General features: G+C 68.0%; 41 protein-coding genes and 1 riboswitch (2 of these 42 cut by a window edge). Of the genes, 22 read left to right on the forward strand and 19 right to left on the reverse strand.

Going from position 1 to position 57671, the window contains the following annotated elements; translation table 11 throughout:
* Window positions 1–800: the start of a glycoside hydrolase family 3 N-terminal domain-containing protein gene (locus ACKN61_RS22770; protein ID WP_408951356.1), read on the reverse strand. 1789 nt of this gene lie to the left of the window's left edge; the window shows 800 of its 2589 coding nt (coding positions 1–800); its start codon is at window positions 798–800; its stop codon lies beyond the left edge, outside the window.
* 134 nt (window positions 801–934) lie between these two features.
* On the opposite strand from ACKN61_RS22770, the gene ACKN61_RS22775 reads away from it, so the two are divergent.
* Entirely contained in the window at window positions 935–1960 is a 1026-nt protein-coding gene (locus tag ACKN61_RS22775) for a LacI family DNA-binding transcriptional regulator (RefSeq protein WP_031373134.1), read from the forward strand.
* Window positions 1961–2049: 89 nt separating this feature from the next.
* Here the strand turns inward: ACKN61_RS22775 and ACKN61_RS22780 are convergent, their stop codons facing one another.
* The 9 genes from ACKN61_RS22780 to glnA form a co-directional block, all read right to left on the reverse strand.
* The gene (locus ACKN61_RS22780; protein ID WP_408951357.1) at window positions 2050–3612 is read right to left on the reverse strand and encodes a sodium/sugar symporter; all 1563 of its coding nucleotides are present in this window, start codon (window positions 3610–3612) and stop codon (window positions 2050–2052) included.
* Between the two features lie 275 nt (window positions 3613–3887).
* Entirely contained in the window at window positions 3888–6554 is a 2667-nt protein-coding gene (locus ACKN61_RS22785; RefSeq protein ID WP_408951358.1) for a TonB-dependent receptor, read from the reverse strand.
* A 504-nt stretch (window positions 6555–7058) separates the two neighbouring features.
* Window positions 7059–8441 (reverse strand): S8 family peptidase, encoded by a 1383-nt coding sequence (locus tag ACKN61_RS22790; protein ID WP_408951359.1) that lies wholly within the window; start codon window positions 8439–8441, stop codon window positions 7059–7061.
* Window positions 8442–8928: 487 nt separating this feature from the next.
* Window positions 8929–9288, reverse strand: a complete 360-nt coding sequence (locus ACKN61_RS22795) for a VOC family protein (RefSeq protein WP_408951360.1) — start codon at window positions 9286–9288, stop codon at window positions 8929–8931.
* Between the two features lie 23 nt (window positions 9289–9311).
* Window positions 9312–10163, reverse strand: a complete 852-nt coding sequence (locus ACKN61_RS22800) for a helix-turn-helix domain-containing protein (protein WP_408951361.1) — start codon at window positions 10161–10163, stop codon at window positions 9312–9314.
* A gap of 143 nt (window positions 10164–10306) precedes the next feature.
* Complete coding sequence (locus ACKN61_RS22805; protein WP_408951362.1) at window positions 10307–11674, reverse strand: ammonium transporter; 1368 nt, start codon at window positions 11672–11674, stop codon at window positions 10307–10309.
* A gap of 20 nt (window positions 11675–11694) precedes the next feature.
* Entirely contained in the window at window positions 11695–12033 is a 339-nt protein-coding gene (locus ACKN61_RS22810; RefSeq protein WP_031373127.1) for a P-II family nitrogen regulator, read from the reverse strand.
* 46 nt (window positions 12034–12079) lie between these two features.
* On the reverse strand, window positions 12080–12883 hold the full coding sequence (locus ACKN61_RS22815) for a TorF family putative porin (protein ID WP_408951363.1): 804 nt from the start codon (window positions 12881–12883) through the stop codon (window positions 12080–12082).
* 654 nt (window positions 12884–13537) lie between these two features.
* On the reverse strand, window positions 13538–14947 hold the full coding sequence (gene glnA, locus ACKN61_RS22820; protein ID WP_408951364.1) for a type I glutamate--ammonia ligase: 1410 nt from the start codon (window positions 14945–14947) through the stop codon (window positions 13538–13540).
* Window positions 14948–15238: 291 nt separating this feature from the next.
* Between glnA and ACKN61_RS22825 the strand changes: the two genes are divergently transcribed.
* The 5 genes from ACKN61_RS22825 (at window position 15239) to ACKN61_RS22845 (ending at window position 19185) form a co-directional block, all read left to right on the forward strand.
* The gene (locus ACKN61_RS22825; protein WP_031373124.1) at window positions 15239–16045 is read left to right on the forward strand and encodes an undecaprenyl-diphosphate phosphatase; all 807 of its coding nucleotides are present in this window, start codon (window positions 15239–15241) and stop codon (window positions 16043–16045) included.
* A gap of 50 nt (window positions 16046–16095) precedes the next feature.
* On the forward strand, window positions 16096–16587 hold the full coding sequence (locus ACKN61_RS22830) for a DUF2750 domain-containing protein (RefSeq protein WP_408951365.1): 492 nt from the start codon (window positions 16096–16098) through the stop codon (window positions 16585–16587).
* Window positions 16588–16672: 85 nt separating this feature from the next.
* Window positions 16673–17176, forward strand: a complete 504-nt coding sequence (locus ACKN61_RS22835; RefSeq protein ID WP_408951366.1) for a hypothetical protein — start codon at window positions 16673–16675, stop codon at window positions 17174–17176.
* A gap of 127 nt (window positions 17177–17303) precedes the next feature.
* Entirely contained in the window at window positions 17304–18242 is a 939-nt protein-coding gene (locus tag ACKN61_RS22840) for a DUF4377 domain-containing protein (RefSeq protein ID WP_408951367.1), read from the forward strand.
* A gap of 88 nt (window positions 18243–18330) precedes the next feature.
* Complete coding sequence (locus ACKN61_RS22845; RefSeq protein WP_408951368.1) at window positions 18331–19185, forward strand: DUF4377 domain-containing protein; 855 nt, start codon at window positions 18331–18333, stop codon at window positions 19183–19185.
* Window positions 19186–19209: 24 nt separating this feature from the next.
* Here the strand turns inward: ACKN61_RS22845 and ACKN61_RS22850 are convergent, their stop codons facing one another.
* The 6 genes from ACKN61_RS22850 to ACKN61_RS22875 form a co-directional block, all read right to left on the reverse strand.
* Complete coding sequence (locus tag ACKN61_RS22850) at window positions 19210–19683, reverse strand: RDD family protein (RefSeq protein ID WP_408951369.1); 474 nt, start codon at window positions 19681–19683, stop codon at window positions 19210–19212.
* Window positions 19684–19826: 143 nt separating this feature from the next.
* On the reverse strand, window positions 19827–20453 hold the full coding sequence (locus ACKN61_RS22855; protein ID WP_408951370.1) for a YbhB/YbcL family Raf kinase inhibitor-like protein: 627 nt from the start codon (window positions 20451–20453) through the stop codon (window positions 19827–19829).
* 99 nt (window positions 20454–20552) lie between these two features.
* Entirely contained in the window at window positions 20553–22628 is a 2076-nt protein-coding gene (locus ACKN61_RS22860; RefSeq protein WP_408951371.1) for a tetratricopeptide repeat protein, read from the reverse strand.
* A 93-nt stretch (window positions 22629–22721) separates the two neighbouring features.
* Window positions 22722–23711 (reverse strand): YheT family hydrolase, encoded by a 990-nt coding sequence (locus tag ACKN61_RS22865; protein WP_031373116.1) that lies wholly within the window; start codon window positions 23709–23711, stop codon window positions 22722–22724.
* A gap of 7 nt (window positions 23712–23718) precedes the next feature.
* On the reverse strand, window positions 23719–24528 hold the full coding sequence (locus ACKN61_RS22870; protein ID WP_031373115.1) for a 1-acyl-sn-glycerol-3-phosphate acyltransferase: 810 nt from the start codon (window positions 24526–24528) through the stop codon (window positions 23719–23721).
* 309 nt (window positions 24529–24837) lie between these two features.
* Window positions 24838–26160 carry a sugar MFS transporter gene (locus ACKN61_RS22875; protein WP_408951372.1) on the reverse strand — a complete coding sequence of 441 codons (1323 nt, stop codon included), beginning with the start codon at window positions 26158–26160 and terminating at the stop codon, window positions 24838–24840.
* 407 nt (window positions 26161–26567) lie between these two features.
* On the opposite strand from ACKN61_RS22875, the gene ACKN61_RS22880 reads away from it, so the two are divergent.
* The 6 genes from ACKN61_RS22880 (at window position 26568) to ACKN61_RS22905 (ending at window position 38294) form a co-directional block, all read left to right on the forward strand.
* The gene (locus ACKN61_RS22880; RefSeq protein WP_408951373.1) at window positions 26568–27641 is read left to right on the forward strand and encodes a glucokinase; all 1074 of its coding nucleotides are present in this window, start codon (window positions 26568–26570) and stop codon (window positions 27639–27641) included.
* A gap of 201 nt (window positions 27642–27842) precedes the next feature.
* The gene (locus tag ACKN61_RS22885) at window positions 27843–30530 is read left to right on the forward strand and encodes a TonB-dependent receptor (RefSeq protein WP_408951374.1); all 2688 of its coding nucleotides are present in this window, start codon (window positions 27843–27845) and stop codon (window positions 30528–30530) included.
* A gap of 194 nt (window positions 30531–30724) precedes the next feature.
* Window positions 30725–33145, forward strand: a complete 2421-nt coding sequence (locus tag ACKN61_RS22890; protein WP_408951375.1) for a family 20 glycosylhydrolase — start codon at window positions 30725–30727, stop codon at window positions 33143–33145.
* A gap of 241 nt (window positions 33146–33386) precedes the next feature.
* Window positions 33387–34025 (forward strand): hypothetical protein, encoded by a 639-nt coding sequence (locus tag ACKN61_RS22895; protein ID WP_051885214.1) that lies wholly within the window; start codon window positions 33387–33389, stop codon window positions 34023–34025.
* Between the two features lie 217 nt (window positions 34026–34242).
* Window positions 34243–35439, forward strand: a complete 1197-nt coding sequence (locus tag ACKN61_RS22900; protein WP_408951376.1) for an EAL domain-containing protein — start codon at window positions 34243–34245, stop codon at window positions 35437–35439.
* Between the two features lie 8 nt (window positions 35440–35447).
* A complete protein-coding gene (locus ACKN61_RS22905; RefSeq protein WP_408951377.1) occupies window positions 35448–38294 on the forward strand; it encodes an ATP-binding protein in 2847 nt (948 codons plus the stop codon).
* 288 nt (window positions 38295–38582) lie between these two features.
* Here the strand turns inward: ACKN61_RS22905 and ACKN61_RS22910 are convergent, their stop codons facing one another.
* Window positions 38583–39245 (reverse strand): ankyrin repeat domain-containing protein, encoded by a 663-nt coding sequence (locus ACKN61_RS22910; RefSeq protein WP_408951378.1) that lies wholly within the window; start codon window positions 39243–39245, stop codon window positions 38583–38585.
* Between the two features lie 271 nt (window positions 39246–39516).
* Window positions 39517–41022, reverse strand: coding sequence for a hypothetical protein (locus ACKN61_RS22915; protein WP_408951379.1), 1506 nt, complete (start codon window positions 41020–41022; stop codon window positions 39517–39519).
* Window positions 41023–41304: 282 nt separating this feature from the next.
* Between ACKN61_RS22915 and ggt the strand changes: the two genes are divergently transcribed.
* From ggt to ACKN61_RS22930, 3 genes are all read left to right on the forward strand, one after another.
* Complete coding sequence (gene ggt, locus ACKN61_RS22920; RefSeq protein ID WP_408951380.1) at window positions 41305–43035, forward strand: gamma-glutamyltransferase; 1731 nt, start codon at window positions 41305–41307, stop codon at window positions 43033–43035.
* Between the two features lie 299 nt (window positions 43036–43334).
* Window positions 43335–43415: riboswitch (S-adenosyl-L-homocysteine riboswitch) on the forward strand.
* Window positions 43416–43427: 12 nt separating this feature from the next.
* Window positions 43428–44408 carry a RimK family alpha-L-glutamate ligase gene (locus tag ACKN61_RS22925; RefSeq protein WP_408951381.1) on the forward strand — a complete coding sequence of 327 codons (981 nt, stop codon included), beginning with the start codon at window positions 43428–43430 and terminating at the stop codon, window positions 44406–44408.
* Between the two features lie 43 nt (window positions 44409–44451).
* On the forward strand, window positions 44452–44808 hold the full coding sequence (locus tag ACKN61_RS22930; RefSeq protein ID WP_408951382.1) for a gamma-glutamylcyclotransferase family protein: 357 nt from the start codon (window positions 44452–44454) through the stop codon (window positions 44806–44808).
* 25 nt (window positions 44809–44833) lie between these two features.
* Here the strand turns inward: ACKN61_RS22930 and ACKN61_RS22935 are convergent, their stop codons facing one another.
* Window positions 44834–46324: an AAA family ATPase gene (locus tag ACKN61_RS22935; RefSeq protein WP_408951383.1), complete on the reverse strand. Its 1491-nt coding sequence runs from the start codon at window positions 46322–46324 to the stop codon at window positions 44834–44836.
* A gap of 358 nt (window positions 46325–46682) precedes the next feature.
* Between ACKN61_RS22935 and ACKN61_RS22940 the strand changes: the two genes are divergently transcribed.
* From ACKN61_RS22940 to ACKN61_RS22970, 7 genes are all read left to right on the forward strand, one after another.
* Window positions 46683–47594: an AEC family transporter gene (locus ACKN61_RS22940; RefSeq protein ID WP_408951384.1), complete on the forward strand. Its 912-nt coding sequence runs from the start codon at window positions 46683–46685 to the stop codon at window positions 47592–47594.
* A complete protein-coding gene (locus ACKN61_RS22945) occupies window positions 47591–48808 on the forward strand; it encodes a hypothetical protein (protein ID WP_408951385.1) in 1218 nt (405 codons plus the stop codon). The genes ACKN61_RS22940 and ACKN61_RS22945 overlap by 4 nt, the downstream gene beginning before the upstream one ends.
* Window positions 48809–48891: 83 nt before the next feature.
* A complete protein-coding gene (locus ACKN61_RS22950; RefSeq protein ID WP_408951386.1) occupies window positions 48892–49521 on the forward strand; it encodes an AAA family ATPase in 630 nt (209 codons plus the stop codon).
* A 163-nt stretch (window positions 49522–49684) separates the two neighbouring features.
* Complete coding sequence (locus ACKN61_RS22955; protein WP_031373099.1) at window positions 49685–50161, forward strand: histidine phosphatase family protein; 477 nt, start codon at window positions 49685–49687, stop codon at window positions 50159–50161.
* On the forward strand, window positions 50152–50859 hold the full coding sequence (locus ACKN61_RS22960; RefSeq protein ID WP_408951387.1) for a YceI family protein: 708 nt from the start codon (window positions 50152–50154) through the stop codon (window positions 50857–50859). The genes ACKN61_RS22955 and ACKN61_RS22960 overlap by 10 nt, the downstream gene beginning before the upstream one ends.
* The gene (locus ACKN61_RS22965) at window positions 50856–52790 is read left to right on the forward strand and encodes a phospholipase D family protein (protein ID WP_408951388.1); all 1935 of its coding nucleotides are present in this window, start codon (window positions 50856–50858) and stop codon (window positions 52788–52790) included. Before ACKN61_RS22960 ends, ACKN61_RS22965 begins: the two co-directional genes overlap by 4 nt.
* A 593-nt stretch (window positions 52791–53383) precedes the next feature.
* Window positions 53384–57671: the 5' portion of an RHS repeat-associated core domain-containing protein gene (locus ACKN61_RS22970; RefSeq protein ID WP_408951389.1), read on the forward strand. Its footprint extends 104 nt past the window's final position; 4288 of the gene's 4392 nt are visible here — the first part of the coding sequence; it begins with the start codon at window positions 53384–53386; the stop codon falls past the right edge of the window.

Here is a 57671-nt window from a genome sequence, read left to right on the forward strand (position 1 = left end):
TGCTTGGCGGTGGCGATCACGTGCGCGCCGTCGAGGAATTGTTTGCTGCCGAGCTTGCCTTGCAGGCCTTCGATTGCCGCCGCGGCATAGCTGGCGACGACCCGCGGGTCTTCGGAATAGCCTTCGTAGGTGCGGCCCCAGCGATCGTCGCGCGGCACCGTCAGGGTCGGCGCGAAGGTCCACTCCATGCCGGTCGCGCGCACTTCCGCCGCGGTGGCCTCGCCGATGCGCCGGATCAGTTCGGGGTTGCGGGTCGCGCCCAGACCGATGTTGTGCGGGAACAGGGTCGCGCCGATCAGATTATTGTGGCCGTGCACGGCGTCGATGCCGAACAGGATGGGGATCGCGACCTTGCCGTCGCTGGCGTCCATCGATGCCGCATAGAAGCGGTCGGCGATGTCCAGCCACTCCTGCGGCGGCGCGTCGTAGCGCCCGCCGGGCTCGGAAATTCCGCCGGGTTCGGAGTTGCCGCCGGCCAGTACCGAGCCCAGGTGGTACTTGCGCACATCTTCGGGCGTGGCGCTGTTGATGTCGGCCTGGACGATCTGGCCGACTTTTTCCTCCACGCTCATCTTCGCCATCAGCTCGGCGATGCGCCGCTCCAGCGCCTCGTCGCGCGGCAAGGGCGCCTTCAGCGCCGGCCAATGGGACGGATCGATCGTAGCGGCTCCCTCAGCCGCGACGGCCAGGGCCGGCAGCAGGGCCAGGGCGAGCGCGCACAGCCGCCAGCGCCGCCGCGAGCGGCGCACTCGGATCGATGGAACCGCGGCGCGAACGCGTTCGCTCGTCGATGTATTCATGGTTCACTCCTGTTGGGGCGATACGATGGGGCACGATCCGCGAATCCGTTCGTCGTCGTCGCGCGCAATAGATGAGTATTCGGCGCGCATTCTGGCAAAATGCGCAGAACACGCGGCAAGGGAAACGACCGGTCATGCGAGTACGCATCGAAGATGTAGCGGAAGCGGCGGGCGTGTCGATGAAGACCGTCTCGCGCGTGCTCAACCAGGAACCGAACGTCAGCGAGGACACGCGCAAGCGCGTCGAAGCCGCCGCGCGCAAGTTGCAGTACCGCCCGAATCCCTCGGCGCGCAGCCTCGCCGGCCAGCGTTCGTTCCTGGTCGCGCTGCTCTACGACAACCCGTCGAGCAACTATCTGATGGAAGTGCAGGCCGGCATGCTCGATGCCTGCATCGCCCATCACTACAACCTGATGCTGGCGCCGGTGACCTACGGCGAACGCAAATTCGTCGCCCACGTCGACGAGATCATCCAGCACTCGCGCGCCGACGGCCTGGTGCTGACGCCGCCGCTGACCGATCATCCCGGCCTGATGAAGCGCCTCGGCCAGCTCGGCATTCCCTACGCCAACATCTCGCCGAAACTGCGCGGCGGCCGCATCGGCGTGGTCCTCGACGAAGAACGCGCGGTGCGCGAGATGATGGCCCACCTGGTCTCGCTGGGTCATCGCCGCATCGCCCACATCAAGGGCCATCCCGAACACGGCGCCAGCCAGTGGCGCTTGAACGGTTATCGCGACGGGCTGGCCGCGGCCGGCATCGCCTACGATCCCGAACTGGTGATCGATGGCGATTTCCACTACGACACCGGCGCGATCTGCGCCCAGCGCCTGCTGTTGATGGCGGATCGGCCGACCGCGATCTTCGCCGCCAACGACGACATGGCCGCGGGCACGATCCGCACCGCCAGCGAGATGGGCTTGTCGATTCCGGGCGACGTGTCGGTGTGCGGCTTCGACGACACCCCGATCGCGCGCCAGATCTATCCGCCGCTGACCACGGTGCGCCAGCCGACCCGCGAGATGGGCCGCCTGGCGACCCACGAGCTGTTCAAGCGCATCAAGGCGCCCGACGGCGGCCAGATGATCACCGCCGGCTACGAGCTGCAGTTGCGCCAGTCGACCGGCCCGATCGGCAAAGGCCGCACGCGCCGGCGCTGAGCCGGCGCACGGGCGATGCGGCGAGGCGATATGCGCGGCGCGCGGCGCCCGCCGGGCTCGTGCGCTCGCACTTACCAGAACAGCCGCGCTCACCAGAACAGCGTGTACAGCGCGACCAGGATCGCCAGCACGGCGATCGCGGCGATGTTGAACGAAGGCGCGGTGGCATAGCTCACGCCGTCGGTATGGATGCGGTCGCGGCCGGCGCCGGACGGCGTCAGCAAGGACGTCGCCACCGCCAGGATCGCCGCCAGCACGAACACCAAGCCGACGCGGTTGACGAAGGGCAGCTCCGGCCAAGCCTGCTTGAGCACGATCGACAAGGCCAGCGAGCCCACCGCCGCGGCGAGTGCCCCGGCTTCGTTGGCGCGCTTCCAGAACAGGCCGAGCACGAAGATCACCACGATGCCCGGGGTGAAGAAACCGGTGTATTCCTGGATGTACTGGAAGCCCTGGTCGAAACTGCCGAGCAAGGGCCGCGCGGTCAGGATGCCGATCACGATCGACACCGCCGCGGTGATGCGGCCGATCCGCACCAGCTTGCGCTCCGATGCATCCGGGCGGTGCTTGGCGTAGAAGTCGAGGGTGAAGATGGTCGCGACCGAATTGATCTTCGATGCCAGCGAGGCCACGATCGCGGCGATCAACGCCGCGAACACCAGGCCCAGGGCACCGGTCGGCAGCAGCGCCATCATCGCCGGATAGGCGTCGTCGTTGCGCTCCAGGCCCGGCGCCAGCATCACCGCGGCGATGCCCGGCAGCACCACGATGATCGGCAGCACCAGCTTCAGGATTGCGGCGAACACGATGCCTTTCTGCGCCTCGCGCAGGTCCTTGGCGGCCAGGGCGCGCTGGATGATGTACTGATTGAAACCCCAGTAGCTGACGTGCGCCACCCACAGTCCGCCGACCAATACGCCGATGCCGGGCAGATCCTTATAGAAAGGGCTGTCCGGCGGCAGGATCATCTTGAAGTGCTCAGGATGCGTCGCCCACAAGGTCTTGAAGCCGGCGACGATGCCGGCGCCGTCGCCGATCTTGCTCAGGGTCAGCCCGGCGACCAGCAAGCCGCCGAGCACCAGCAACGACACCTGCACGATGTCGGTCAACGCGACCGCCTTGAGCCCGCCGTACAGCTGATAGGCCAGGGCGAAACCGCCGAGCAGGCTCAAGGCCAGCATCTGGTCCATGCCGGTCACCTGCACGATCGCCAGTGAGCCGAGCCACAGGATCGAGGTCAGGTTGACGAACACGTACAGCCCGAGCCAGAACACCGCCATCAGTGTGCGGATGCGGGTGCCGTAACGTTCCTCGAGGAACTGCGGCATGGTGTAGATGCCGTTGCGCAGGAAGATCGGCAGGAAAAACTTGCCGACCACCAGCAAGGTCGCGGCCGCCATCCACTCGTAGGAAGCGATCGCCAGGCCGAGCGCATAGCCGGAGCCTGACATGCCGATGATCTGCTCGGCGGAGATGTTGGCGGCGATCAGGGACGCGCCGATCGCCCACCACGGCAGCGCCTTGCTGGCGAGAAAGTAATCCTTTGCGGTTTTCTCGTGCCCGGGTTTCTCGCGCGAGACCCACTGCGCGAGAGCGAACACGCCGGCCAGATAGACCAGAACGATGAGGGTGTCGAGCAGCGAGAGTTTCATGCGGTCCTGTCTGTCCGGGGCGGTGTCTTCGCCGTTCTACGCGCTGCCGTGCGGCGCGGCCATGGTCGCGGCCGCTGTTCATCGATGAATTCGATTGCAGTGGCTAAATGTGCGGCGCGGGAGGCGGCGCGGCGGCGGGAAGATGGCGCACGGAAACTCGTCGAACGACCCCCGATCTCCGCCCACGTCCGCTTCGAATCCCCTTCGCCCCGCCCGCACGCCGTGGAGGTTCGCGCGGAGCGGAGCGAGGGGCTTGGGTCGCGGTACGACAGCCATCAGAAGTTCCAGCGCACCCGCACGCCGTAGCTGCGCGCATCGTTGAGGAAGCGCGTGTTGACGCCGGAACCGACCAAGGCCTTCTGCGACACGTCCTTGTTGGTCAGGTTGCTGCCCCAAACCTCGACCCGCCAGGCACCGTCGAGCGTGGTGAAACCGGCGCCGGCATTGATCTGGGTGAAGCCCTTCTGCTCGTCGGGGAAGCCCGCGGTCGCCGAGTCTTCGATGCGGTCGACGGTGCCGGCAGTGTCGCGCAGGAAGATCACGTCGCGGTCGTTGTACTGGGTCAGGAAGAACGACGAGCGATACGCAGCCAGCACCTGCCAGTCGAAGGTGCCGCGCGAGAACTCGATAGCCTGTTGCAAACGCGCATTGAAGGTGTACTTGGACGACAGCGGCAGGTCGTTGCCGGACAGGTCGATCTGCGAGGTGATGCCGCCGTTGCCGAAGTCCTGGCTGCGCACGTCGGCAACCACGCCCTCCTTGATCTCGGTCTGCAGGTACAGCGCATTAAGGTCGAGGGTGAAACCGCCGCCGAAGCGCAGGCGGCTTTCGGCCTCGATGCCGTACAGCTCGGACTTGCCGACGTTGCGATTGACCAGGGCGAAACCGGTGGCCTCGCCGTCGGGGTTGAAGGCGATCACGCTGAGGTCCTGGAAGACCTGGTCGTCGTAGTCGTAGTAGAAGCCGCTGACGTTGAAGGTCGAAGTGCGGCCGAGGAACTCGAAGGAATTCTTCGAACCGATCTCGAACGCGGTCAGTTTCTCCGGCTTGTAGGTTTCCGGAATCACGTTGACGTCGAAGCTGTCGTTGAAACCGCCGGCCTTGTGGCCGGTGGAGACGGTCGCGTACAGCAGGTTGCGCTCGCTGAGGTCGTACTCGAAGCCCAGGCGCCAGTCGATGAAGTCGAATGCGCTGGAGCCGTGCTGCGCCGACGGCACGCCCAGCACGAGAAAGCTGTGCTGGCCGTTGGCCGGGCAGTTGACGGTGTTGCCGCCGGTGTCGGGGCGGTCGACGCAGGTGCCGTTCGGGCGGCTGCCGTCGACGATGCCGGCGAGTTGTTGCTGCATGGTGTCGCGCGCGCCGGCCTGCAGGATGCCCTGCAACAGGAAGCGGGCGAGGTCGGCGTTGCTGGTCAGGCCGGTCACCTCGAACGAGGGCCGGTCGAGCAGGGTCGGCTTGAAGCCTTCGGTGCCGAGGCGGGTCTGGAACACGCCGCCGTCGCCGCCCAGGCCGATCGTCCAGTTGCCGCCGATGCCGTCGCGCGACTTGCGCTCGTCGGTGTAGCGCACGCCGCCTTTGACCCGCAGGCGCTCGTTGACGTCGAAGGTGCCGTCGCCGAACGCCGCCCAGGACTTGCCGTCGACATCGGGCATGGTGAATTCGGTGCCCGAGTAGAACGCGCCCTTGTCGGCGAGGGCCATGAAACCGACCTGCTGCTTCTCGTGGAAATAGAAGCCGCCGGTGGTCCAGCGGAAGCGCGCATCGTCGTCGGACGACAGGCGCAGCTCGTGGGTCTGCGACTGCGACCGCGCCTGCAGGTAGTTGGTGCCGAAATTGTCGTAGTCGATGCCGCCCCAGGTCGCCGGCTCGCCCGGCGGACGTGCGCGCAGGTCGCGCCCCGGCCAGGTATTGCCGTCGGCGGCGGCGTTGATCTGGAAATAATCGACGTCGCGGTAGCTGCCGTTGTACTCCAAGGCGACGCCGCCGAAATCGTAGCGGACCGTGCCCTGGAAGCCCCACAGCTTGTTGTCGACCTTGCCCTGCACGCCGCGGTAGATGACATCGCGCATGTCGATGTCTTCGGACGTATAGCCTTCCTGCGCGGCGCGGAACAGGCCGGCGCCGGGATAACCGGTGCCGAGTTCGCGGCCGACGTCGAGCATCGCGAACACCGACAGCTTGTCGTCGGGTTCGTACAGGAACGACAAGCGCCCGGCGCTATCGTCCTGGATGCCGGCCGGGTCGAGGTGCTGCCACAGGCCGACGTTCTTGAAGCCGGCGTTCTTTTCGACGTGATAACCGGCGAAGCGCAGCGCGGCGTATTCGCCGAGCGGGAAGTTCAGCGCGGTCTCGTAGCCTTTCTGGTCGCGGTTGCCGACCTCGCCCTGCACGTAGCCGCTGAACTGGCCGCCGAGCTCGGGCTTCTTGGTGACGATGTTGAGGGTGCCGGCGAGCGCGTTGCGGCCGCGCAGGGTGCCTTGCGGGCCCTTGTTGATCTCGACGCGTTCGAGGTCGTAGAACATGCCGCCGAGGCCGCGCGGACGCGGGATGTAGGCGCCGTTGACGTGCGGCGCGGCGCCCGGGTCGCCGAGTTCGGTGTTGTTGGACGAACCCACGCCGCGGATGAAGACTTCGGTCGCGCCTTCCTGGTTGGAGATGCTCAGACCCGGCACGGCGACCTGCATCTGGCGCAGTTCGTTGTTGATGCCCAGCCCGCGCAGATCGTCCTGCGACAACGCCTGCGCGGTGCCGGCGTACTTCTGCAGGCTTTGCTCGCGGCGTTCGACGGTGACGATCACCGAATCCAGATCGGTCGCCTCTTTGCCCGATGCGGGCTGCGCATCGGCGGGCGTCGACGCGTTGTCCTGGGCGGCGGCGTGGCCGGCCAGCAGCGCGGCGAAGATCGCAAAACTCAAGGTCGAACCGCGGACACGCTGGTGCATAGGCACGTTCATCAGGACATCCCCTCCCCGGGGCCGGCTGCGAGCCGATCGTGTTGTCTGTGGTGTTAGCGCGCGCCGGTCCGACAGGCCGGCGGCAGTGCGCAAAGCTTGTAGCGCGCCTATGACAGCGCTGTCAACTTGCGGACAGGATGCGGCAATGCAACATGGTTGCATCGCACAACCGATCGCCGCGGCGAGGCCAGGACGACTGGCCCAAGGGATCGTGATGCGGATCACGCGCAACGCGTATTCACCGAGGCGTAAGCGTTTTCAACGCCCGCGCGGCGGCGGCGCGTCTGCGACCAAAGTCGATGGCGCAAACGATCGCGTCGATAGAACTCGCAGCACATTGCTCGCCCTTATATGCGCACGGGTTTGCGCAATGCATCACGCGCGCGCGCACGCCGCAGCGGCCGCCCACGCACGGCACTTGCGGGCCGCGCCAACGAAGAACCCCGGCCGCAGCCGGGGTTCCTGGTATTGCCTTGAGAACGGGAGGTGCGGTTACGGCATCGCGTCGGTGGCCGCGTCGGCATCGACGATGCCGGTACCGATCAGCTGCGGCGGCACCGGCGGGATCGGGAACGGACGCGCGGTGGCCTTGATCAGGCGTTCGATCACCGCCGGCAGTTCATCCGGCGCCGGCTTGGATTGCATCAGCGCGACCACGCCGGCCACGAACGGCGCCGCCATCGAGGTGCCGTTGTAGTTCGCGTAGCTCGGTGCGCCCGGCGTGGTCGCGCCGGTGTTGAGCGTGGACAAAATCCCCACGCCCGGCGCCGCCACGTCGACCACGCTGGTGGTGCCCCAGTTCGAGAAGCTGGCCTTGCCGCCGGCCGAGGTGCTGGCGCCGACGGTGATCACGTTCTGGCAACTCGCCGGCTGGAAGTTGGCGGCGTTGGCATTGCTGTTGCCGGCCGCCACCACCACCGTCACGCCGCGCTGCACCGCGCCGTTGATCGCGTTCTGGAAGGTCGAACTGCAGGTGCCGCTGCCGCCGAGGCTGAGGTTGATCACCACCGCCTTGTTGGCGCCGACCGCGGGCACGCCGGCGACGGTGCCGCCCGACGCCCAGGTGATCGCATCGGCGATATCGACCAGAGTGCCGCCGCATTTGCCGAGCGCGCGCGCGGTCAGCACCTTGGAGCGGAACGCGGTGCCGGCCACCCCGGTCTGGTTGTTGGTGACTGCCGCGGCGATGCCGGTGACGTGGGTGCCGTGCCAGCTCGACGGATTGGTCCCGCACCAATCGCCCGGGTCGGCGGGATTGCTGTCGCGGGCGCTGCCGTCGTTGGCGGTAGTGACGTTGGTGATGAAGTCGTAGCCGGTCGGCGTGGTCAGGTTGGCGGCGAGGTCGGGATGCGTGGTGATGCCGGTGTCGATCACCGCGATGATCTTGCCCTGGCCCTGAAAACCGTTGTCCCAGGCGGTGTTGGCGCGTATGCCGCCGGCGGCGCCGTGCAGGCCGTACTGCGAGGGATAGCTGGGATCGTTCGGGGTCAGGATCGGCTGGAAGATCGAGTTCGGCTCGATGTATTCGACATCGGGGTTGGCGGCGATCTGCTGCATCAGCGTGGTCGCTTCGACCACGTCGAGCGGACGGCTGACTTCGATCAGTTCGGCGCCGGTCGAGACCGGGCCGGCGTGCTTGATGGTCAGGTCCTTCTGCCCCAGGGTGCCGACGGCGGTGCTGAGTTCGCGCTGGAAATCCAGTGCTTTCGGCGCACCCGACTTATAGGCGACGACGAAGCCGGCGACCGGGCGGTCGGGATCGAGGCTGCTGAGGTTGATGCGATCGGCGGCGAAGGCCGGCGCGGCGAGCAGAATGGATACGGTGGCGACCGCCAGCGCATGCCGGCGGAGCTTGGACTTTGATGGCTGAGACATTGCGAAACTCCCGTGAGGTTTCGTAAGCCGCACAATGCGGCGGAACCGTCCTGGTTCTCTCTCGCGATCGACTGTTGAGGGACTGCTGCCTAGCGCGAGCGCGTCCGGACGTGGAGCGGACACAGCGCTATGTCCGCGCTAGGCAGCCTAGGCGCTCATGCCGCACGCGCAAGGCGCAAATGCATCGTCATCACAGCGCATTCGTGAACCCGCGCGATGGATATGGGATTCGCTCGCAGACTGCGGGCGTTGCCTGAATATCGAAACGAATCGCGCGCGCGAACACGCCGTTCGCGCACGCCCGGCGGAACTGCGACGGCGCGCGCGAATCATGGCCCTGGCTAATTTTTCGCCATTGGAAAATCGCAACCGAGAGTGGCTCGGCAGGCGAATGCGCCCGCGCGACATCGCGGCGCGAGCGGGCCGTGTCGAAGGCGTCGTAACGGACGTGCGCGGGCCATCGCAACGCGACGGGCCACTGGGCGGCTTACTCCATGAACACCGCTTCGACGTTGTGGCCGTCGGGATCGAGCAGAAAGGCGGCGTAATAACCTGCGCCATAGTCCTCGCGCAAACCGGCGCCACCGTTATCGCGGCCGCCGGCCTTGACGCCGTCGCGATGGAAGCCGTCGACGGCGGCGCGGCTTGCGGCGCGGAAAGCGACATGCGCGCCGCCGCGCGCATCGGCGTCGGGATACAGCCACAACGCCGGCGCATCCTTCGGGCCGAGCCCGGCGCCGCTGTCGTCGCTGGAGCCGACGACATGGCCGAGCGGCTTCAGTGCGGCACGGTAGAACTTCAGACTGGCGGCGAGATCGCGCACCTTCAAACCGATGTGGTCGTACATGGCGGAACCTCCTGAAAGGGAGGTCAGCTTGCGACGACGCGGCCGATGCGTTCTTGGAAAATCTTGCGGTCGCCGCGCGCCGCCTGGCGGAAGCGGCGCGGCGAGACGCCCGCGGCGCGATGAAAGCTGCGGCTGAAATTGGACAGGTCGGCAAAACCGCTGTCGTAGGCCACCTCGGTGATCGCCCGCTGCGGATCGGCCAACATCGAGGCGGCGCGACGCAGGCGGGCGCGCAGCAGGTACTGGTGCGGGGTGACGCCGAGCGCGCCGGCGAACAGGCGCAGGAAATGGAAGGCGCTGAGCCCGGCGATGCGCGCGCCGTCGTCCAGGCCGACGGCGCGATGCGCATTCGCGTCCAGCCACATCGCCGCCTCGACCGCACGACGGCGGTCGGCGGCGCGCGGCCTGGGTCGCGTGCTGGTCGCACCTTCGACGGTGTCGACGCAACGCCGCGCCAGCAGCAGGCCGACCTCGTCGACGCCGAGGTCGCTGCGCCCCTCGGCCGCGGCCTGGGCGAGCTCGCCCCAGACCATCAACTCCGGCAAGGGCGGCACGCCGCCTGCACGCCACAGCGCGCTGTCCGCGCCGAGTTCGTCAACGAGTTCGGGCGACAGGTGGAACGACAGGCATTCGTCGCCGCAGCCGTGATGCTCGTGGGTGCACAGGAACTCGTCGCCGGCGTGGCCGATCAACAGACTGCCGGCGACCAGCTCGTAGGCCTCGCCGCGCACGCGATAACCGAAGCTGCCGCGGCGTACGTAAGAGATGCAATGGCTGCGATGGCGCTCGACGAAAGGCACATCCTGTGGGCCGGCCCCGCAGCGGTAATCGACCGCGCAGAGCGATGCGCCTTCACTGAGCGGGGTGATGTGCATATGGCCGATGCTAGGCCCGGGTACGGACCGTGGCAATGGCCGAATCCGGGATTTCCTTGCCGATGGCGGCCCTCACCCCAACCCCTCTCCCGTGAACGGGAGAGGGGCTTTACCGCGAGTGCAGCAGTCAGCGCTCTTCCCACTCAGCTCTCGTAAGCCGACTCGCCATGGGTGGTGATGTCGAGGCCTTCGCGCTCGGACTCCTCCGGCACGCGCAAGCCCACCAGCAGCTTGACGATCGCGAACGCGATCACCGAGACCACGCCCGACCAGACCACGGTGATGCCGACGCTCAGCGCCTGCACGCCGACCTGCTGGGCGATGGTCTCGTTGCCGGCGCCGAGGCCGAAGCCGCCGAGCGCGGGCGAACTGAACACGCCGGTCAACAACGCACCGATGATGCCGCCCAGGCCGTGCACGCCGAACACATCGAGCGCGTCGTCGGCGCGCAACAGGCGCTTGAGGCCGTGCACGCCCCACACGCAGACCGCACCGGCGATCGCACCGATCGCGATCGCGCCGAACGGGCCGACCGTACCGCAGGCCGGAGTGATCGCGACCAGGCCGGCGACCACGCCCGAGGCGCCGCCGAGCATCGACGGCTTGCCCTTGATCACCTTCTCGACCAGGCTCCAGGCCAACGCCGCCGCGGCCGTGGCCAGCAAGGTGTTGAGGAAGGCCAGCGCCGCACCGGCGGTGGCTTCGAGGTTGGAGCCGGCATTGAAGCCGAACCAACCCACCCACAGCAGCGACGCGCCGATCATGGTGAAGGTGACGTTGTGCGGCTTGATCGCTTCGCGTCCGTAGCCCACCCGCTTGCCGACGAAGTAGGCGCCGACCAGGCCGGCGATGCCGGCGTTGATGTGCACCACCGTGCCGCCGGCGAAGTCGATCGCGCCCTTGGCGAACAGATAGCCGTCGGGCCCGTACCAGACCATGTGCGCGATCGGCAGATAGGCGAAGGTGAACCAGATCGCCGAGAACAGCAGCACCGCCGAGAACTTGATGCGTTCGGCGAAGGCGCCGACGATCAGCGCGCCGGTGATGCCGGCGAAGGTCGACTGGAAGGCGATGAAGACGTACTCCGGCAACGACACGCCGGCGGTGAAGGTGGCCGCCAGCGAGGCCTTGTCGACGCCCTTGAGGAACAACTTGTCGAAGGTGCCGATGAAAGCGTTGCCGCCGCCGAAGGCCAGCGAGTAACCGTAGGTCACCCACAGCAGCACGATCAGCGAGAACACCGCCAACACCTGCATCAGCACCGACAGCACGTTCTTGGAACGCACCAGGCCGCCGTAGAACAAGGCCAGGCCCGGTACGGTCATCAACAGCACCAACAGGGTCGAGGTCAGCATCCAGGCGACATCGCCCTTGTCGACCACGGGCGCAGCCGCGGCGTCCTGCGCGTGCGCGACGCCGGCCGACAGCAGCGCCAGGACCGGCGCGGCGGTCAGGGCCAGGGTGCGGGTGATCCGCTCGCGCGAGCGGGAATCGATCGTCGTGTCTTTCATTTCGTTTCTCGCGTGGAGGGTCACAGGGCGTCGTCGTCGAGCTCGCCGGTGCGGATGCGCACCGTGTTCTCGACCGGCAGGACGATGATTTTTCCGTCGCCGACCTTGCCGGTGCGCGCGGCGTTCTGGATCGACTCCAAGGCCGCATCGAGCAGGCTGTCGGGGACGGCGCACTCGATCTTGAGCTTGGGCAGGAAATCGACGACGTACTCGGCGCCGCGGTACAGCTCGGTGTGGCCCTTCTGGCGCCCGAAGCCCTTGACTTCGGTGACGGTGATGCCCGATACGCCGACTTCGGTCAGCGCCTCGCGCACCTCGTCGAGCTTGAACGGGCGGATGATGGCAATGATCAGTTTCATCTCGCAGCTCCGTGGTGGTTCGTGTGCGGTCGTGCGCCGGGCGTGCTCAGAACGCCTTGCTCACGGTCAGGGTGAAGGCGTCGTCGGCCAGGAAGTTGCCGTGGGCATTGGTGTAGAAGGCTTCTTCGGCATCGGTGTCGCTGTAGGCGGCGGCGACCGAGAAGCCGTTATCGAAGCTCTTGGTCACGCCTACTTTCCAGTCGGCGTATTCGAAGTCCTTGTTGTGCTCGATCCACTGCTTGCCGCCGTGGACGTTGAGCGTCCAGCCCGGCTGGAAGGTCCAGTTGAGGTTCGCGTCGAGGTAACCGCTGCCGTCGGAATCGGCGTAACCGAACAGATCGGTCACGGCATAGGAATATTTGAGCCCGACCGACACCGTCTCCGACGGCGCCAGCGTGCCGCCGAGATAGATCTCGGTGGTGTCGGGGCTGTTGAAGCCGCTCGGGTAGTCGCCGGGGTAGTAGTAGGTCAGCACGCCGACGTCGTAGGAGAACAGCTCGCCGGCCTTGCCGCGGTAGCCGACGTAACCGTCGAGTTCCAGGCTGTTGGAGATGTCGTCGCCGATTACCACGGTGTCCGACAGCCAGCTGACGTTGCTGCCCCAGGCGCCGACGTAGAAACCGCTGTCGTGCGCGTACTCGATACCGCCCTGCAAGGCGGGGTTCTGGTTGTTCTGCGACACCCCTCGGAACAGGTAGTCGCTGGTCAGGCTCACCGAGCCCGAGGTTCCGGCGTGCGCGGTCGTGGCCGCGAGCGCAGCGAACGCGAGCGCGGTGGCGAGCGCCGCCTTGGCCAGCGCGGTCTTGCCGGCGGCGCCGGCGGCGTTTTCGGTTTTGCTATGTAACGACATGACGCAGGCTCCTCATAAGCGGTGGCCCCTCCCCGGTCATTGCTTCGTTGCGCTCCGGCCGCGTCGACGCCTTCGTCGTGCTCGTGCCGGAGGTGGACGCGCGGGCGGACTCTGCGGTCCGCGCCTGCGTCGAATGGCTGTCCTCCTGTCGGTGCGGTCGTCCTGGCACCGCGCGGGTCGATCGGTCGCGGCTCGATGGCTGCGTACTCGTCGCGTCGGCTGCGTTGCGTCGGTCGATCGTTTCTGGGTTTCGGGGGTTTTGCGTTTCTGCTGCGTTTTCGGTTTTCGGTTTTCGGTTTTCGGTTTTCGGTCCGGGACTTTGCGCTGCGTGTCCTGGGTTTGTTCGGGCAAGCCGCTCCCGCGACGTCGGCGGCGGGCCGATATCGGGTGGCGTGGGCGAGTGGCGTCGCCCGGGCGGGTTCGTCTTCCCTGAAAGCGACACGGCCCGGAGCGTTAGCCCCGGGCCGTGTGCTGGTTACCGCATGTCGCGCATCGCGTCCGCGCGCCGCCGCGTGGCATCCCGCCGCGCCGCATCGAAGCGGCGCGGGCGATCGGGACGGCAGGCGGATGGCGGCAAGGCGTAGGCGCTCATGTGATCAGACCGCGTAGTACATCTGGTATCCGAAGACCCGATATACATCTGCGGCAATCTCCTTAGACGGCGTAGTACATCTGGTATTCAAGCGGGTGGGTCGCGGCGCGGAACTTGGTCACTTCCTGCATCTTCAGCGAGATGTAGCTGTCGATGAAGTCGTCGGTGAACACACCGCCGGCCTTGAGGAAGTCGCGGTCCTTGTCGAGCGCTTCGAGCGCCTGGTCGAGCGAGTGGCATACGGTCGGGATGCCCTTCTCCTCTTCCGGCGGCAGGTCGTAGAGGTCCTTGTCGCTCGGCGCGCCCGGGTCGATCTGGTTCTTGATGCCGTCCAGGCCGGCCATCATCAGTGCGGCGAAGGTCAGGTAGCCGGACTGGATCGGGTCGGGGAAGCGCATCTCGATGCGGCGCGCCTTCGGGTTGGCCACGTAGGGAATGCGGCAGCTGGCCGAACGGTTGCGGGCCGAATAGGCCAGCATCACCGGCGCCTCAAAGCCCGGCACCAGGCGCTTGTAGCTGTTGGTGCCCGAGTTGGTGAAGGCGTTGATCGCGCGCGCGTGCTTGAACACGCCGCCGATGTACCACAGCGCCATCTGCGACAGGCCGCCGTAGCCGTCGCCGCTGAACAGGTTGACGCCGCCCTTGGCGAAGGACTGGTGCACGTGCATGCCGCTGCCGTTGTCGCCGACGATCGGCTTGGGCATGAAGGTCGCGGTCTTGCCGTTGCGGTGGGCGACGTTCTTGATGATGTACTTCATCGTCAACAGCTCGTCGGCCTTGGCGACCAGCGAGTTGAACTTGGTGCCGATCTCGCACTGGCCGGCGTTGGCGACTTCGTGGTGGTGCACTTCGACTTCGATGCCGACCTGCTCGAGGGTCTTGCACATCTCGGCGCGGATGTCGTGCAGCGAGTCGAGCGGCGCGACCGGGAAATAGCCGCCCTTCACGCCCGGACGGTAACCGCTGTTGCCGCCTTCGTATTCCTTGCCCGAGTTCCAGGCGGCTTCTTCCGAATCGATGTGGAAGAAGGTGTGGCCCATCTCATTGGCGTAACGGACCGAGTCGAAGATGAAGAACTCGGGTTCCGGACCGAAGAAGGCCTGGTCGGCGACGCCGCTGGACTTCAGGTAGGCCTCGGCGCGCTTGGCGACGCCGCGCGGGTCGCGCGAGTAGGCCTGCATGGTCGCCGGATCGAGGATGTCGCAGGTCAGCACGACGGTCGGATCGGCGGTGAACGGGTCCAGGAACGCGGTCGAGGGATCCGGCAGCAGGATCATGTCCGACTCGTTGATGCCCTTCCAGCCGCTGATCGACGAACCGTCGAACATCTTGCCGTCTTCGAACAGCGAGGGCTCGACGATGGACTTGGGGAAGGTCACGTGGTGCTGCACGCCACGCATGTCGGTGAAACGCAGGTCGACGAATTCGACCTTGTGATCCTTGATGAGCTTTTCGACCTGTTCGAGAGACATGTTCGTTCCGGAGAATGGGGAGTCGGGTGAAAGAGTCGTGCAACACGAGGGCATTGGAGCCGCCTGCCCATTAGGGAAGCAAGCGTCATGCCAACTTTTAGCCACCGGTAAGCGCATGAAATCAAAGCGAATCCCCGATCTATCGCCGACGGAGCGCACCACATGAGCGCAACGAAGCAGGCAGTTGCACCAAATTAGTGCAGCGCGCTTTCCGTTATTCTGGCGCGCCGCCGCGAACCCCCGATCGCGCCGCCGGCGTCCCGACTCCCCGACCCAAGACCCCCGCCCCTAATGACCGACCTGCTCGCCGCCCTGCTTCTCGGCATCATCGAAGGCATCACCGAATTCCTGCCGATCTCCAGCACCGGCCATCTGCTGATCGCGCAACACTGGCTCGGGCATCGCTCCGACCTGTTCAACATCTCGATCCAGGCCGGCGCGATCCTGGCCGTGGTGGTCATCTACTGGCGCCGGCTGTGGACGTTGGCAACCGGCTTCGGCCAGCGCGACAACCGCGACTATCTGTTCAAGCTCGCCCTCGCCTTCGGCGTGACCGCGGTGCTCGGCATCGCGGTCAAGAAGGCCGGCTTCTCCCTGCCCGACCAGGTGCTGCCGATCGCCTGGGCGCTGGTGCTGGGCGGTGTGTGGATGATCGCGGCCGAGCATTTCGCCGCCAAGCGCGCCGCCGCGCTCGGCGAACGCAGCGAAATCACCTGGACCGTCGCGACCCTGGTCGGCATCGCCCAGGTCGTCGCCGGCGTGTTCCCGGGCACCTCGCGCTCGGGCGCGACCATCTTCATCGCCCTGCTCGCCGGCACCACCAGCCGCGCCGCGGCGACCGAGTTCACTTTCCTGATCGGCATCCCGACCATGTTCGCGGCCAGCGGCTACGAGCTGCTCGGCGTGCTCGGCACGCCCGCCGCGGCCAACGAAGACTGGAACGCGCTCGCGGTGGCCTTCGTCGCCTCGGCGGTGACCGCCTTCATCGCGGTGAAGTGGCTGTTGCGCTATATCCAGACCCACCGTTTCACCGCGTTCGCGATCTACCGCTTCGTGTTCGGCGCAGCGCTGTTGCTGTTGATGCCCTCAGGCAGTTGAATGACATCGCCCCAGCTGATCGCAACGCCCCACCGGCAGGAGCCGCCGCCATGAACGAAGCAGATCGCGCCGCCGAACAAGAGTTGCTCGACTACGCGCAGTTGTCCGGACCCGAGCGCTACGCCGCCTTCGTCGCGGCCATCGCAGGCACCGGCCAGTTGTGGGTCGCCGAATCCGGCGAATTCGTCCTGACCCTGTTCGACGCCGACGGCCAGGAACTGCTGCCGGTATGGCCCTCGACCGGCACCGCGCGCGCCGCCCTGGCAGCCGCGCCGAACCTCAAGGGCTATGCGCCGGTGCTGCGCGAGTTGGAAGCCTGGCGCGCGAAGGCCGCACCGGCGCTGACCGAAGCCGGCCTCGGCGTCGGCGTGTTTCCGAACACGACGATGCAGTGCGCGGTGGTCACCCCGGCGGAACTGCTGGGGCATATCGACGCCGTGCTCGCCGACGAAAGCGAGCAGGAAGACGACGGCGACGGCGGCCTCGACCTGGAGCGCGCCCAGCGCGAACTGGCGCAAAAGTTCGCCAAGCCGAAGTCCTGAACCCCGCGCGGCGCGACGGCGCGTTCGCCCAGGAGCCGCGGGCGCTGTCGTGCCCGCAGCGCATCCTCTTCGACAAGGAGTCGGAATGCACCGGATCTGTTCTGCCACAGCGCTCGCCGCGGCGCTCGCCGCCTGTTCGCTGTCCTCACCTGCGGTGTCGCAACGCTCGGGCCCGACGCATCCGCTGCCGCAGACCCAGGCCGGCTTGTTGCGCGCCTTCGATTGGTATCCGCTGGAGGCCACCGATGCGCAGGGCCGTCGCGTCGGCGAGCTGCGCGGAGCGCGTCGACGCGGCCTGCATGTGCGCTTCGGCGACGAGAGCTATCGAGTAAAAGGGGCCTGCAACACCATCAGCGGCGCCTATCGGGTCGAAGGCGGACGGATCGTGCACGACGAACGGCTCGACGCGGTACAAACCGTGGCGGGCTGCCGCCGCGGCGCGGCGATGGAGCGCGCCTTTTTTGCCCAGCCCCTGATCGGCGCGCATTTCTCCATCGACGCGCGCGGGCGCGCGCCGATCCTGCGCGTCACGGCCGACGACGGCGCGCACATGCAGCTGATCGGCCTGCCGGCCGCGGCGGCACGCTGAAGCGCGTTCGCGCGCGACCTGTTTCCTTGTTCGACAACGTGACCGAACTCGCGTTTATCCACGCCGCGGCGATGGCGCGCGACGGCACGCACGACCCAGGCTATGCCATCTCGCCAAGGAGGCCCTCATGCCCTCGCCATCTTCCGTTGCCATCCATCGCCAGCGCGCGCATCTGCTGACGCTGGTCGCCGCCCTGCTCACGGCCGCCTGCAGCAGCGGGGCCGGCGATCTGCCCGGCCATACTTCGGCGGCGGCGGCGACCGAACCCGAATCCACCGCCAAACTGGGCGACGCGCGCCCGGCCACGGTGAAGCAGCGCCCGCCACCGCCGAAACCGGATCCGGGCCCGCAAGGCCTGGCCGGCTATCGCTGGCAGATCCTGCTCGCGACCGCGGCCGACGGCCGCGCGCTGCCGGAATTGCAGCCGAACGCGTTCTCGCAGATCCATGTCGAGTTCGGCGACGACGGACGCCTGACGATCGACGGGCACTGCGGCGAAATGTCCGGCGACTATCGCCTGCGCGGCGATGTCCTCGAGGTGTCCGATCAGGTCCAACAGGCCCTCGGTTGCACCAACCATCTCGCCCAGGCGACTTCGATCGCGGTCCACGAACACCTGCTCTCGCCTTACCGCTACCGCCTGGAGGGCCAGGGCGTGCGGCAGCGTCTGCACTTGACCAGCCGCAACGGCACCCAGTTGGTCTTGCAGACCGCGGATGCGCTGTGGGGCAGCAAGCCGGTCGAGATGACGCTCGAGGTCGCGGCGAAAGAAGTCGATTGCGAGGGCCTGCTGGTCGCCGCATCCCGTTGCCTGTGGGTGCGCGAGCTGCATTACGTCCTCGGCCGACGGGTGTCGGCTTCGGATTGGCATCGCTTCTACGGCCCGATCGAGGGCTATCGCCACTCACCCGGGGCGCACGAACTCGTCCGTGTACGCCATTACCCGCTGATGCTGCGCGGCCGGCTCGTAAGCTCGTATGCGCTGGACTACGCCACGCCGTCGGCCCCGGAACCGACCCACGTGAACGGCACCGTAGGCGGAGCGGTCGCTCACGACCGGCCCTAGCCGACCCGCGGCTGAACGCAGCCAACCCCATGGCCCGCGTGGGGCCGTTGATCCTGTCTTCGCAGCCAACATTGGATCATCGCGCCCCATGACTATCACCCGCCCCCTCGTTTTGTCCGCCGCCGCGCTGTCGCTCGCCCTGCTCGCCGCCTGCGCCGCGCCTTCCCACAGCACCGGCAACGGCGACACCGCCAAACCCGCCCACGACAGCGCCGCGCCGGCCGATGCCGCGCCGGCGACTTCCGCCATCGACCTGGGCGGCTACAAGTGGAATCTCGACTCGGCCACCGACAACGCCGGCAAGCCGATCGCCACGCTTCAGCGCGAAGGCAAGTACGGCCTGCAGCTGAGCTTCGTCAAGGACCGCCTCGGCGTGTCCGGCGGCTGCAACCATGTCGGCGCGATGTACGCGCTCAAGGGCGACCGCATCGAGGTCAAGCAGTTCCAGACCACGCTGATGGCCTGCCAGGACCAGCGACTGATGCAAATGGACAGCGAGATTTCCAAGCAGCTCGAAGGCAACGCGAAGTTCGCCATCGAAGGCGAGGCGCCGCAGCCGCGCCTGCTGCTGACCACCGCCTCGGGCAGCAAGCTGAGCCTCAGTGGCGAACCGACCGCGGAAACCCGTTACGGCAGCGCCGGCGCGACCGTGTTCTTCGAAGTCGACGCGCAGCGCCGCACTTGCCCGCATCCGCTGATGCCCAAGCACCAGTGCCTGTGGGTGCGCGAGCGCAGCTACGACGCCAACGGCGTGTCGCAGGCGCCGGGCGAGTGGCAGTTCCTGTACCAGGACATCGAGGGCTACAAGCACGAAGCCGGCGTGCGCAACGTCGTGCGGGTCAAGAAGTTCGACATCAAGAACCCGCCGGCCGACGCTTCGTCGGTGGCCTACGTGCTCGACATGGTGGTCGAGAGCGAACTGGTGCCGGCGCCGAAGTCGTAAATCGTTACTGCGGACGCGCTGCGCTCAGCGCGTCCGCACCACCAAGGTCTTCGGCAGGCGGTCGTGCCAGCCGGCAGGGCGGCGGCTGTCCGAGAACAGCACCGAGAACGGCTCGAGCGGGATCAGGCGCGCGAAGGTGCGCCCGATCACCTGACCCCAACCCGGCGGGCGCCCCTGTTCGTCGACCACGCGGGTGCCGGTGATGAGCTTGCCGACGGTGACGCCGAACATGCCTTCGAGCGGGATGTAGTAGGCCAACATCAGGCCGATGCCGGTGGCGTAGTCGCGCAGGATGTTCGGTTCGTCCATCGCGGCCAGCGCGCCTTCCCCGCCGAACAAGGCGAACGCGAAGGCAATCACGAAGCCGATCGCATAGCAGGCGACGAAATCGATGAGGTAGTTGAAGAAGCGGCGGAGGAAGCTCGCCGCCTCCAGCTTCGCCATGCGCTCGTCCAGATGCACCGCGGCCTGCGGCGCGTGATACGGATTGTCGTCCATGTCGATCCTGCTCCCTGTCGGTCCCGAAGCGGGCCCTCGGCGGACTCTAGGGCAACCGACAGCGCGCCCGCAATCGCGGTGCGCGCCGCTCCGATGCCGATGCCGATGCGTACTCGCCCAGCGGCGACGCCGTGCGCCGTCGATCAGCCGGCGACCGCCGGATTCAGCGCATACGTCGCATAGGTCGTGGCCTGGCCCAGCACGTGGCCCTGCATCGCGTACAGCACATCGCCGGCGGTGAAACGCGCATCCACGTCGAGGCGCTCGACGTCGAGGGCGAACACACGGAAGAAATAGCGGTGCAGGCGCAGATCGTTCGGCGGCGGGAAGGCGCCGTCGTAGCCGTACCAGTCGCCGGCCATGTCCGGGTTGCCGGCGAACCAGCCGGTGTAATCGTTGATGCCCTGGCGCGCGCCCGCCGGACCGGCCGGGTTTTGCTTGCCGTGCGCGGTCACGCCGTCGCTGCAGCTGCCGGCGGCGATCTCGGTGACGGCGGCAGGGATATCGATCATCGCCCAGTGGAAGAAATCGCCGCGCACCTGGTCGACCGGGATCTGCACGTCGTCGCGGTCGACCATCTCCGGCACGGTCGGCGCATCCGGGTCGATGCACAACAGCGCGAACGAGCGCGTGCCGGCCGGCACGCCGTCCCAGGCCAGGTGCGGATTGCGGTTGGCGGCGAAGCCGAAACCCTCGGCGGTGGCCTGGCCGGCGGCGAACTCGGCCGGCAGACGCTTACCGTGCTCGAAACTGTTGCTGTGGATACGCATGTCGGGCTCCTGCATCGACGGCGCCGTCAGCGCGGCGTCCGTGTCGTGGATAGGGAGGGCGTCGCGGCGCATCCGACGGATGCGCCGCGACGCTTCGGCTCAGTTTTCCGGATAGCCCAGGCGGCGGGCCACCGGCTTGAGCAGGGCGAAGGCTTCGCCGAGCGGACCGGTGTACTCGCGCCAACGGCCCGGCGCCAGACGCACGCCGCCGAGCGACAGATCGTTCGGCAGCGACACCTGGATGCGCAAGGTGTCGGCGACGGCCTGGGCGAGCGCGCCCGGGTCGTCGACGATCTCGTCGAGCTTGACCAGGTTGTGCGGGAACAGATTGCCTTCGTGCAGGTCGACGACCTGGTCCAGGGTCTGGGCCAGCCAGCGCGCGCCGGCTTCGGGCGTTTCCAGCGCGTACGGCGTGGTGCTGCCGAAGGCCAGCCAGTCGAGCAGCATGTCGCGCGGGTCGCGCACCGCGATCAGCATCATCGCTTCGGGCAGGTAGGGACGCAGCGCGCGCAGCAGGGCGTTGTCCCACCACAGCAGCCAGTCGAACACCGGGCCTTCGGCGGCGCCGCGCGCGGGCAAGGCGGCGCGGTACATCTTGACCAGGAACGCCGGGTCGAGGGTGCCGGCGAGCAATTCCTCGACCGTGCCGTAGCGCTGCAGCGGATCGGTCGGCGGTTGTTCGCCGTAGCGGTCGACCAGCAGCGGCGCACCGACCGCGCCCAGCATCTGGGCGAAGCGCTCGACCCGCGAACCCGGCGCGCCCCACAGCAACAGCACGCCCTGGGCGCCGTCGGCGACCGGCGCCATCGCCGGCCATTCGGCGGCGTTGCGACGGCTGATGGCGTTGCGCGGCAGGCGTTGGTCGATGACTTCGGCATGCAGCTCGGCCCAGGTCGCGGCCGCGGCTTCGGGCTGGCCGGCCAGGTCGAAGGCGCGCCCGAGCAACTGGCGCAACTCGCGCTTGACCAAGGGATCCGGCGACAGGCTGATCAGGCGTTCGATGCGTTCGGCGGCGGCATCGGGGTCGGTCTCGGCCAAGCCCTGGACGATGCGCATCTCGGCGCGCACGTCGCCGGGATGCAGCTCGACGATGCGATGGGCGATGGCTTCGGCCTGGGCGCGTTCGCCGAGGTAATCGTGCACCGCCGCGCGCGCTTCCAGCGCGCCCAGGTGATCGGGCATGGCCTGCTGCCAGCGTTCGATGACTTCGATCGCGCCGGCTTCGGCGAACGGCTCCAGGGCCAGGCGCGCGCGCCACAGGTTGGGCAGGTCGGCGTGGGTGGCGAGCGCGGATTCGAGAGTACGGCGCGCATCGTCGACGTCGTCGAGGCGGCGCCAGGCTTCCATGATCGCGTTGAGCGTGCGCGGGTCGTCGGGGATCACCGCCAGCGCCGAACGCAGCGCCGGCAGCGCACGTTCGGGGCGGCCGGCGTCGAGTTCGAGCTCGCCGAGCCAACGCTGCACGCCGAAGCCCGCATCCTCGCGCTGGGCCACCGCGGCGACGCGGTCGGCGGCTTCGCCGAAGCGCTGCTGGCGGCGCATCAGGTCGGCGATCATCAGCTGCAGCGTGGGCTGCTCGGGCTGACGCTCGGCCAGGGTCAGGAAGGCCTGCTCGGCGAAGGCCAGATGGCCCTTGGCGAGGTAGGCGAAGGCGAGCGCATGGATGATCTGGGCGTCTTCCGGCGCCAGCGAGGCGGCCTGGCTGAGCACCGCCAGGGCGCGGTCGTTGTCGCCGCGGCGCAGCGCCAGCGAACCTTCCACGGCGGCGACCTGCGGATGGCCCGGGGCGATGCGCGCCGCGGTGCGGCCGAGGCGCTCGGCTTCGTCGAGGTCGCCGCGCGCGATCGCGAGGTGGGCTTTGACGATATAGGCCGGGAACTGGTTGGGATCGAGCCCGATCGCGGTGGCGAGCGCGGCCTGGGCCTCGTCGAGCTGACGGCCGTCGAGCAGCGCGCCGGCGCGTTCCAGATGCAGCTGCGCATCCTCGGGGGCCAGGCCGATCGCGCGGTCGATCGCCGCGACCGCGCCTTCGCGGTCGCCGCCCAGGCGCAGCGCGGCGGCGTGCAGGCGATGCGCGGCGGCGTCTTGCGGGTCTGCGGCCACGGCCTGCTCGGCGGCGGACAACGCCTCCGCGGTGGCGCCGCGGCGCAGGGCGTCGAGGATGGGTTCGTACATTCGTGTGCTTCGGGTGGGATAAGAACCGCAATTGTAGGCGGGCCGCGGCGGTTTTCCCGGTCCCGGGCCCCGCTTGCGCCGCCAGCGCGCGCTTCAGGCCGAAGCGCAGGCGCTCAGGCGGTCGGCGATCCAGCGTTCGGCGAAGCCGTCGAGCTGGGCGTTCTCGAGGAAGCCGCAATGCCCGCCCCAGGGCGCGATCTCGACGCGTGCGTGCTCGGGCACGACCAGTTCCTGGAAGCCGGCGACCGGGATCACCGGGTCGTCGGCGGCCATCAGGATGCTGACCGGCACTTCCAAGCGGGCCAGGCGCTGACCGGCGATCGAGTAGCCGTCGAAGTAGCGGTCGAGGGTGCCGAAGTCGGTGTGGCGCTCGACCATCCACTGGGTCAGCGGGCGCATGCTCAGGCCCAGGGTGCGGTCGTCGAAATCGTGCAGCGCCGGGAACAGCGCGCGCTTGCGCGCCAGCGAATCGCGCCATTTGCGCTCGAAGTACCACAGGTACAACGGCAGGCCGGACTCCATCGAGTCCATGGTCCGGGCCGGATCGAGCACCGGGCAGACCGCGGCGACATGGGCCAGCGGCAGGCCGGCGTCGGTGGCGCGCAAGGCCAGGCGCAGGGCGAAGTTGCCGCCCAGCGAGTAACCGGCGACCGACAGCGGCCGCAACGGAAAGCGCCGCGCGATCTCGGCCGTGGCCTGCACCACCTCGTCGATGCGGTTGGAGTGGAACAGGCCTTCGTTGAGGTGGTGGGTGCCGCCGTGATCGCGGAAATTGAGCCGGAACACCTCGAAGCCGCGCGCCAGCAACTGCGCCGCGGTCAGGCGCATGTAGTTGGAATCGGCGCTGCCTTCCCAGCCGTGCAGCAGCATCACCAGCCCGCGCGGGGCGGTGCCGGGCACGGCGCTGTGCAGGCCGTGCAGGCGCACGCCGTCGCCGGCCTCGATCAGGTGTTCGGTGGTCTGCGCGCCGATCTGGGCGAAGCGTTGCTCGGCGCGGCGCCGGCGCAGCGGGCTGGAACCCAGCGCCGACTGCACGTGCGCGTTCCTCAGCCAGCGTGGAGGCGCGTAGTCCGCGGCGGTCAACATGGCCTCAGCTCGCCATCGCCTCGACGATGCGCTGCCGCGCCAGGTCGGCGATGCGGCGGCGGCCATCGGCTTCGCCGGGACCGATCGGGGTCAGGAAATGGATCTCGGCGACGCAACCGGGTTCGCCGAGCAGGCGCAGGAAGTTGGCGAAGAAGCTCTCCTTGCCCTGGAAGGCGACCACCGACTGGGCGTTACCGCGCTCGCCGTAGCGCAGCGCGACCGGCTGCACCGGCACGTTGGCCTCGACCGCGGCGAGGAAGATGCGCGCATGGAAGGGGCCGATTTCGCCGCCGCCGCGCGTGCCGCCTTCGGGAAACACGCCGACCGAGCGCCCGGCGCGCAAGCGCGCGAGCATCTCGTGCAGCACGCCGCCGAGCGATTCGGTGTTGCCGCGGTGGTGGAAGATGGTCTCGCCGCGCGCCGCCAGCCAGCCGACCACCGGCCAGCTCTCGATCTCGCGCTTGGCCACGAACCCCATCATGCGCTGGCTGTGCAGGGTCTCGATGTCGATCCAGCTGACGTGGTTGGCGACGAACAAGGTCGCGCCCGGCAGCGGCGTGCCGACGCGGCGCAGGCGGAAACCGAACACGTGCATCAACCCGGCCGACCAGGCGCGGATCAGGCGATGACCCAGGGTTTCGCCGCCACCGACCGGGATGCGGGTGGTCAAGGGCGTGGTCAGCAGCAGCACGAGCGGCAGATGGACGAGCACATGCCACAGGAGCAGAGGTACACGGATCAGGTAACGCAGCGCGCGCGCGGTCGACGCACCCGTAGGCGCGACCGCGCCGGCGTGGGGAGGCGGCGCATTCATTGTGTGCACGATACCGAAGCGTCGTCGCAGCGGCCAGCGGCGATTGCGACTGATGGCGGGTTTTCGATTCGACGGTGAAAAATTGACCGCTCGTTCGGGCACGAGGGCGGTTGCAGGCCGGCACCTACTCCCCTCTTTAGACAGAGGGGGCGGGGGAACTGCTTCAGTCGGCTGGCTGAACCCGCCCAGCGCGGGGTGGCCGGCGCTGGCGTCGGCCACCCGATGCGCAGGCCCGGCACGCCCACGCCGAGCCCGCCGGATTCCCCTCGTACGAGCCAACGTACAAAGGGAACCGCGACCGAAAGGCCCTTAGTTCGAGACCGCGGCCGATGCCGTGCCCGAAGCCGTCGCGCGATGGGCCAGGCCGACCTTATGCCCGGCCTTGGCGAAGTACAGGATGTACAGGTAGCAGGGCACCATCAGCAGCAGGAACACCAGTTGGAAGTCGAAGTGCTGCTTGAGCGCGGCGAACAGCTGCGGGATCACCGCGCCGCCGGCGATGCCCATCACCAGCAGGGCCGAACCGCGCTCGGTCAAACGTCCCAGCCCCTCGATCGCGAGCGGGAAGATCGCCGGCCACATCATCGCGTTGGCGAAGCCCAGCGCGGCGACGAAGCCGACCGAGACATAGCCCTTGGTGAAGAACGCACCGACGGTGAAGACGATGCCGAGCACGGCCGAGATCGCCAGGTATTTCTGCTGGCTGACGAAACGCGGAATCACCACCAGCCCGACCAGGTAGCCGACCAGCATCGCGATCAGGGTGAAGGTGGTGAAGAAGCTGGTCTCGCTCGGCGGCAGGCCCAGGGCCGCGCCATAGGTGCCGATCGCGTCGCCGGCCATCACTTCGGCGCCGACGTAGACGAAGATGCACAAGGCGCCGAGCCAGACGTGCGGGTAATGCGCCAGGCCCTTCTTGTCGGCGCCGCTGCCGCTGTCGGCCGGCGTCGCATTGACGTCCTCGGCGCGGATTTCCGGCAGCGGCGAGCGCAGCAGCAGCACCGCCAGCAAAGCCAGCACGCCGGCCATGGCGACGTAGGGCACGTGCACTTTCGCGGCGAATTCGTCGAGCAGGGTCTGGCGGCCGGCCGGCGTCGCCGCGGCGAGCTGCGCATCGAACTTGTTGATGCCGGCCAACACCAGGGTCGCGAACGCGAACGGCGCCAGCGCGCCGGCGATCTTGTTGCAGATGCCCATCACCGCGATGCGCTGCGCCGCGCCTTCGATCGGGCCGAGGATGCTGATGTAGGGATTGGCCGCGGTCTGCAGGATCGCCAGGCCCGCGCCGATGGTGAACAGTCCGGCCAGCGCGCCCGGATAGGAACCGCGCAAGACGAATTCGCCGAAGGCGAAGGCGCCGATCGCCATCACGAACAGCCCCAGCGACATGCCTTTCTTCATGCCGGTGCGCTTGAGGATGCTCGACGCCGGCAGGGCCAGGAACAGGTAGGACAGGTAGAACACCGTCAGCACCAGGAACGCGTTGAAGTCGTTCAACTCGAACCGGTATTTGACGAAGGTGATCAGCGGCCCGTTGAGCCAGGTAACGAAACCGAACACGAAGAACAGCGCGCCGATGATCGCGATCGAACCCAGGTGACGCGGCCGAGCGCTGGCGTTGGAAACCGACATGAGACTCCCCTCCCAGAGCGGCGGGTACCGCCCGCCACGTCCCGCTGGTCATCCGGATGACCGGCACGACAAGCGTCGGCCCAACGTTGTCACAAGTCGCTGCCGCATACCAGTCGCAAGGCCAAGAAGCCCGCCAAACCGTGATCTTGCGCGCGCGCCGCCATGTTGCGGCGCATCAATATTCCGGGCAGCGAAACACGGTTTTGCGGCCTGGGAGACACATTGGCGCGAACTTGTTGACAACGTTGTCAAACCCAGAGCACTCTCGGCGCCGCCAAGGGGAAACACACCGGCAGCCGCGGAGGGCGCATGCAGTGGGAATGGAACGGGACGTCGTCGATGTCCTTGCGGGGACGCATCATGAACACACACGCCGACGTAGCGACGGCCGTCGCCGGAGCCTGCGCATGAGCGCGGCTGCACGGCTGAATACGGCCACGCCCCAGTTCATCGCCGCCGACGTCGGCGGCACTCATACCCGTGTCGGCCTGGTCCGTCCCGGCAACGGCGGCGAGTCCACCGTGACCGTGCTCGCTCACCGCAAGTACGTCTGCGCGGATTACCCGAGCCTGGCCGCGATCCTGGCCGAGTTCATCGCCAGCAACGGCGTCGGCATCGATCACGTGGTGATCGCCTGCGCCGGCGTGGTGCTCGACGACCAGGTCATCAATTCCAACCTGCCGTGGCGGATCTCGCTGTCGGAACTGCGCCGCGAGCTCGGCCTGCGCCAGGTGCTGTTCATCAACGATTTCCAGGCCAACGCCAACGCCGCCCAGTGCATGGCGCCGAACGATTCGACCCTGCTCACGCCCGGCGTCAGCGAGTCGACGCCCGGCCCGGTGCTGGTGATCGGCCCCGGCACCGGCCTCGGCGCGGCGGTGCGCATTCCGCACGGCAAGACCACCGTGGTGCTGCCGACCGAAGCCGGCCACACCGCCTTCGCGCCGGGCAATTCGCGCGAAGTCGAAATGTTGAGCCTGGCCCAGCAACGCGGCCAGACCCACGTGCCGACCGAGCACTTCGTCTCCGGTCCCGGCCTGGTCAATCTGTATAGCGCGCTGTGCACGCTCAACGGCGTCGAGCCGTCGCTGCGTGCGCCGGCTGCGATCACCGAAGCGGCGCGGCGCGGCGAAGCGATCGCGCGCGAAGCGGTGCTGACGTTCTGCGCGCTGCTCGGCAGCGTGATCGGCGATCTGGCCGTGATCAGCGGCGCCAAGTCGGTGTTCATCGCCGGCGGCATCCTGCCCCAGCTCAAGGACTTCGTGCCCGAGAGCGAATTCCACGCCCGCATGCTCGACAAGGGCGCGATGCGTCCGGTGCTCGAACGCGTGCCGGTGCGGCTGATCGAGAACGAACGGCTCGGCGTGATCGGTGCGGCGAGCTGGTATCTGGAGCACGGTCAGTACGAACCGGGCCAGCAGGAAAGCGAACCCGGCGATGGCGCGACGGCGCCGGCGAATCGCCAACAAAAAACGCAGTAGGCGCAAGGCCTCAGGCGCACGCGCGCAAGGCGCGTGCGCGAAACCGCGGCCTCGCATCGAAGGCGGCAACACCGAAACCGGAAACGGCGTCGCCGCGACCGGCTGCACCAAGACAAACAAGACAAGACAAACCGGACTTCGCGACGAACCGGCTTTCCCCGGTCGATCGCCGAGCCATCACCGCCCGAGGGAGGAACAGTAATGAAAGCGCGCAAGAGCATCCTGTCAGCCAGCATCGTCGCGGTCCTGACCTGTATCGGTCCGGGCCTGGCGGCCGCCCAGGACACCCAGGCAGCAACGAGCCCGTCCGCATCGTCGGAAGCCACCGAGCTCGATACCGTCGTCGTCACCGGCATCCGTGCGAGTTTGGAAAAATCGCTCGACACCAAGCGGGCCAACGTGACCGTGTCGGAAGCGATCACCGCCGAGGACATCGGCAAGTTCGCCAACACCAACGTCGCCGAAGCGATGTCGCAGATTCCCGGCGTCACCCTCGATCGCCGCTTCGGCCAGGGCGAGCGGGTCAGCATCGACGGCACCGACCCCAGCCTCAACCTGACCTTCCTCGACGGCCATCCGGTCGCGCAGGCGATCTGGCTGTACGGCGAACAGCCGAACCGCGGCTTCGACTACACCCTGCTCGCGCCGGAAATCCTCGGCCGCCTGGAGATCATCAAGTCGTCGGAAGCGCGCATCACCGAAGGCAGCCTCGGCGGCACCGTGCTCATGCACACCCGTCAGCCGCTCGACATGGACGCCAACTCGGTCGCCGGCTCGGTCAGCTACAACTACAGCGACCAGGGCAGCAAGGGCCGCCCGAGCGCGTCGCTGCTGTACAGCTGGAAGAACCCGGAAGAAACCTTCGGCGTCTCGGTCGCCGCGCAGCACTACGAAGAGCAGGTCGATCGCCAGGGCCTGGAGATCTTCGGCTACGCCAAGGCCTCGACCTTCACCAACGCCGCGCGCGCCGGTCTCGACCCGAACGCGGAAGTGCCGAACTCGATCAACGCCGCCTGGTTCCAGCAGCACCGCAAGCGCGACAGCGCCGTGGTCAACCTGCAGTTCAAGCCGAGCGACGAGTGGGAGTTCAACCTCAGCGGCCTGTACATCAAGGAAAACTTCGACAACTACAACCAGTCGCTGTACAGCTTCCTGACCTGGAACGACGGCACCGTCGCCGCGGTCAACCGCCTCGGCGATGCGAAGAACGGCGTGGTCACCAGCGGCCACTCCAACGCCAACGCCGATGCCACCGGCGGCACGGTGCTGTACGACAACAACGTGCGCGAGTCCGAAGTCGAGACCAAGGGCATCGACCTGCGCACCGCGTTCGACGGCGAGGGTTGGGGCTTCAAGGGCCAGATCGGCAGCAGCAAGTCCGAGAACAAGCACCTCGCCCAGTACTTCATCGAGCCGGTCTACAACGGCGGCTTCAGCTGGGACATCGACCGCGGCATCACCTTCGACAACCCCGACGCCGCGCGCAATCCGGCCAACTGGGGTCCGTCGGGCGGCCTGGTCAACGGCTGGATGGGCAACAACGGCGTGTTCTCGACCGAGAGCAAGGACACCTACGGACAAGTCGACTTCAACGTCGAGTTCGACAGCGTGTTCAACAACCTCCAGTTCGGCGTGCGTCGTGCCAAGCATGAAGAGTCCTTCGAGCTCAACATCTACGGCCCGGTCAACCGCGGCACGCTGGCCGATGTCGGCACCGTCGGCCTGACCGACATCCGCGGCTTCAGCAACGACCACGGGCGCCACATCCAGGTCGGCCGCGGCAACGTGCTCGACTGGGTCAAGGGCAGCCCGCTGAACTTCGCCAACCCCGACCCGGCCGGCTTCCTCAACAACACCTGGGCGCTGGAACAGACCAACACCGCGGCCTATGTGCAGGCCGACTTCGCCAGCGGCGCCTGGCGCGGCAACTTCGGTCTGCGTTACGTCGAATCCAAGACCGACGCCAGCGGCTTCGTCTACGGCGGCGCGCCTTCGCTCGACAACCTGGCCGGCAAGTGGCAGACCAAGCCGAAGAAGGAAGACTTCGTGCTGCCGTCGCTGAACGTGGTCTACGACACCGGCAACGACGTGCTGCTGCGTTTCGCCGCGGCCAAGGTGATTGCCTGGGCGCCGTACAACCAGATGGTCAACAACACCTTCCTCAACGACACCACGTATAACGGCAGCGGCGGCAACGCCGACCTGTCGCCGTACGAGTCGACCAACTTCAACTTGTCGGCCGAGTGGTACTTCGCCGAACAGTCGGTGCTGGCGGCGTCGGTGTTCTACAAGGACATCTCCAACTACATCGACAGCGCGGCCCGGATCGAGCGCCAGTACAACTCGATCCGCGACACCAACCGGGTCGTGTTCGACACCACCCTGGTCGGTTTCCACGGCTGCACCAGCGACGGCTATTGCGACTACGACATCCAGCGTCCGCGCAATGCCGGCAAGGGCAAGGTCAAGGGCTTCAACGTCAGCTACCAGCAGCCGTTCGCCGATACCGGCTTCGGCCTGACCGCGAACTACACCTACGCCGACGGCGAGAACAACACCGGCGACCCGCTGCCCTACCAGTCGCGCGACAGCGTCGCGATCAGCCCGTACTACGAGAACGGCCCGCTGACGTTGCGCCTGTCGTACAACTGGCGCAGCCATTACCTGGCCGGCGGCTACGTGGCCGGCGCGGCGCCGGCGAGCGTCGACGCCTACTCGGAACTCGGCGCCAGCGTGGGTTGGAAGTTCAACGAGAACATGGCCTTGTCGTTCGACGCCATGAACATCCTCGACGAGGAATACGTGCAGTACTCCGGCAGCAAGAGCAAGCCGGTCGGTACCTACCACAGCGGCCGCCGCTACATGGCCGCGTTCCGGTTCAACTTCTGATCCGCACCGCAACCCGCACGCGCCGGCCGCAAGGCCGGACGCGTGACCACGTCGCCGGGATCGCCACGATCCCGTCGGCGCGTCGCATCCGAAGCCCGGCACTCACCCTGCCGGGCTTCGCCGCATTGAGCACCGCACACTGACACCGCCGGCGCGCCTCCACGCACGCCGGCCACGAACGGAGCAGCGCAACGATGAAAACGCGTACCGCCTGGAACCTGGCCCTGGCCAGCGCCGCGGCGATCGGACTGGCCGCCTGCCAGAACACGACCCCGTCGGCCGGCTCTACCTCGGCCGGCTCCGGCTCAGCCGACGCCACCTCCACCGCCGCGAGCGGCGCCGAGCCGGCGATCGCCGCGCATGCGAGCGCGGTGATCCCGCGCCCGGCGCAAGTCGTCGCCGGCGAAGGGCGGTTCGTGTTCGGGCCGCAGACGCGCCTGGTCGTCGCCGCCGACGACTCCGCCGCGCGCCGCGTCGCCGAAGATTTCGCCGCGCGCGTGCAGCAGCTGCGCGGCTTCACCCCGAACATCGACAGCGGCGGCAAGCCCGGCGCCGACGCGATCGTGTTCGCGCTCGACCCCAAGTCCGCCGCCAGCGGCGACGAGGCCTATACGCTGGAGATCGGCCGCGACGGCGTGCGCGTGCAGGCGCGCGCCGCGGCCGGCCTGTTCTACGGGGCGGTCACGCTGTGGCAACTGGCCACCGCCGACGGCGGCAAGGGCGCGGCGAGCATCGCTGCGCAGCGCATCGACGACGCCCCGCGGTTCGTCTGGCGCGGCCTCATGCTCGACGTCGCCCGCCACTTCCGCAGCGTCGACGAGGTCAAGTCGGTCCTCGACCAGATGGCGCTGCACAAGCTCAATACCTTCCACTGGCATCTCACCGACGACCAGGGCTGGCGCGTGGAGATCAAGAAGTACCCGCGCCTGACCGAGGTCGGCGGTTGCCGCATCCTCGCCGGCGCCGCCGGCCGCGATGCCGAGGGCAAGCCCAAGCCCTATTGCGGCTATTACACCCAGGAACAGATCCGCGACGTCGTGCGCTACGCCGCCGAGCGCCACATCACCGTGGTCCCGGAAATCGAAATGCCCGGCCATGCGCAATCGGCGATCGCCGCCTATCCCGAGCTCGGGGTCACCGACGTCGTGCGCAAGGCGCCGCCGGTGTCGCCGGACTGGGGCGTGCACACCTATCTGTACGGCGTTGACGATTCGACTTTCGGCTTCCTCGAAAACGTGCTCGACGAAGTCGCCGGGCTGTTCCCCTCGCGCTACATCCATATCGGCGGCGACGAGGCGGCCAAGGACCAGTGGATCGCCTCGCCGAGCGTGCAGGCCAAGATCAAGTCGCTCGGCCTGAAGGACGAGATGGCGCTGCAGAGCTGGTTCGTCGGCCGCATCGCCGGCCACCTGCAGAAGCACGACCGCATCCTGCTCGGCTGGGACGAGATCCTCGAAGGCGGAAAGCTGCCGGCGAGCGCGACGGTGATGTCCTGGCGCGGCACCAAGGGCGCGGTCGAGGCCGCGCGCGAAGGCCACGACGTGGTCGTCGCGCCGGACCGCCAGCTCTACCTCGACTATGTCCAGAGCGATCGCGACGACGAGCCGAGCGGACGCTTCCCGATCAGCACCCTGCGCGACTTCTATCAGTTCTCGGTGGTGCCGCCCGAGCTCGACGCGGCCCAGAGCAAGCACGTGCTCGGCGCCCAGGCCAATCTGTGGAGCGAGCACCGCCGCAGCTTCGAGCGCATCCAGACCGCGCTGTACCCGCGCCTGGACGCCCTGGCCGAAGTGGTGTGGTCGCCTCAGGCGCGGATCGACTGGAACGACTTCCAACAACGCCTGGCCGCGCAGATGGCGCGCTACCGCGCCCAGGACGTGAAGGCCTCCGACGTCGCGTTCGCAGTCAAGTTCAAGGTCGAGGACGGCGCCGACGGCGCCGCGCCGAAGCTGGCGCTGAGCAACCAGACCGGCTTCGGCGAGATTCGCTACCGCACCGACGGCCAGGACCCGGGCGTCGACGCTCCGCTGTACCGGCAACCGCTCGCCGCGACCCTGCCGCTGGACGTGGTGGCGACCACCTTCGTCGACGGCAAGGCGATTTCCGCGCCGCGCCGTTTCAGCGCCCGCGACCTGTCCGACCTGAGCACCCGCACCAGCGCCGGCCTGCGCCCTTGCCGCGAGGGCTACAACCTGCGCCTGGAGGACGACGCCGCGATCGAAGGCCAGGGCGACGGCGCCCGCGCCTCGCTGACCACCAACCTGATCGACCCCTGTTGGATCTACGAAGGCGCCCGCCTCGACGGGATCGGCCGGATCGAGGTCCGGGTCGGCCAGGTGCCCTACAACTTCCAGCTCTGGCACGACACCAAGAACATCGTGACCCGCAAGGCCGAACTCGGCGGCGCCCTGGAAGTGCGCGTCGACGACTGCAAGAGCGCACCGATCGCGCGCCTGCCGCTGGCCGAAGCCAAGCGTTCGGACGGCCTGAGCACGCTGCAGGCTCCCCTGCCGAAGCTCGCCGGCCGCCACGACCTGTGCTTCGTCTTCGCCAGCGGCGGCCACGACCCGCTGTGGGCGCTCGACCGCGTGACCCTGCGCCCGGCCGCGAACTGACCCGGCCAGGCCCTTCGCTCCGCCGCGGCGACCGCGGCGGAGCGCTCGTCCACTGATCGCCGCTGCCCGTCCTTGCCCGACCGTACCCGCGCCGCGGATGGCCCACCCGGCCGCACGCGGGCGATGCCGCCCGTCCGTATCACGCCATTCGCCCGCTTGCGTCAAATAAATTATGTGCGCGGATTCATGGATTGTGCATCGCAGCGGTTAGCATGTAGGGGTTCCAGGGGGATCTACAAACATGCCTATTCGCAAGTTGTTGTTGGCTGCGGCACTCGCCGCCGCCGTGGTATCCGGCTCCGCCGGCGCCCAGGCCCTGTCGAAGCCGGGCGAGTTCTACTTCGACGCCGACGCTCAGACCACCAAGCCGGTGGTCGCGATCAAAGAGAACGGCGACGCAGCCATGGAACGGCTGGCCAAGATCATCGAACGCAAGGCGCACGCGCCGACCGAGGCCGCGCAGCTCGCGCACCTGGCCATGGAAGGCGGCCGGGTCGAGTTGGGCCGCCAGTTGTACGGGCGGGCGCTGCGCGAGATCGACAGCGGCAGCACCTACTGGCGCGCGATCATGTGGAACTACGCCTGGGACCTGTATCACCTCGGCGCCCACGAAGAAGCGTTCAAGTACTGGGTGACCCTGCACGGCGCGCGCAACGTCAGCGCCGCATGGATGCCGCCGACCTACGCGGTCGCGCTGTGGTCGTTGGGACGCAAGGACGAGGCGGTGGAGTGGTACGCCGCCGCGGTGCGCAGCGAGCCGGACCTGTGGCGCGACAGCTCGCGTTACGCCGAGCTGCTGCCGGCGTGGCGCGACAGCGACCGCGCCACCCTCGCCCAGGTGCAACAGGCCTGGGCCGAGAACCCGCCGCGCTGGCCGTAAGGCCGCGCAAGACCGCGCCGGGCGCCTCGCCCGGCCTGCGCGAAAGCAGCGGCGCGGCGTGATGCCGCGCCGCTTTTTCGTGGCGACGAACGCAACCGCGACCGTTCGTCGCCGTTGTTTCCGTTGGACTCCTTACACGGCTACAGTCGGCCGTCCACAGCCGCGCGTTCGCTCGACGACGTCGGTCTGTCGATGCGCCGTCGCAGCCGAGGATCGGATGTCCCTTTCGCTACTGAGCGTTGTGGTGGTCGAAGACCACGGCTTCCAACGCCGCATGGCGCTGCGCCTGCTGTCCGAACTCGGCGTCGCCCGCCTGCACGAGGCCGGCGACGGCGCCTCCGCGCTGCGCCTGCTGCGCTCGCTGGCGCAGGTGCCGGACGTGGTGCTGGTCGACCTGGACATGCCGGGCATGGACGGCATCGAATTCATCGACCACCTCGCCCGCGAGCACCTGGCTCGCTCGATCCTGGTGGTCAGCGCGCTCGACGCAGCCCTGCTGCATACCGTCCAGACCATGGCCCGCGCCTGCGGCCTGCGCGTGCTGGAGGCGGTGCCCAAACCGCTGACCCGGAGCAAGCTCGCCCAGGCCCTGGCCGGCCTGGAACTGGTCGCCGCTACCGTCGCCGACGACGACCCCGGCGAGATCGGCCTCGACAGCCTGCGCGCGGCGCTGGCCGCCGGCGAGATCGTGCCGTGGTTCCAACCGCAGGTCGAACTCGGCAATGGGCGGGCGATCGGCGTCGAGGCGTTGGCGCGCTGGCCCCGCAGCGACGGCCGCGTGGTGCTGCCGCAGCACTTCCTGCCGTTGCTGGAAAGCGAAGACCTGGTCGACGAACTCACCGAACAGATGCTCGCCCAGGCCTGCCGCTGGAAACGCCAGTGGGACCGCAGCGGGCTGCGCCTGAAACTGTCGGTCAACGTCTCCGCCTCGACCCTCGACGATGCCGGCGCCGCCGACCGCTATCAGCGCATCGTCCGCGAGGCCGGCGTCGACCCGGCCGAGGTCGTGCTCGAACTCACCGAAAGCTCGCTGATCGCCGACGCCGCGCGCGGCCTGGGCGTGCTCGCGCGCCTGCGCCTGAAGGGCTTCGGCCTGTCGATCGACGACTTCGGCACCGGCTGGTCGTCGCTGTCGCAACTCTCGCAGGTGCCGTTCACCGAATTGAAGATCGACCAGGAATTCATCGCCGGCGCCAACCAACAGCCGCGCAAGCGCGCGGTGGTCGAGGCCAGCCTCGACCTGGCGCGCAAGCTCGGCCTGGACGCGGTCGCCGAAGGCGTGGAAACGGTCGAGGACTGGCAGATGCTGGCCGAACTGGGCTGCGCGATCGCCCAGGGCCGGCTGATCGGCGACGCGGTGCCCGGCGAAGAGTTGCCGGCCCTGCTCGGCCGCTGGCGCCGGCCCGAACATTGAGGCGCGCGGTGTTCGCCTGGCTCGACCGCTTCAGCATCCGCCACCAGTTGTGGGGACTGTTCGGCCTGTTCCTGCTCACCGGCGCCAGCGTGCTGGTGATCGACGAGATCGAGCAATACCGCGCGCGCCGCACCCTGCAGACCTTGCAGGACGACGCCCTGCTCGGCCTGCGCCTGATCAAGACCGTGTCCGACGGCTACGGCCTGGACGTGGTCGACACCACGTTCCGCGTGCGCAACTACCTGGTCGACTGGGACGAAGGCCTGCAACGCGTCGACAGCGCCCAGCGCCGCGTCGACCAGGCCTGGCCGCGCCTGCAGGCCTTGCCGCATTCGGCCGAGGAGCGCGCGCAGTTGCACGCCGCCGCCCAGGCCCGCCGCACCGCCGACGCCGCCGCGGCCGAGCTGCGCGCGATCCTGCGCCATCGCGACATCCGCGCACTGGGCCAATTCGCCGACAAACGCCTGTACCCGGCGGTCGACCCGCTGACCCAACGCCTGCAACTGCTGTCCGACCTCAAGCTGGTCCAGGCCGACAGCGTGGTGCGCGCCGACATCGTCCGCAGCGAGCGGGTCAGCCTGATCCGCATCGCTTTGTCGTTGTTCGCCCTGGCCACCGCGGCGCTGATCGGCCGGCGCATCCTGCGCAACGCCTCGCGCGGCATCGACCGCCTGACCTGGCTGGCGCGGCGCATGCGCGAGCACGACTACACCGCCGAGCCCGGCGAGCTGCCGGCCGGCGAACTCGGTGCGGTCATGCAGGCCTTTATCGACATGCGCCGCGACGTGCTCGGCTTCGAGACCGAACTGACCGGGCAGTTGATCCGCAACGAACGCACCCGCGCCGAACTCGAGCAACGCGAGCGCTTCCAGCGTTCGCTGTTGGATTCGGCGCAGATCGCCATCCTCGCCGTCGACGGCGACGGTTGCCTGACCCTGGTCAATCCCTTCGCCGAACGCCTGCTCGGGGTCAGCGCGCGGGAGGTGATCGGCCACGAACGCCTGCACACCGTGTTCGAGCCGCGCGCCTTGCAGGCGCTGGCGAACGAGTTGAGCGCGCAGACCGGGCAAACCGTGCGCGCCGACTGGACCGCCTTGCGCGAGCTCGCCCTGGCCAACGCCGCGCCGCGCGAGACCCGTCTGCGCCATCGCGACGGCACCTGGGTGCCGGCGCTGGTGGCGGTGTCGGCCACCCACGAGGACGAGGACGCACCGGGCCTGCTGCTGATCGCCGCCGACCTGAGCGCGCTCAAGCGGCTCGAACGCGAACTGCGCGCCAGCGAAGCCCGTGCCCAAGATGCCAACCGCGCCAAGTCCTCGTTCCTGGCGGCGATGAGCCACGAGATCCGCACCCCCATGATCGGCGTCACCGGCATGATCGAGGTGCTCGCGCATTCGCGCCTGGACGCCGAGCAACGCCGCGCCCTCGACGTGATCGAGCAGTCGTCGCAATCGCTGCTGCAGATCATCGGCGGCATCCTCGACTTCTCCAAGATCGAAGCCGGACGCCTGGAGATCGTCACCGAGGCGGTCGACCTGCCGGCGCTGGTGCGCAGCACGATGGCCGGTTTCGTCGGCGCCGCCGCCAGCCGCGGCGTGACCCTGAGCTGCCGGATCGACGCCGGCATCGCCCCGGCGCACTACGCCGACGCCCTGCGCCTGCGCCAGATCCTCGGCAATTTCCTCTCCAACGCGGTCAAGTTCACCGAGCGCGGCAGCATCGAGGTCGCGCTCGAATACCTCGGTCCGGCCCTCGCCGGCGGCGGCGACGAAGCCCGCGATGCCTTGTGCCTGCGCGTCAGCGACACCGGCATCGGCGTCAGCGCCGAGCAACAACAGCGTTTATTCGAACCTTTCAGCCAGGCCGACGGCGACACCACCCGCCGCTACGGCGGCACCGGTCTCGGCCTGGCGATCTGCCGGCGCCTGGCCGAGCTGATGGGCGGCGACGTCAGCATGGAAAGCGCGCCCGGCGTCGGCACGAGCATGCGCTTGCGCGTCGCTCTGGCGCGGGCGCCGGCGTCGGAACTGCGTGCCTCGATCCTCGGCGACGCCGAGGCGACGGCGCTGGTCGCGCGTCCGCTGCCCGACCTCGCCACCGCCGAGCGCGAACGCAGCCTGATCCTGCTGATCGACGACCACCCGACCAACCGGTTGGTGATCGCACGCCAGCTCGCCCTGGCCGGGTATGCCAGCGAAGCCGCCAGCAGCGGCCAGGAAGGCCTGCAGCGCTGGCGCAGCGGGCGCTACGCCCTGTTGCTGTCGGACGTGCACATGCCCGGCCTGGACGGCTACGGCCTGGCTCGCGCGGTGCGCGAACAGGAAACGCGCGACGGCCTGCCGCGCACCCCGATCGTCGCCCTGACCGCATCGGCGCTGAAAGGCGAAGCCGAGGCCTGCCAGGCCGCGGGCATGGACGACTACCTGGTCAAGCCGGTCGCGGTCGCGCGCCTGGCCGCCACCCTGCAGCGCTGGTTGCCGCACACGGTGCCGCCGCCGGGTGCATCGCCGGCGCTGGCGAGCGACGAACGCGCACGCGTACTCGACGGCGAGGTGCTGCAGCACCTGCTGAGCGACAGCGGCGGCGATACCGCCGAGGTGCTCGACGACTTCCTCGCCGTCACCCGCCAGGACCTGGCCGAGTTGCAGAATGCGCGCACCCAAGGCGACCTCGCCGGCATACGTCGCCAGGCCCATCGCATCAAGGGCGCCGCGGCCCTGATCGGCGCCCACGAACTCGGCGAGGCCGCGCAGGCCGTCGAGCAGGCCGCGCACGAAGAAGACTGGGCGTCGTTGCTGGCGGTGCTCAGCGAGTTGGAAACCGCGCTTGAACGTTTGCGACGACTGCCGCACTGAATCGAGGGTGGCGCTGGCTGGACGAGAACGCCTAGAGCAAATCCCCCCTAGCCCCCCTTTTCCAAAGGGGGGAACGGAAGTTGAGGCGGATGCGGCGCGAGCTGCGGCACCGATAGGCGCAGCCGCAGCGACGATCGCCTCTACACCGTCCGAACAAGCGTGTTGACTCGCCCCCTTTGACAAAGGGGATCGCGCCCGGCGCAGCGCCCGGGTCGCTCGTGTCTACAGCGCGGGGGATTTGCCGTTGCCGTTGCCGTTGCCGTTACTGTTGCAGTTGCCCCAACGCGCCTACTTCGCCTGCGCATCCTCGATCGGGATCTGGTGCTCGCGCAGCCATTCGATCACCGCTTCGCGCTCGCGGCGGGTCTGGCCGTTGAGGACCTTCTCCGGGGTCATGAACATGAAACGCTGAAAACTCGCGCCCTGCACGTTGCGCGCGTTCGGGCTCGCGCCGGCCTGCAACAAGGTCAGGGCATGGCCGAATTCGTTGACCTTGGCGGCCTGGTGCAACGGGGTGTTGCCCATGCGGTCGGCCAGGTCGGGCTTGGCGCCGGCGGCGAGCAGGGCCTTGAAGTTGTCGGCGCGCTCGCCCATCAGCGCCGCCGCGAGCGGGGTGGCCTGGGTGACGGTGTTCGGGGTGTCCGGGTTGGCGCCGCGATCCAGCAGCACCCGCAGGTAACGCGGGTCGTTGGCCATCGCCGCCAGGTGCATCACGGTCATGCCGTCGTCGCTGCCGACCGTGGGGTCGGCGCCGACGCCCAGCAAGGCCTCCAGGCCGGCGCTGCTGTGGTGATACAGCGCCCACTGCAACGGGGTGGTGCCCTTGGCGCCGCGCGCGTTCGGGTTGGCGCCGGCCGCGGCGAGCTCGCGCACGCGCGCGGCATTACCGTCCGCCGCGGCCTCGGCCAGTTCGGCGCTGCGCACGTCGGGGAAGACTTCGCTGGCTTGCATCGATCGGTTTCCCGGGCCTGCACACGCCGTGCAGACCGACAGCATAAGCACGATGGCGGCGGCCATCACGCGCGAGACCGCGCCACGCGGGTTCAGATGCGGAAAGTTCATGACGAGGCGCCTGCTCTGGAAGACGACCGTGGTCGGATGGCCGGATCGTAACGCAGCCGCGCCGGCGGATAAGAGAAGCCGATGCCGTTCACGGGCAGACGCGACCACGCGGCCCGCCGCCGTGGCGCGCCCAGGCCGTCACCACGCTCGCGTCCGCGCCTCAGTCGAAGGGATTGAGGAAGCTGCCGACATCGTCGAGGACCTTGGCCGTGCCTTCGGCGACATCGCCGGCGAAGTCGAGGGTGGCCTCGGTCGCGGTGCCCAGGCCATCGAACACGATCTCGGTCAGCTCGCCGGCGCCTTCGGCGACATCGCCGAGGATCTGGCCGCCGTCCTCGATCCAGCCGCCGAGGGTGTCGCCGGCATCCTTGAGGCCGACGTATTCGCCGAGGTCGCGGATCAGGCCGCCGGCGAGTTCGCCGCTGCCTTCGGCGACATCGCCGACCAGGTTGAAGCCGCCGCGGCCGACGTCGCCGGCCAGATTCAAGGTGCCCTCGGCGAGGTCGCCGGTGAGCTTGAGGGTGCCGTCGATGTAGCGGCCATCGGCGTATTCGTTGTTGATCACGCCGTCGAGGTCGCCGCCGAAATCGTAGCCGACGTTGAAGGCGTCGACGCCGAGGTCGATCAGCTCCTGGGCGCCGTCGCCGAGCAGATCGATCGCGGTTTCCGAAACCGTCTCGGCCGTGCGGTCGAGGAGTCCGAGATCGTCGCCTTCGATGCTTTCGGTCGGGGTCGGGGTCTGGGTCTTCATCGCCTCGATCACGGTCGCGGCGCCGTGCGCGCTGAGCACGTTCGGCCAGCCTTCCGGATGCTTGAGGTTGAGCTCGTAACCGACCGCATCGGGCGTGCCGTTGAGCACCTCGACGCTCTGCTGCACGCCGGTCAGCGGGTCGCCGTCGACGTTGTAGCGGCGGATCTGGCCGTCCTCGGCTTGCGAGCGCGCGTCGTGCGGGCTGAAGCCCAGATCGCGCAAGGTGTCGTTGCTGAGGCCGGCGGCGTTGAAGGTCACCGCGGTGTTGCCGGTGGCCAACGCCGCGGTCGAGGCCAGGCCGCCGCCGAGCGAGTGGCCGGTGAACACGACGTTGTCGCCGAATGCGGCCTCGGCTTCCTTGGCCAGGGCGACCGCCTGCTTGTACTGGCTGGTCTCGAAGCCCAGGCCCTGGCCGACGTCGTTGGCGATGTCGCCGTCGCCGAACGGGCTGAAGCCGTTGGTGCCGGCGAAGGCGACCACGTACTGGCCGTTGTTGTTGGTGTAGACCGCGGCGCGGAAGCCGGTGCCCTCGGTCTCCAGCGAGGCCGGGTCGATGCCGGCCGGCTTGCCGTCCGGGCCCTTGAGGTCGAGCAGTTGCTCGGGGGTGAGCCGGGTCCAGCCGGCGGTACCGGCGCCGTCGGTCTTGTAGACGTCGCTCGACAGCTCGGCCAGCGAGGTGTCGATGGCCTTCTGCGGCTGCTGGCCGTAGAGCTGCTCGCTGAAGGGCTCCTGCGCGGCGGTGTCGACCGGCGCGTGCGGCGAATACGGCAGCTCGACCGGCGCGCTCGCCAGGGTCAGCGGCGGTGCGGTGTCCTGCGGCAGGGGTTGCGACGACGGCTGCGGGTGCAGCAGGTGATCGATCAGATTCGGCAACTGGGCGAAACGGAACGCACTGTCGAACTCTGGAAAGCTCATCGCGGCCACCCCCTGGGTACTTGAACGCAGCGTATGGACGCCGGTTGTGCAGAAACAGCTGGTACGCGCCCGAGCTAGGGTTGACCCTAGGTCGCGGGAATCGGGAATCGGGAATCGGGAATCGGGAATCGGGAATCGGGAGTCGGGAGTCGGGAGCCGGGAGCCGGGAGCCGGGAGTCGGAGAGCGAAGCAGAGACGGGCGCGGCAGGGAGATCAACCTTCGGCCCAGGCGCGCGGTCGCCGGGCTGCGTTATGGTCGGGGTTCACCTGGAGAGGCACCGCATGTCCCGACCGATCACCGCGCCCCGCCGCGGCCTGGCGTTGCTCGCCCTGGCCTGCGCGCTCGGCCTGCCGCTGTCCGCCCCCGCCGCCGACCGCATCAGCGGCAAGGCCTTCGCCACCCGCAGCGAGGTCTACGCCCCGCACGCGATCGCCGCGACCTCGCACCCGCTGACCACCCAGATCGCGCTCGACGTGATGAAGGCCGGCGGCAGCGCGGTCGATGCCGCCATCGCCGCCAACGCCGCGCTCGGCCTGATGGAGCCGACCGGCAACGGCATCGGCGGCGATCTGTTCGCGATCGTGTGGGACCCGAAGACCCAAAAGCTCTACGGCTACAACGGCTCGGGCCGTTCGCCCAAGTCGCTGACCCTGGCCGAGTTCCAAAAGCGCGGGCTCAAGGACATCCCGCCGCACGGACCGCTGCCGGTCACCGTGCCCGGCACGGTCGACGGCTGGTTCGCCCTGCACGAACGCTTCGGCCGCAAGCCGATGGCCGAGAACCTGGCGCCGGCGATCCGCTATGCGCGCGACGGCCATCCGGTCCACGAGGTCATCGCTTATTACTGGAACGCCTCGGTGCCGCGTTTGTCGAAATGGCCGGGCTTCAAGGAGCAGTTCACCATCGACGGCCGCGCCCCGCGCACCGGCGAGATGTGGAAGAACCCGAACCTCGCCAACACCCTGGAGCAGATCGCGAAGGGCGGGCGCGATGCGTTCTACAAGGGCGAGATCGCCCGCACCATCGATGCCTACTTCAAGGCCAACGACGGTTTCCTGAGTTACGACGACCTCGCCGCCCATCGCGGCGAATGGGTGGAACCAGTCAGCACCAACTACCGCGGCTACGACGTCTGGGAACTGCCGCCGAACGGCCAGGGCATCGCCGCGCTGCAGATCCTCAACCTGCTCGAACCCTACGACCTGAAGTCCTACGGCTTCGGCAGCGTCGAGCACCTGCACCTGTTCACCGAGGCCAAGAAACTCGCCTTCGCCGACCGCGCGCGCTGGTACGCCGACCCGGCGTTCTCGAAATCGCCGGTCGCGAAATTGATTTCCAAGGACTACGCCGCGCAGCGGCGCAAGCTGATCTCGATGGACAAGGCCTTGCGCGAAGTGCAGCCGGCGACGCCGAAGGAGCTCGACGAAGGCGACACCATCTACATGACCGTCGCCGATGCCGACGGCATGATGGTCTCGCTGATCCAGTCCAACTACCGCGGCATGGGCAGCGGCATGGCGCCGCCGGGCCTGGGCTTCATCTTCCAGGACCGCGGCGAGCAATTCGTGCTCAAGGAAGGCCACCCCAACTCGTTCGCGCCGGGCAAGCGCCCGTTCCACACCATCATTCCCGCGTTCGTGACCAAGGACGGCAAGCCCTGGCTGTCGTTCGGGGTGATGGGCGGGGCGATGCAGCCGCAGGGCCATGCCCAGATCGTCATCAACCTGATCGACTTCGGCATGAACCTGCAGGAAGCCGGCGACGCCCCGCGCCTGCAGCACGACGGTTCCACCGAACCGGCCGGCCAGGCCACGGTCATGAGCGACGGCGGCGAACTCGACCTGGAGACCGGCTTCGCCTACGAAACCGTGCGCGAGCTGATGCGCCGCGGCCACAGCGTGCGCTTCGCCCACGGCCCCTACGGCGGCTACCAGGCGATCATGGTCAACCCCCACGGCGGCTACGTCGGCGCCAGCGAATCGCGCAAGGACGGCCAGGCCGCGGGCTACTGAGCGAACCGCGTCGGGCTCGGAATGTAGGAGCGACGTAAGTCGCGACATGCGCAGCGACATGAGCCCACGCAGTCGCGGCTCACGCCGCTCCTACAAAAGCCCCGCGGCTTCGGGGTAGGAGCGACGCAAGTCGCGACCGCGTCGGCGCACCCGGCAGCGCAGGTCGCGGCTCGCGCCGCCCCTACCCGAAAAGCATCGCCGCGCGATTGACAGCGCCGACTGTGCTATCGAACACTATTCGCGCGGCGTCGAACCGACGCCGCGCACCAGTTGCGGATCGCCTCAGGCCATCCGCAGTCCGGACCGAGGGGTGCTGCGACGGAACCGACGTGTTCCGCCACGCTCGATCCGCGATGCCGAGACAAGGGCGCCCTCCCGATCATGGAGGCGTCATGCCCGTTTCTCATACCGCGTCCGGCGACGCGAACATCCATCCCGGTGCCGCGATCGGCGCCGCCCACGCTGCCTCGCCGAACGGCTTTCAGCTCGCCGTGGTCACCTCGACCGTCTACGCCGAGTTCCACCCCGACGACGCCGGCCTCGTCGACGCCCTGCGCGGGCACGGCATCGAGCCGGTCGCCTGCGTCTGGAACGACCCGGCCGTGGACTGGACCCGCTTCGATGCCGTCCTGGTCCGCACCACCTGGGACTATTTCCGCCACTACGACGACTTCCTGGCCTGGTACGACCAGATCGAAACCCTCGGCCTGCCGATCGCCAACGAACTGCCCTTGCTGCGCTGGAACAGCAACAAGCGCTACCTGCTCGATCTCGCCGCCCGCGATGTCGCGATCATCCCGACCGTGTTGGCGCGCGGCGACGCCCTCGCCGATGCGGTCGCGGCGATGTCCGGACGCGAAGTGGTGATCAAGCCGACCGTCAGCGGCGGCGCCTGGCATACCGTGCGCGGCCGGGTCGGCGAGGCCGCCTTCGCCGAAGCCTTGGCGGCCCTGCCGCCCGAACTCGAATATCTGGTGCAACCGTTCATGGCCGAGATCGTCGCCGAAGGCGAGTGGTCGCTGATGTTTTTCGACGGCCACTACAGCCACGCCGTGCTCAAGAAACCCAACAACGGCGACTACCGCGTACAGACCGATTTCGGCGGCAGCGCGAGCTTGACCGAGCCCGACCCGGCGATTCTCGCCGCGGCCCGGCGCGCGCTCGATGCCGTGGCCGCACTGGGCTATCGCGACCAAGCCTATGTGCGCGTGGACGGGGTGATGACCGCCGACGGCTTCCGCCTGATGGAACTGGAGTTCATCGAACCCTTCCTGCACTTCGCCGCGTATCCGCCGGCGGCGGAGTTGTTCGCCGCGCAACTGGCGCGACGCTGGCCGAGCGTCGGCGAATCGGCGACGCTCGCCGCCGGATAAGCTTCTGCACCGCGCCGCCGCGAGGCGGCGCAACGGAGTCCGCATGCCCCCCGCAACCACCGAGTCCCTGTTTTCCTACGGCACCCTGCAGCAGGCCGATGTACAGCAGGCCACCTTCGGCCGTCTGCTCGAAGGCCAGGCCGACGCCCTGGTCGGTTACCGCCGCACGATGGTGAAGATCGAAGACGCGCAGGTCGTCGCCACCAGCGGCGCGGCCTATCACCCGATCGTCGAAGCCAGTGGCGATCCGCACGACCGCGTCGAAGGCATGGTGTTCGCGATCAGCGCCGAAGAACTGGCCCACGCCGACGCCTACGAAGTCGACGAGTACCAGCGCGTGCTGGAGAGCCTGGCCTCGGGACGCAAGGCCTGGGTGTATGTGAAAGCCCGGGGCGCCTAGGACCGCCGCCTACGGTCGCCGGCCCTCAATCCGCCGCGACCGTGCGCCCGCGCGCCCACTCGCGCAGGGCGGTGACTTGTTCGCCCATCAATACCGACAAGGGCCGGGTCTGCTTGAGCTCGGCGCGCAACTGGAAATCCGCCAGGGGCGTGTTCGCCGCATGCGCGGCGTACATCGCCGCGACGATGGCCTGCTCGATCTCGGCGCCGGAAAAGCCGTCGCTGGCCTGGGCGAGCGCGACCAGGTCGAAACCTTCCGGCTTCAGCGCGCGCTTGCGCAGATGGCTGGCGAACAGTTCCTCGCGCACCTCCGCGACCGGCAGGTCGACGAAGAAGATTTCGTCGAAGCGGCCCTTACGCAGCAGTTCCGGCGGCAAGGCCTCGATCTGGTTGGCGGTGGCGACCAGGAACAGCCGCGACTTGCGCTCGGCCATCCAGGTCAACAGATAACCGAGCACGCGCCGCGACACCCCGCCGTCGTTGTCGCCGCCGTCGCCGGCCAGGCCTTTCTCGATCTCGTCGATCCACAGCACCGCCGGCGACAACTGCTCGGCCGAACTCAAGGCCGCGCGCAGGTTCTTCTCGGTCTCGCCGTGGAACTTGTCGTACAGGGTGCCGAAGTCCAGGCGCACCAGCGGCACGCCGAAGCCGGCCGCCACCGCCTTGGCGATCATCGACTTGCCGCAGCCCTGCACGCCGAGCAGCAGGATGCCCTTGGGCGGGTCCAGCCCGGGCGGCGCATCGCCGCTGACGAATACGCCGCGGCGTTGTTCGATCCAGCGCTTGATCCGGCGCGCGCCGGCCACTTCGCTCATGCGCGCACTGTCGTATTCGTAATGCAGATGGCCGGAGCGATTGAGCAGCTCGAACTTGAGCTTGGCCAGTTCCGGCAGGTCGTCCGGGCCGATGGCGCCGTCGCGGAAGATCAGATGGCGCGCGATCCGGCGCGCATCGACCGGGTCCAGGCCCTGCAGGTTGCGCACGATCTGCTTGACCGCGTCGGCGTCGCTCTCGACCCGGCGCCCGCCGTGCTCGCGCATGTAGTTCTCGGCTTCCTCGCGCACCAGCTTGAGCAGGGCGTTGGCGTCCGGCAGGCTCGGCCGATGGCGCACCGCCAGCGACTCCAGGTCCGGCGGCAACTCGACCTTGTGCCCGATCAGCACCAGCACGTGCGGCTGGCAGCCGCGGCGCTGGACGATCTCGCGCAGCTGGCGCTGAGTGCTGGCATAGCCAAGGTAGGGATGCGCATCGAACATCAGGTAGATGCCGCGCTGTTCGGCGTCGCGGATCGACTGCAAGGTATTGGAAATGTCGGGAGCGACCTCGGTCTCTTCGTCGTCGCGGTCGAAATCGACGCGGCGCAGGCCTTCGGTGATCGACCAGCGGTACAGCGCCCGCCACACGTTCATCAATACCTGGCGGAACAGCTCGATCACCCGCGACTCGTCGCGGGTCTCGATCACGATCAATGCGGTGTTGGCGCGGATCAGCGCCGTCAGGTCTTGCAGTTCGCTCATGGGGCCGTTCTTCCGTGGACGCGACATGATACGGCGCGCGGATGGGTCGGCCTCGGAAAAACGCGGGCAACCGCAAATCCCCCACGCCCGCTGCGCGGCCGTTCGCCCCCTTTGTCAAAGGGGGCAACAGCCAGGGCCGCTGCAGCAAGGACGCATCGAGCACAGGCCCTTTGCACTCCCACCCGAGGCACTTCCCCCCTTTGAAAAAGGGGGGCCAGGGGGGATTTGCTCTTGCCTCCAACTCGTCCGCCCCGAAAACCGCTCACCGCCTCGGGCATAGCTAAGCCTAAAGCCGCCTTGAGGCTGCGCCGCGCAACCGCGACCATGCGCTACCACCCGATGTTCGCGATCCCCATCCATGGCTTTCGACGCCTTCGCCCTGGTCCTGGCCATGCTGGGGCTGGGTTACCTGTTCCAGCGCTCGCGCGTGTTGCCCGACAACGCCGCGCAGACGCTGAACCTGGTCGTGCTCTATGTCTGCCTGCCGGCGGCGGTGTTGCGCTACGCGCCGCGCCTGCATCTGGAACCGGCCCTGCTCGGCATCGCCGCGGTGCCGTGGCTGCTGCTGGCCGCCACTGTGCCCTGCGTCGGCGCGTTGTCGCGCTGGTTGAAGTTCCGTCGCGACGAACATGCGGTGCTGCTGCTCACCGTCGCCCTCGGCAACACCAGCTTTCTCGGCTACCCGCTGACCCGCGCCCTGATCGGCGAGCACGCCCTGCCGTACGCGGTGATCTACGACCAGTTCGGCGCCTTCCTGATGCTGTCCACCTTCGGCCTGTGGGTGCTGGCGCGGTACGGCGGCGACCAGCGGCCCGGCGCCGCCGACATGCTGCGCCGGATCGTGCGCTTCCCGCCGCTGTGGGCCTTGTCGATCGGCTTCACGGTGATGCCGGCCGAACCGCCGAGCTGGATCGCCGGCGGCCTGCAACGCCTGTCCGACGCCCTGCTGCCGCTGGCGATGCTGACCATCGGCCTGTCGGTGAAGCTGACCCTGCCGCGCGACGAACTCAAGCCGCTGCTGTCGGGGCTGGCCCTGAAGCTGGCGCTGATGCCGGCCCTGGCCTGGGCGCTGGTGCCGTTGCTCGGCCTGCACGGCGAAATGGCCCGCACCACCGTGCTCGAATCGGCGATGCCGCCGATGGTCACCGCCGGCGCCCTGGCCATCGCCCACCAACTCGCCCCGCGCCTGGCCGCGGCGATGGTCGGCTACGGCCTGCTGCTGTCGCTGTTGACCTTGCCGCTGTGGGCCGCGATCGGAACGAAAGCATGAAATCTAAGACCCGCATCCGCAGCGCCGAGGGGCGAGGCAGGCTTGGTCGCGTATGGTCGGCAGCCTTGCTTGCGACTTTATGCGCCTGCAGTCCATCGTCCGCCGATCGTGCTGGAACGACGGCCAAGACCGGCGCAGCGACAGGGGCCGTTCAACCGATACCCACCGGCGAAGCCGACATCATCGGCAAGCCGGGCTCGCCCCGAGCGCCTGCCTCGACGAAGGCGGCCGCCATGACCCGGCTCAGCGAGGACATTTCCGCTGCGCTGCAGGCGCACCTGCACATGCTGGCTGCCCGTGGCCAAGCCCGCGACCGCCTCGACATCGCCTTATTGTTGCCCTTGCTCGATCACGACTCGGCGGCCGACCCGTCGCTGCGCCGTGACTCGCTCGCGCTCGCTCGCGAAGTACCCGACCAGCGCGCCTTGGTCGCCTGGCTCGAAGCCATGATTTGCATCGACAGCAACGGATGCGACTCGCGGGCGGCGCTGACGCGGCTGCAGCAGGTCGAACCGGACAATGCCGCAGTCTGGCTGCTCACCCTGGAACAGGAGGCGACCGCACAGAGCTCCCCACGCACCGACGAAACGCAATTGGAGCTGCTGAGCCGGGCGGCGCAGGCGAGCCGGTACGACGACCATCTGGCCGACACCAGCCGCGAGACCTTGCGCGCATTACAGCCGGTGCGTTGGCCCCCTCTCGATCGCGATAGCGAAGCGGCGTTGCGGGACATGCTGCACCTGTCCGACAGTGTGCCCGCATCGGCGCTGGGACCTGCGCTCATGGCCACCTATGCCACCGCGATGGAGATTCCCCCGTACAGCGCCACCGCCGGAGCCTGCGAGCCGGATACGGTCCTGCTACCGGGTTCGCATCGGCTCGCGCCTTGCCGCACGGTCATGAGCCTTATGGCCGATGGCGACAGCCTGATCGCGCAGGCGTTGGGCACCACGCGCATGGTGCGCTTGTCCCCGGACGGACCCGAGGCCACGCATTGGCGCGAACGCCTGCGCCAGTCGCATTGGCTGCGTGCGCAATGGTCAAGGATCGGTTCGCCTGCGCTGAGCTACGCCATCCGCGAGCATGGCGAGGTCCCGGCCCTTCGCGCCGAACTGGCGCGGCGCGGGCTCGGCATGCCGCCACCGGGCTGGCTGCCCGAACAGCCGCGCGCCCGTTCGTTGATTCTGAGCGGCCGGCTGCCACCGGATTCCTGAGCGCCGTCTCCCAACCCCCACCCCGTGATGGCCCCGGCCACACCCCCGGTGTACGCTGCGGTTTCCATCCGGAGGGAGCTCGCATGAAGACCGTGCTGGTGGCCAGTTCGAAGGGCGGCGTCGGCAAGACCACGATCGCCACCCACCTTGCCGCCCAGGCGGCCCTCGATGGCCTGCGTACGGCCTTGATCGATGCCGACCCCCAGGGGTCCTCGACCCGCTGGGCGCAGCGCCGCTCGGTCCTGGAAAGCGCGGTCCTGCCGCTCGACGGCACCCGCCGCAAGGCCTGGCGCAAGAGCCTGCCCGACGACACCCAGCGCACCGTGATCGACGCCCCGGCCGGCGCGATGGCCGACGATCTGGAAAGTTTCCTGGAGATCGCCGACGCAGTGCTGGTGCCGATCCAGCCCTCGACCCTCGACATCGAAGCGACCGTGCCCTTCCTCGACACCCTGGCCCAGCATCCACGGGTGCGCCGCGGCCAGCTCCGGGTCGGCCTGGTCGGCAACAAGCTCAAGCCCTGGACCAACGCCTCTCAACAAGCCATCGAGCTGCTGCGCGAATGGCCCTACCCGGTGATCGGGCAGATCCGCGACAGCCAGGCCTATGTGGTCATGACCGCGCTCGGCAAGAGCCTGTTCGACTACCACTCCGCACAGATCCGCGAACACCAGGCCGATTGGCAGCCGCTGCTGAAGTGGATCCGCAAGTAAGGCACGCCGCCTCGGCCGCGGTCGGCGCCGACGCTACCCTTATTCCGATCCGACAGGCATCCTCCTACCGTCGCTCTTCGCACGTCGCAACGATTCGTCCAGCCTTCGCGCGCCTGTCGTTTCCGACCCCGCTTTCACCTCCGCCGCCAGAACTGCCCACTCCATGCGCGAATTGATTCTGCTCCGCCACGCCCACGCCGAGCCGGCCGCCCAAGGCCAGGCCGACCTCGACCGCCCCCTGTCCGCCGAAGGCCTGGCCGAAGCCGAGGCCGCCGGTCGCTGGCTCGCCGAGAACAAGCTGGTCCCGGACTGCGTGCTGTGCTCGCCCTCGCGACGAACGCGCGAGACCCTGGAAGCCGTGCTCGGCGCGATCGGCTATGTCGAACAGCGCATCGAGCCGTCGGTCTACGACGCGACGCCCGGTACGCTGATCGGCCTGGCCGACACCCATATCGAAGCCGAGCGGCTGATGCTGGTCGGTCACAACCCGGGCCTGGAACGCCTGGCTGCGCTGTTGCACAGCGGCCAGTCGGGCGATTACCGCGGCATGCCGCCGGGCGGCATCGCGGTACTGAGCGTGCCGGTCGGCACCGGACTCGAACCGGGCGTGGCCCAGCTCAGCGCTTTTTGGTGGCCGTGAGCCAGGCGCGGCCAGCGCCGTCGCGCTGGCGGCACCTGCGCAGCCGAGTCGTCGCCGGCGCCGCCCTGGCGGCGGCGTTCGCCTGCCCGGCCTGGGCGCAGTCGACGTTCCAGGTGTTCGACCCCGACCACACCCGTTTCAGCTTCGAGCTGCGCACGCGCTGGGGCCAGAAGGTCGCCGGCGTGTTTCCGCGTTACGACGGCGAGGTCAGCACCCTCGCCGACGGCCGCCATCAGGTGCGGATCCGCCTGGCGACCGCCGCGGTGCAGCTCGGCGACTCCGAGCGCTACACCCGCCTCGCCCGCGGCGAACGCTTTTTCAACGCCCCGCTGTATCCCTACATCGAGTTCCTGTCCGAACCGCATGCGCCCGACCTGGTGCGCACCGGCGGCGCCCTGCGCGGCAAGCTGACCCTGCACGGGGTCAGCCGCATGGAGACCTTCGTGCTCGGCGCGCCGGCCTGCGCCCGTCCCGGCGAGGACTGCGACGCCATCGCCCAGGGCAGCGTCAGCCGCTACGACTACCGCCTCGACGGTTGGCAGTTCGCGCTCGGCGACCGGGTTCGTTTCACCATGCAGGTCCAGCTCAAGCCGGGCGTGTTCAAACATCCCGAATCCAAGCCCGCCGACGCGCGCTCCGGCGAAAGCCACCCGGGCGACCCCGGCCGGGTTCCGGAACGAAAGGAGTCTTTCCGTTGAATGCGGTACTGCGCGGCCTGACGGCCCTGCTCGTCCTGACCTCGTCGGCCTGCGCCACGCTGAGCCCGGCGCAGCGCGACCGCGCCAGCCAGATCGCCGCGCAGGCGCGCTCGACCCAGATCGACTGCGACGCCGCCGACGCCTGCGCGCGGCCCTCGCCGCTGCGCGAGCTCGGCCGCAAGGCCCTGGCCGCTTCGACCCCCGAGCAGCCGCGCCACTACGCGGTGATCCTCGACCGCGGCCCCGATGCCCTGCTCGCACGCATCGACCTGATCCGCAGCACCACCCGCACCCTCGACCTGCAGACCTACATCTACGACGAGGACGACGCCGGCAAGCTGGTGCTCGACGAACTGCTCGCCGCCGCCCGCCGCGGCGTGCGCGTGCGCCTGCTGATGGACCAGCTCGCGGCGCTGCGCCACATCGACACCCTGGCCGCGCTGTCCGGCGCCCACGTCAATCTGGAAGTGCGGCTGTACAACCCGGTGCTGCACCGCGCCCGCATCACCTACCCGCAGTACGTGCTGGCCGCGGCCTGCTGCTGGCGCCGGCTCAACCAGCGCATGCACACCAAGCTGCTGCTCGCCGACGGCCGGGTCGGCATCGCCGGCGGCCGCAACTACCAGGACGACTATTACGACTGGGATGACGAATACAATTTCCGCGACCGCGACGTGCTGGTCGCCGGCCCGGTCGCCGACGCGATGGGCACCGACTTCGAGCTGTTCTGGAACGACCGCCGCAGCGTTCCGGTCGAACGCCTCAGCGACGTCGGCCGGCGCCTGATCTCCGACGGCGTGCCCGCCCTGCCGAAGACCGAGTTCGAGCGCCCCAAGCGTGCCCAGGCCATGCTCGACGATGCCGCCAATGCCGAGACCGTGCGCGAGCGCGTCGCCGACCACGCCATCGAAGTCGGGCAGGTGCGCTACATCTCCGATACGCCCGACAAGCATCGCGAGAACAGCGACGCCAGCGCCCTGGCCTCCGACTCGCTGCGCAGCCTGATCGCGAATTCGCGCAAGGAAGTGATGCTGCAGACGCCGTACCTGGTGCTGTCGAAGGCCGCGCAGAAGTTGTTCAGCGACCTGCACGAACGCCCCGACGCGCCGCGCGTGATCGTCTCCACCAACAGCCTCGCCGCGACCGACGCCTTCATCGCCTACGCCCTGTCGTACAAGTACAAGCGCCGCTACCTCCGCGAGTTCGGCTTCAACATCTACGAATACAAACCGTTCCCGGCCGATGCGCCGATCGACATCGCCGCGACCGGCGCGACCCTGCCTGCACTCGGCCTGCCGGGCCTGTCCGAACCGGCGCCGCCGCCGGCGCGCTGGCGCCGCCAGGACCGCAGCAGCGTCGCCTACCCCTATCAGTACCGGCGGCCGCTGTCGCGCGAGTACGTCGCCACGCGTTATGCGCGCCGCCGCAGCAACGAACCGGTGCCGCTCAAGCGCGCCGGCGTGCGCATCGGCATGCACGCCAAGTCGATGGTCATCGACGACCGCATCAGCGTGATCGGCACCCACAACTTCGACCCGCGCGGCGACCACTACAACACCGAGAGCGCGGTGGTGATCGAGGACGAAGCCTTCGCCCGCGCACTCGGCGACAGCATCCGCCGCGATATCGCCCCGGCCAACTCCTGGGTAATCGCGCGCCGCGACAAACCGCCGGTGTTCTCCGGGCTGGAGTATTCGATCGCGAAGATTTCCGAACACCTGCCGCTGTTCGACCTGTGGCCGGTGCGTTACGCGACCAGCTACGAATTCGTGCCCGGCCCGAACTGCCCGAGCCCGCTGTACCGCACCGACCCGGGCTTCCGTGCCTGCTACAAACCGGTCGGCGATTTCCCCGAGGTCAACCTCGGCGTGAAAAGCCTGACTACGCGCATGTTCACTGCGTTCGGCGCGGGGCTGGCTCCAATTCTTTAGGCTGCGGCCGGAACCAGCAGAGCTCAAGGGTTCGGCGCGGTATCCGCAAGGAACGCGTTCTGCCGGGTGTGCACACTCGGGAAATTCACTACGGCGGCTCTGAGAGGAGCGACATCGGCCGCCTTTCGCAGGGCGATACTGCCCTGCGCCTTGGCCCTCTCTTATTCTCTCGACCTCCTTGCTAATCGCTCTGTCGAACCATCGGGCGCTCTTGCGCGCAATTGTGCCGCGCGGCGAACCTCGACTCATCCGAGCCGCCATATAAACACCAAAGCACACTATCCAATCTCGCGCGGAACGCACTCAGCACACTAATCGTAAGGCGTCGTCGCACGCGAACTTACACAGTCTTGCTGGAAGAGATTAACTTAGGCGACTCTGACAACCGCAGTGGACCGGCCTGTCGCCATGCGACTCCGCGCCCCACGGAATACGGACATGGACGCTCGCACACAAACCCCGCAACTCTCAGTATCGCTCTTACTCTCCCACCCCGAGGCGCAGGCATCTGCCTGCGCTGCAACGCCGCGCATCAAGGAATTTTTATGAGACCTTCGACATTCGGTCTTTCAGGACGAGCCATTCAAGCGCTCTTGTTGCCACTGCTTTTGCTGATCCTGGCGCCTCGGCCTGCGCACGCGTGCAGCGAGAGCGTCGAGTACGCGAACTACCCGAACAGCCTGATCCTGCGCGCCGACTGCAAGTCGTACGCCGAGGCCCAGGACGCTTGCAAGGTCTTCGCCGAGTCGCTGGGCCATACGGCGAGTTCCTGCATGAACATCGGCGACGGTTTCCAGGCCGGAAATTTCCAGGCCGACCCGCAAACCAACGTGATCGGCACCTTCAAGGCCGATCCCTCGCGCGCCAAGGCCGAGCAGAACATGGGCGCCCCAAAGTGCCCGGGCCAATGCTTCGGCGACCCGATCAATGCCGGCAACGGCAACAAGTACGAGTCCAAGGTCGAGTACCGCGGCGAAGGCCCGTTCCCGCTGGAGTTCTCGTGGACCTATAACTACTTGTTGCCTTACGCGCAGTTGCCCCCGCACACCTTCGTGCTCGGCGGCAATCGCACCTTCAACTACGGCAGCCGGGTGGCCCACTGGAGCCTGTGGGGCCTCGGCGAGCGCGTCGTCGTCTCCCGGCCCGACGGTAAACTGGCTTCGTTCAAGAAACCGGAGTCGGGAGAGTATTGGACGCCCCTGCCCGGGCAGTACAACCGACTGCGCAAGCTGGCTGGCGGCTGGGAATACCAGGACGACGACGGCCACTACGAGATATTCAACACCACAGGCCTGTTGACCGAGCTGCGCGACCAGAACGGTCATCGCCAGACGCTGGAGTACGATGCCAACGGGCGGCTCAAGTCGGTCACCGACATGCTCGGCCGCAAGCTCGGTTTCGAGTTCGACGCGTCCAACCTGATCTCGCAGCTGAATCTTCCGGACGGCCGCGCGATCAAGTTCGCCTACACCGCGCAACAGCGCCTGAGCGTGGTCGAGTACCAGGACGGTTCGACCGTCAAGTACTTGTACGACGAGGCCGGCTATATCGGTTCCCGCAACTCCCTGACGGGCGCGTTGACCGGCGTTGAAGACGAATCCGGGGAGCGTTATTCCTCGACCCGCTACGACCGGGACGCCGCCCTGGGCACGGAGCTGGCCGGCTCGCTGGACAGTTACAGCGCGAATTACGAGGTCGCGGGCAACCAGACCTACATGACCTACTCCGCCATCGGGCTGCCCTCCGGTGCGACCAGAAAGGTCAACCTGCTCTCGATCAACGGCTACACGTTGCCGTCGAAGGTGGTTACCGAATGCGATGGCTGCGCGCCGCGCAAACTGCAGTACAGCTACGATGCCAACGGGCGTTACGACACCGTCGACAACAATGGCGTAATCACCGACTACGACTACGATGGCCGCGGCTTGCTGACCCGCACCATCGAGGCGGCCAACGACGCCACCGGTCACCGCCGCACCGTCGAGACCGACTGGCACGCGAACTTCCGCGCGCCGGTGGAAACCCGGCTGCTGGACGCGAATGGTCAGTTAGCCGCCAAGAGCACGTGGACCTACAACGCGCGCGGCCAGGTGCTCACCGCCAGCGAAGTCGATCCGACCGGCCAATTGGCCCCGCGCACGATCACCTATCGCTATTGCGAACCAGCCGACATCAACGCCGGTACCTGCTCGCGCGAAGGCCTGCCCTTGTCCATAGACGGCCCACGCACCGACGTGGCCGACATCACCCGTTACGTCTATTACGCCAACGACGATGGCGCCTGCGCGGCCTCGCCGTCGACCTGCGCCTACCGCAAAGGCGACCTGTGGAAAATCGAGAACGCCCTTGGACGCACCGTGCTCGAAGTGCTGCGTTACGACGGCGCCGGCCGCGTCGTGTCGTCCCGCAACGACAACGGCGTGGCTAGCGACTACGAGTTCAACTCGCGCGGCTGGCTGACCGCCACCAAGACCCGCGGCGGTGACGACGCCAGCGAGGCCGACGATCAGATCGTCCGCATGGACTACTGGCCGACCGGACTGGTCAAGAAGATCACCCTGCCCGACGGCGCATACACGGCTTATGCCTATGACGCGGCACGCCGCCTGACCGCGGTGACCGACGAGGCCGGCAACTCGATCCAGTACACCCTCGACAGTCGCGGCAACCGCACCCGGCAGGACATCAAGACCTCCGGCGGTGCAGTCACCCATACGCTCTCGCGGGTCTACAACCTGCTCGACGAAGTCCAGGCTGCCAAGGATGCCTCGCAGAACGCGACCTCGTTCACCTACGACAGCCGCGGCAACCCGAACCTCGCCACCGACGCGCTGGGCCGGGTGACCGACCAGGACTACGACCCGCTCGATCGCCTGGTACGCACCCTGCAGGACACCAATGGCCTAGCCGTCGAAACCAAACTGCAGTACGACGCGAGCGACCGTATCACCCAGGTCGTCGACCCCAAGGGTCTAAGCACGACCTACGGCTATAACGGCCTGGGCGACCAGATCCAATTGTCGAGCCCAGACACCGGCGTCACCGCCTATGGCTACAACAGCGCCGGCCAAGTGACGACCAAGCAGGACGCCAATGATGCGGCCCCGCATGCCTATGCCTACGACGCACTGGGCCGGCCCAAGACGATCTCCTACGGATCGGGCGGCAACGATGTCGAGTACGACTACGACACGGTGAACTCGGTCTGCACGGCGGGAGAAACCTTCGCCATCGGCCGCGTCACCGCGATGCGCAGCGAAGGCACCGAACTGAAGTACTGCTACGACCGCTTCGGCCGCACCGTGCGCAAGGTGCAGACGGTGGACGGCAGCAGCTTCACCCTGCGCTACGCCTACGACAAGGTGGGCCGTCTGCAGGCCCTCACCTACCCCGACGGCGCCGTCGCCGATTACACCCGCGACGCGGGCGGCCGTATCGTCCAGGTCCACGTGACGCCCGCGGGTGGCACGCGCACCGAACTGCTGACCGGGGTGACCTACCAACCCTTCGGCCCGGCCACCGGCTGGACCTACGGCAACGGCCGCAGCCTGGCCCGCACTTACGACCAGGACTACCGCGCCAAGACGATCTTCGACAGCGCTGCCGGTGGCTTGTCGCTGGCTTATGGCTATAACGAAGTCGGCGAACTGACCGAACTCAAGGACGGCCTGCAAAGCGCGTTCCTGGCCAAGTACGACTACGACACCCTGGGCCAGCTGAAGATCACCCGCGACGGTCCGACCGGCATGCCGTTGGAGACCTACGGCTACGACGCCACCGGCAACCGCAGCAGCCTGCTGCACGGCGGCATCACCACCAGCTACACCTACCCGGGCACGAGTCACCGCCTGAGCAACGTCGGCGGCGTCAGCCGCGGCTACGATGCGGTCGGCAACACCACCAGCATCGGCGGCACGGCCAGGGAGTTCGTTTACAACGCGAACGACCGCATGAGCCAAGTCAAGCAGGCCGGCGTGGTGAAGGCCAGCTACCGCTACAACGCCAAGGGCGAGCGGGTCTCGCGGGCCGACAACGCCACCGGTGCAATCACCGGCTACACGCTGTACGACGAAGCCGGCCATTGGCTCGGCGACTACGACGCCAACGGCGCGACCAAGCAGCAGGCCATCTGGCTGGGCGACGCCCCGGTCGGCCTGGTCGTCGGTGCCGGCGTCGCGCAGACCCTGCGTTACGTGCAACCCGACCACCTGGGCACCCCACGTGCGGTGATCGACCCGAGCCGCAACCTCGCGGTCTGGACCTGGGACGCCAAGGGCGAAGCCTTCGGCAACAACCCGCCGAACCAGGACCCCGATCAAGACGGCACCGCGCTCGTGTTCGATATGCGGTTCCCGGGGCAGCGCTTTGATGTGGCTACGGGGCTGAACTACAACTACTTCCGGGATTATGATGCGGGTATTGGCCGGTATGTGCAGAGTGATTTCTTAGGCCTTATCGATGGACCAACAACTTATTCTTATGCGCTGCAAAATCCGGTAAAGAACTCGGATTCATTGGGACTTGCCGTAGAACTTGACCTTTTCTATAGATCAAACCCGCCAAGCAACTACACAAGGGGAGCGGACCGATATGTCTCCCCCGAGGGGGTCTACGCAGTAGCATCCCATGGAAGCATAAGCGAGGTGCGCGACCCGCAAAATAACTCGATTAACGCACGCCAACTAGCTGACATGATTCGCGCCGACCCTCGATTTTCTGGAAAGAAGAAAGTTGTTTTATTAAGCTGCAATACTGGCGAAAGAGGCCCTTACTCCTTCGCACAAGCGCTGTCGAATGAACTGAAAATTGAAGTCATGGCACCCGACAGCTATATATTCTGGCGCGAAGACGGCTCATACTTTCTTGGCTGGAAGAGTCACA

Origin of the sequence: Lysobacter sp. Hz25 (assembly GCF_046097045.1) — a bacterium.
Classification (GTDB): domain Bacteria; phylum Pseudomonadota; class Gammaproteobacteria; order Xanthomonadales; family Xanthomonadaceae; genus Lysobacter; species Lysobacter antibioticus_B.

Bases quoted from the DNA above. Each gene is read 5' to 3' on its own strand.
- ACKN61_RS22775 (WP_031373134.1), top strand. From the start codon at position 935: ATGCGAGTACGCATCGAAGATGTAGCGGAAGCGGCGGGCGTGTCGATG.
- ACKN61_RS22780 (WP_408951357.1), bottom strand. From the start codon at position 3,612: ATGAAACTCTCGCTGCTCGACACCCTCATCGTTCTGGTCTATCTGGCC.
- ACKN61_RS22785 (WP_408951358.1), bottom strand. From the start codon at position 6,554: ATGCACCAGCGTGTCCGCGGTTCGACCTTGAGTTTTGCGATCTTCGCC.
- ACKN61_RS22790 (WP_408951359.1), bottom strand. From the start codon at position 8,441: ATGTCTCAGCCATCAAAGTCCAAGCTCCGCCGGCATGCGCTGGCGGTC.
- ACKN61_RS22795 (WP_408951360.1), bottom strand. From the start codon at position 9,288: ATGTACGACCACATCGGTTTGAAGGTGCGCGATCTCGCCGCCAGTCTG.
- ACKN61_RS22800 (WP_408951361.1), bottom strand. From the start codon at position 10,163: ATGCACATCACCCCGCTCAGTGAAGGCGCATCGCTCTGCGCGGTCGAT.
- ACKN61_RS22805 (WP_408951362.1), bottom strand. From the start codon at position 11,674: ATGAAAGACACGACGATCGATTCCCGCTCGCGCGAGCGGATCACCCGC.
- ACKN61_RS22810 (WP_031373127.1), bottom strand. From the start codon at position 12,033: ATGAAACTGATCATTGCCATCATCCGCCCGTTCAAGCTCGACGAGGTG.
- ACKN61_RS22815 (WP_408951363.1), bottom strand. From the start codon at position 12,883: ATGTCGTTACATAGCAAAACCGAAAACGCCGCCGGCGCCGCCGGCAAG.
- glnA (WP_408951364.1), bottom strand. From the start codon at position 14,947: ATGTCTCTCGAACAGGTCGAAAAGCTCATCAAGGATCACAAGGTCGAA.
- ACKN61_RS22825 (WP_031373124.1), top strand. From the start codon at position 15,239: ATGACCGACCTGCTCGCCGCCCTGCTTCTCGGCATCATCGAAGGCATC.
- ACKN61_RS22830 (WP_408951365.1), top strand. From the start codon at position 16,096: ATGAACGAAGCAGATCGCGCCGCCGAACAAGAGTTGCTCGACTACGCG.
- ACKN61_RS22835 (WP_408951366.1), top strand. From the start codon at position 16,673: ATGCACCGGATCTGTTCTGCCACAGCGCTCGCCGCGGCGCTCGCCGCC.
- ACKN61_RS22840 (WP_408951367.1), top strand. From the start codon at position 17,304: ATGCCCTCGCCATCTTCCGTTGCCATCCATCGCCAGCGCGCGCATCTG.
- ACKN61_RS22845 (WP_408951368.1), top strand. From the start codon at position 18,331: ATGACTATCACCCGCCCCCTCGTTTTGTCCGCCGCCGCGCTGTCGCTC.
- ACKN61_RS22850 (WP_408951369.1), bottom strand. From the start codon at position 19,683: ATGGACGACAATCCGTATCACGCGCCGCAGGCCGCGGTGCATCTGGAC.
- ACKN61_RS22855 (WP_408951370.1), bottom strand. From the start codon at position 20,453: ATGCGTATCCACAGCAACAGTTTCGAGCACGGTAAGCGTCTGCCGGCC.
- ACKN61_RS22860 (WP_408951371.1), bottom strand. From the start codon at position 22,628: ATGTACGAACCCATCCTCGACGCCCTGCGCCGCGGCGCCACCGCGGAG.
- ACKN61_RS22870 (WP_031373115.1), bottom strand. From the start codon at position 24,528: ATGAATGCGCCGCCTCCCCACGCCGGCGCGGTCGCGCCTACGGGTGCG.
- ACKN61_RS22875 (WP_408951372.1), bottom strand. From the start codon at position 26,160: ATGTCGGTTTCCAACGCCAGCGCTCGGCCGCGTCACCTGGGTTCGATC.
- ACKN61_RS22880 (WP_408951373.1), top strand. From the start codon at position 26,568: ATGAGCGCGGCTGCACGGCTGAATACGGCCACGCCCCAGTTCATCGCC.
- ACKN61_RS22885 (WP_408951374.1), top strand. From the start codon at position 27,843: ATGAAAGCGCGCAAGAGCATCCTGTCAGCCAGCATCGTCGCGGTCCTG.
- ACKN61_RS22890 (WP_408951375.1), top strand. From the start codon at position 30,725: ATGAAAACGCGTACCGCCTGGAACCTGGCCCTGGCCAGCGCCGCGGCG.
- ACKN61_RS22895 (WP_051885214.1), top strand. From the start codon at position 33,387: ATGCCTATTCGCAAGTTGTTGTTGGCTGCGGCACTCGCCGCCGCCGTG.
- ACKN61_RS22900 (WP_408951376.1), top strand. From the start codon at position 34,243: ATGTCCCTTTCGCTACTGAGCGTTGTGGTGGTCGAAGACCACGGCTTC.
- ACKN61_RS22910 (WP_408951378.1), bottom strand. From the start codon at position 39,245: ATGCAAGCCAGCGAAGTCTTCCCCGACGTGCGCAGCGCCGAACTGGCC.
- ACKN61_RS22915 (WP_408951379.1), bottom strand. From the start codon at position 41,022: ATGAGCTTTCCAGAGTTCGACAGTGCGTTCCGTTTCGCCCAGTTGCCG.
- ggt (WP_408951380.1), top strand. From the start codon at position 41,305: ATGTCCCGACCGATCACCGCGCCCCGCCGCGGCCTGGCGTTGCTCGCC.
- ACKN61_RS22925 (WP_408951381.1), top strand. From the start codon at position 43,428: ATGCCCGTTTCTCATACCGCGTCCGGCGACGCGAACATCCATCCCGGT.
- ACKN61_RS22930 (WP_408951382.1), top strand. From the start codon at position 44,452: ATGCCCCCCGCAACCACCGAGTCCCTGTTTTCCTACGGCACCCTGCAG.
- ACKN61_RS22935 (WP_408951383.1), bottom strand. From the start codon at position 46,324: ATGAGCGAACTGCAAGACCTGACGGCGCTGATCCGCGCCAACACCGCA.
- ACKN61_RS22940 (WP_408951384.1), top strand. From the start codon at position 46,683: ATGGCTTTCGACGCCTTCGCCCTGGTCCTGGCCATGCTGGGGCTGGGT.
- ACKN61_RS22945 (WP_408951385.1), top strand. From the start codon at position 47,591: ATGAAATCTAAGACCCGCATCCGCAGCGCCGAGGGGCGAGGCAGGCTT.
- ACKN61_RS22950 (WP_408951386.1), top strand. From the start codon at position 48,892: ATGAAGACCGTGCTGGTGGCCAGTTCGAAGGGCGGCGTCGGCAAGACC.
- ACKN61_RS22955 (WP_031373099.1), top strand. From the start codon at position 49,685: ATGCGCGAATTGATTCTGCTCCGCCACGCCCACGCCGAGCCGGCCGCC.